General features: G+C 74.7%; 23 protein-coding genes and 1 pseudogene. 11 read left to right on the forward strand and 13 right to left on the reverse strand.

The genetic code is table 11. From position 1 onward, the window contains the following. The 3 genes and pseudogenes from ACFW9D_RS09905 to mca form a co-directional block, all read right to left on the reverse strand. A pseudogene (locus ACFW9D_RS09905) lies at nt 1-255 on the reverse strand (virginiamycin B lyase); the annotation flags it as partial. 167 nt (nt 256-422) lie between these two features. Beyond that, nucleotides 423-2,042: an ABC-F family ATP-binding cassette domain-containing protein gene (locus tag ACFW9D_RS09910; RefSeq protein ID WP_384619847.1), complete on the reverse strand. Its 1,620-nt coding sequence runs from the start codon at nt 2,040-2,042 to the stop codon at nt 423-425. 72 nt (nt 2,043-2,114) lie between these two features. After that, nucleotides 2,115-3,020 (reverse strand): mycothiol conjugate amidase Mca, encoded by a 906-nt coding sequence (mca, locus tag ACFW9D_RS09915; protein WP_384619850.1) that lies wholly within the window; start codon nt 3,018-3,020, stop codon nt 2,115-2,117. Nucleotides 3,021-3,218: 198 nt separating this feature from the next. Between mca and ACFW9D_RS09920 the strand changes: the two genes are divergently transcribed. Then, nucleotides 3,219-3,968: a thioesterase II family protein gene (locus tag ACFW9D_RS09920; RefSeq protein WP_384619852.1), complete on the forward strand. Its 750-nt coding sequence runs from the start codon at nt 3,219-3,221 to the stop codon at nt 3,966-3,968. Between the two features lie 49 nt (nt 3,969-4,017). Then, nucleotides 4,018-4,566 (forward strand): DUF1697 domain-containing protein, encoded by a 549-nt coding sequence (locus ACFW9D_RS09925; protein WP_384619854.1) that lies wholly within the window; start codon nt 4,018-4,020, stop codon nt 4,564-4,566. A 15-nt stretch (nt 4,567-4,581) separates the two neighbouring features. Here ACFW9D_RS09925 and ACFW9D_RS09930 read toward each other — a convergent pair whose 3' ends face one another. Next, on the reverse strand, nt 4,582-4,971 hold the full coding sequence (locus ACFW9D_RS09930; protein WP_188341921.1) for a DUF3224 domain-containing protein: 390 nt from the start codon (nt 4,969-4,971) through the stop codon (nt 4,582-4,584). 118 nt (nt 4,972-5,089) lie between these two features. On the opposite strand from ACFW9D_RS09930, the gene ACFW9D_RS09935 reads away from it, so the two are divergent. From ACFW9D_RS09935 to ACFW9D_RS09975, 9 genes are all read left to right on the forward strand, one after another. After that, the gene (locus ACFW9D_RS09935; RefSeq protein WP_384619858.1) at nt 5,090-6,307 is read left to right on the forward strand and encodes a cytochrome P450; all 1,218 of its coding nucleotides are present in this window, start codon (nt 5,090-5,092) and stop codon (nt 6,305-6,307) included. 138 nt (nt 6,308-6,445) lie between these two features. Further along, entirely contained in the window at nt 6,446-7,879 is a 1,434-nt protein-coding gene (locus tag ACFW9D_RS09940; protein WP_188341922.1) for an MFS transporter, read from the forward strand. Between the two features lie 97 nt (nt 7,880-7,976). After that, complete coding sequence (locus ACFW9D_RS09945) at nt 7,977-8,708, forward strand: PIG-L deacetylase family protein (RefSeq protein WP_384619860.1); 732 nt, start codon at nt 7,977-7,979, stop codon at nt 8,706-8,708. Nucleotides 8,709-8,715: 7 nt separating this feature from the next. Continuing rightward, a complete protein-coding gene (locus tag ACFW9D_RS09950) occupies nt 8,716-10,245 on the forward strand; it encodes a class I adenylate-forming enzyme family protein (protein WP_384619862.1) in 1,530 nt (509 codons plus the stop codon). After that, nucleotides 10,242-10,604: a nuclear transport factor 2 family protein gene (locus ACFW9D_RS09955; protein WP_384619865.1), complete on the forward strand. Its 363-nt coding sequence runs from the start codon at nt 10,242-10,244 to the stop codon at nt 10,602-10,604. The genes ACFW9D_RS09950 and ACFW9D_RS09955 overlap by 4 nt, the downstream gene beginning before the upstream one ends. A 48-nt stretch (nt 10,605-10,652) precedes the next feature. After that, a complete protein-coding gene (locus tag ACFW9D_RS09960) occupies nt 10,653-12,191 on the forward strand; it encodes an ABC transporter substrate-binding protein (protein WP_384619868.1) in 1,539 nt (512 codons plus the stop codon). Beyond that, a complete protein-coding gene (locus ACFW9D_RS09965) occupies nt 12,188-13,153 on the forward strand; it encodes an ABC transporter permease (protein WP_384619870.1) in 966 nt (321 codons plus the stop codon). The genes ACFW9D_RS09960 and ACFW9D_RS09965 overlap by 4 nt, the downstream gene beginning before the upstream one ends. Then, a complete protein-coding gene (locus ACFW9D_RS09970; RefSeq protein ID WP_384619873.1) occupies nt 13,150-13,980 on the forward strand; it encodes an ABC transporter permease in 831 nt (276 codons plus the stop codon). Before ACFW9D_RS09965 ends, ACFW9D_RS09970 begins: the two co-directional genes overlap by 4 nt. Continuing rightward, nucleotides 13,977-15,650 carry an ABC transporter ATP-binding protein gene (locus tag ACFW9D_RS09975; protein ID WP_384619876.1) on the forward strand — a complete coding sequence of 558 codons (1,674 nt, stop codon included), beginning with the start codon at nt 13,977-13,979 and terminating at the stop codon, nt 15,648-15,650. The genes ACFW9D_RS09970 and ACFW9D_RS09975 overlap by 4 nt, the downstream gene beginning before the upstream one ends. 27 nt (nt 15,651-15,677) lie before the next feature. On the opposite strand, the gene ACFW9D_RS09980 is transcribed toward ACFW9D_RS09975, so the two are convergent. From ACFW9D_RS09980 to ACFW9D_RS10020, 9 genes are read right to left on the reverse strand one after another with little or no spacing between them, the layout of a single operon-like run. After that, nucleotides 15,678-17,210, reverse strand: coding sequence for a D-alanine--poly(phosphoribitol) ligase (locus ACFW9D_RS09980; RefSeq protein WP_384619878.1), 1,533 nt, complete (start codon nt 17,208-17,210; stop codon nt 15,678-15,680). Next, nucleotides 17,207-17,452: an acyl carrier protein gene (locus tag ACFW9D_RS09985; protein ID WP_188341931.1), complete on the reverse strand. Its 246-nt coding sequence runs from the start codon at nt 17,450-17,452 to the stop codon at nt 17,207-17,209. The genes ACFW9D_RS09980 and ACFW9D_RS09985 overlap by 4 nt, the downstream gene beginning before the upstream one ends. A gap of 41 nt (nt 17,453-17,493) precedes the next feature. Further along, a complete protein-coding gene (locus tag ACFW9D_RS09990) occupies nt 17,494-18,177 on the reverse strand; it encodes a Crp/Fnr family transcriptional regulator (protein ID WP_384619882.1) in 684 nt (227 codons plus the stop codon). Between the two features lie 31 nt (nt 18,178-18,208). Next, nucleotides 18,209-19,018 carry a thioesterase II family protein gene (locus tag ACFW9D_RS09995; RefSeq protein WP_384619885.1) on the reverse strand — a complete coding sequence of 270 codons (810 nt, stop codon included), beginning with the start codon at nt 19,016-19,018 and terminating at the stop codon, nt 18,209-18,211. A gap of 49 nt (nt 19,019-19,067) precedes the next feature. Then, nucleotides 19,068-20,318, reverse strand: coding sequence for a hydroxymethylglutaryl-CoA synthase family protein (locus tag ACFW9D_RS10000; protein ID WP_384619888.1), 1,251 nt, complete (start codon nt 20,316-20,318; stop codon nt 19,068-19,070). Further along, on the reverse strand, nt 20,315-20,575 hold the full coding sequence (locus ACFW9D_RS10005; protein ID WP_188341934.1) for an acyl carrier protein: 261 nt from the start codon (nt 20,573-20,575) through the stop codon (nt 20,315-20,317). The genes ACFW9D_RS10000 and ACFW9D_RS10005 overlap by 4 nt, the downstream gene beginning before the upstream one ends. Next, the gene (locus ACFW9D_RS10010; protein ID WP_384619891.1) at nt 20,572-21,552 is read right to left on the reverse strand and encodes an LnmK family bifunctional acyltransferase/decarboxylase; all 981 of its coding nucleotides are present in this window, start codon (nt 21,550-21,552) and stop codon (nt 20,572-20,574) included. The genes ACFW9D_RS10005 and ACFW9D_RS10010 overlap by 4 nt, the downstream gene beginning before the upstream one ends. Then, nucleotides 21,549-43,619, reverse strand: a complete 22,071-nt coding sequence (locus tag ACFW9D_RS10015; RefSeq protein WP_384619894.1) for an SDR family NAD(P)-dependent oxidoreductase — start codon at nt 43,617-43,619, stop codon at nt 21,549-21,551. Before ACFW9D_RS10015 ends, ACFW9D_RS10010 begins: the two co-directional genes overlap by 4 nt. Beyond that, on the reverse strand, nt 43,616-48,982 hold the full coding sequence (locus ACFW9D_RS10020) for a beta-ketoacyl synthase N-terminal-like domain-containing protein (RefSeq protein ID WP_384619897.1): 5,367 nt from the start codon (nt 48,980-48,982) through the stop codon (nt 43,616-43,618). The genes ACFW9D_RS10015 and ACFW9D_RS10020 overlap by 4 nt, the downstream gene beginning before the upstream one ends. Between the last annotated feature and the right edge of the window lie 58 nt (nt 48,983-49,040).

The raw sequence follows: 49,040 nt of genomic DNA on the forward strand, positions 1-49,040 counted from the left end.
CATCTCGGTGAACCACAAGGCGCCGTCCGCGCCCGCCGCGATCCCGAACGGCCCGCTGTCCGGCGACCCGCTCGCGTAGGCAGTGGACCGGCCGTCCACGGTGATCCGCCCGACGCGCCCGTCCCGGGCCCGGGTGAACCACAGCGCGCCGTCCGGGCCCGCGGTGATGACCGACGGGCCGCACGACTCCGAATCGAGGGCGTGCCGCTCGATCCCGCCCGACTCCGTCAGGCGCGCGATGCCCCCGCAGTGCACGAGCGTGCACCACAGGGCGCCGTCCGGGCCGGTGGTGAGGGAGTAGGGGCCGGACGCACGCGAGGGTCCGCGACATGCACCTGCTCGAAGACGACACCGGACCGGGACATGGGTGGCTCCTTGCCTGAGGGGGTGGGGGGATGAGGAGGAGTGGTGGTGCGGGCGGCTCAGACCTGGACGGCCTGGACCGCCGACGTCGACACGGTCAGCTGTCTGCCCCGCCAGCGCTCGCGCAGCAGCCGGTCGTGGCTGACGACGACGAGCGCGCCGTCGAAGCCGAGCAGCGCCGCCTCCAGCTCCTCCACCAGCGCGGGGGAGAGGTGGTTGGTCGGCTCGTCCAGGAGCAGGACGTCCCAGGGCCGGGTCACCAGCCGGGCCAGCGCGAGCCGCTGCCGCTGCCCGGTGGACAGCCCCCGCACCTGCACCGAGAGCTGCTCCACGTCGAACAGGCCCAGGGAGAGCAGCAGTTCACGGTGCTCCTCGGCCGGCCCCGTACGGCCGCGCGCGAACGCGGCCAGGAGCGTCTCCCCGGGCCGGCCCGGCTCCGGCTCCTGCGGCAGATGGCCCACCCGCCCCTGACGGGTGACCGTGCCGGTGTCCGGGGCGAGGCGCCCGGCCAGGACGTCCAGAAGCGTGCTCTTGCCCGCCCCGTTCGGCCCCGTGATCAGCAGCTTCTCCCCGGCTTCGAGCGTGAGGCCGATCCGGCCCAGACGCCCCTCCACACCGACACCGGCAGCGTCGAGCGCACAGCCGCGCACCTGCCCGGACCGCATCACGGGCGCGAAGTGCAGCGGCTCGGGCGGCGGCGGCACCGGACTCTCGAGCAGCCGGCGCAGCTTCTCCTCGGCCTGCCGCACCCGGCCGGCCAGCGACTGCTGCACCCGCCCGGCCGCCCGGTCGTAGGCCATCTTGTTGCCGTCCTTCATGGCCCGCCCCGGCGCCACCCGGCGGGCGGTCGTCGCGGCCGCCTCGCGCAGCCCCGCCACGTCCGTCTCCCACTGCGCGTGCGCCTGAGCCCAGCGATCACGGGCGGCCGCCTTCTCCGTGAGATAGCCCGCGTACCCGTTGCCGTAGCGCACGACGGTGCGGCGGTCGGCGTCCACCTCGAGCAGCGTCGTCGTCACCCGCTCCAGGAACATGCGGTCGTGCGAGACCGCGACCGTCGTGCCGCGGCGGGTGCGCAGATGCTCCTCCAGCCAGAGCAGCGCGCCCTCGTCGAGATGGTTGGTGGGTTCGTCGAGCAGCAGCACCTCGGGGCCCGCCGCCAGCACGGCCGCGAGCCGCAGCCGCACCTGCTCGCCGCCCGACAGGCTCCCCACGCCGCGCCCGCGCTCCAGCAGGCCGAGGCCCAGCCCGTGCAGGGCGCGCTCCACGCGGGCGTCCGCCTCGTAGCCGCCCCGCAGTTCGAACGCCGTCGACAGCTCCCCGTACTCGGCCAGGACACTCTCGTCGCCGTCGGCCATCGCGGCCTCGAGGCGGCGCATCCGCTCCTCGACGGCGCGCAGATCGCCCAGAGCGCGGTCGATCACGTCCTGGACGGTGAGCTCCGCGGGGAGCCGCTCGGACTGCGCCAGATGACCGACACCGCCGTCCGCGTGGACGACGACCTCGCCCTGGTCGCACTTCTCCACCCCGGCCAGCAGCCGCAGCAGGGTGCTCTTTCCCGAACCGTTCTCCCCGACGATCCCGACCCGCTCGCCCACCGGGAGCGAGCACGTGACGTCGTCGAGGACGACCCGGCCGTCGAAGGCCTTGGTGACGGAACGGACGCTGATCTGCGTGGGCATGCCCCTCCACGGATACGACTACGGATGAGTTGAGACGCTTGCACGCGGTCGTTGCCGCGAGCAACCGGAGCGTCACATACCGGCCATCACGGGCGGACGGCCGGCACCGGCCGTCGTCACCCCCGCGAACAGGTCGTCCTCCGGCAGGGCGACCGGCACCAGCGACCGCGCCAGGGTGTAGTCCTCGGTCGGCCACACCTCCTGCTGCAGCGGCGTCGGCACCGCGAACCACACCCCGTCCGGATCCACCTGTGACACGTGGGCCCGCAGCGCCCGGTCCCGCACGGGGAACCACGCGCCGCACGGCACCCGCGTGGTGATGTCCGGCCGGCGCACCGGCTCGCAAGGCAGCGGCGCGTACGGCGCCGTGCTGCCGCGCCGCAGCAGCGCACGGTGCAGCGCCGCGCTGCGCTCCGGGTGCGAACCGTGGTTGTAGTACAGCTTCAGCGGCTGCCAGGGCGGCCCCGCCCCCGGATGCGCGCCACCGTCACCGGCCGCCTCGAACGCGGCCACCGCGATCCGGTGCGCCATCACGTGATCGGGATGCGGATAGCCGCCGTCCTCGTCGTACGTCGTCACGACGTGCGGCCGGAACCGGCGGATCAGCCGCACCAGACGCCCCGTCGCCGCGCCCGGATCGGCCCGGGCGAAGCAGCCGGCCGGCAGCGGCTCGCCGTGCTCCGGCAGCCCGGAGTCCCGGTAGCCGAGCCAGGTCTGGCGCACCCCGAGGATGCGCCGGGCGCGCGCCATCTCGCGGGCCCGGACCGCCGCCATGTCCACCGGTCCGGGCGGCCGCGGACAGGACGGGTTGAGGAAGGAACCCCGCTCACCGCCCGTGCACGTGACCACCAGCACGTCGACCCCCTCGGCCGCGTAGCGCGCCGTCGTCGCCGCGCCCTTGCTGGATTCGTCGTCGGGGTGCGCGTGCACCGCCATCAGCCGTGGCCGGGCGGCGACCCGCGCGAGAGCTCCGGACATCCGTACTCCTCCCTGGGCCTGCGGTCCTGGACGTCCCCCGGGCGACGCTAGGAACGACGCCTCGAGCGCCCCTCGAGAACGCCCTGAGCGCACCGCGAGAACCGCTGCAGAATCCGGGCCGGGAGCGCACGGATGCGTAGGGTCCGCGGCAGTGCGGGGACCGGCGGACGGGCCCCGTGGCGGACCCGAGGGGGAAACATGAGCGGCACGTCCGTGCGCCTGTTCTGTCTGCCGTACTGCGGTGCCTCGGCGGGCGTCTATCTGCCCTGGCGCGACCGGCTCGCGCCGCACCTGACCGTCACGCCCCTCGAACTGCCGGGCCGGGGCTCCCGGCTGGGCAAGGACCCGTGCTCCGGCATGGAGACGCTGCTGCACGACCTGGTGCCCACGGTGGCCCGCCTGTGCGACCGCCCGTTCGCCCTCTTCGGCCACGGGCTCGGTGCCCTGCTGGCCTACGAGATCGCGGCGCGCCTCGAATGGGACCACGAACTCGTCGCCGAACGCCTCTACGTGTCCGGCCAGGCGGCCCCGCACCTGCCGGTCCGCCAGGACCCGCTCACCGGCCTGCCCGACGACGCGTTCCTGGCCGCGGCCGCCCGCCACCCCGGCGTCCACCCCGCGGTCCTGGGCGACCCGGCCCTGGCCCGGCTCCAACTGCCGGTGCTCCGCGCGGATTTCGCGCTCGCCGAGTCGTACGAGGAAGGGCTCGACAACAGTGTGCACGCCCCGCTCACCGCGACGGCCGGCGTCGACGATCCGACGGTGCTCGGCGACGAGCTGAGCGCCTGGCGGGCCTACACACACCGTTCCTTCCGCGTGCGCCGCTTCGCCGGCGGCCACTTCCACTGGCGCACCCGCGAACAGCCGCTGCTCGACATGTTCGTCGAGGACCTGTCGCGCAGGAACGACGCGAACCACCGCTTCCCGGTCGCGGAACGGACCTTCTGAAGCCGCGTGAGAGCATGACGCCCCCGAACGGACCGACACGAAGGCCGGCATGACGACTGATCAGATCCACATCGCGTTCCTGCGCGCCGTCAACGTGGGCAGCCGCAAGGTCGAGATGGCCCGGCTGCGCGAGGTGCTCACCGGGCTCGGCCTCGGCTCCGTACGCACCTACATCGCGAGCGGGAACGCCTTCTTCACCAGCGCGGACAGCGACCCCGAGCGCCTCGTCGCCCTCATCGAGCGGGCCCTCGAGGACGCCTTCGGGTTCGAGATCCCCACGATCCTGCGCACGGCGGACCAACTGCGCGCGGAACTGGCGGCGGCGCCGTTCGGCGAAACCGCACCGGCCGCGGACGAGCGCTTCTCCATGCTCTACGGATCGGCGCCCCTGACCGGCATCGACCTCCCCGTCCGTTCCCCCAAGGGCGACTGGGAGGTCCTCGGCACGCACGGCGGCACGGCGTTCGTGCGCTGGCGGCTGCTGGGCGGCCGGCCCGTCAACCCCGCCCCCGTCATCGAGAAGATGTTCGGGGTACGGGCGACGGGCCGGTTCTTCCACACCTCGCAGAAGATCCTGGCCGCCGCCGAGAAGAACTGACCCCGGGATCCCGCCCTACGGGAACTCGACCGTCAGGTCGAGCGTGCCGTGGCCGAGCGAGCCCTCGCCGCTCACGCCCGCCAGCTCGCCCGTGCCGGAGCCGGGCACGATGCCCGCCCACGTCACCGGCTCACCGCTGCCGACCTGCGTCGCCCGGTGCTCGAGCACGAACGTGCCCGTACGTCCGCCCATCGTGCCGGTGACCCGCTCCTGCGCCACGTACGCGGCACCGCCGGGGCCCTGGGTCGTCGCCATGTGACCGGTGGCCGTGCCGAGCACATCGCCTTCCGTGTACGTCTTGGCGAGCTCGACGCGGGCCGTGACCGGACCGCCGTCGACCTTCTCGTCGTCCACGCCGTCCCACACGTCGACCACGAACGTGGCCTGAATCCGTAGCTGAGTCATGGGCGGGAGTATCCCGGCGCGACCTTCCCTCCGATGCTCCCGATTGAGCAGGCAGCCGGCGCGCGGGTCGCTAGCGTGACGCCGCGTCACGGCGGGAACCCCGAGGAGGCGGTCGACAGTGAGCACCGAAGTGGAAGCGACGGCGGGCGAGCACCCCCAGGCGGCACCGGCCGCCTACCCCTTCACCGGCGGGGAGGGGCTCGAGCTCTCGTACTCGTACATGAAGCTCATCGAGGACGGCGCGCCGATCCGCGTCCAGCTGCCGTTCGGCGAGCCCGCCTGGCTCGTCACCCGGTACGAGGACGCCCGCTTCGTCCTGACCGACCGGCGCTTCTCCCGCAACGAGGCCACCCGGCGCGACGAGCCGCGCATGACCCCCCGGCCCGTGCCCGAGTCCATCCTGACGATGGACGCGCCGGACCACACGCGGCTGCGCACCCTGGTGTCCAAGGCGTTCACCCCGCGCCGCATCGAGGGCAAGCGCGCCTGGATCGGCGAACTGGCCGCCGGACTCGTCGAGGACATGAAGGCCGCGGGCCCGACCGCCGAACTCGTCGGCTCCTACGCGCTCGCCATCCCGGTCACCGTGATCTGCGAACTGCTCGGCGTGCCCGCCGAGGACCGCGCGCAGCTGCGCGCCTGGTGCGACGCCGCGCTGTCCACGAACGAGCTGACCGACGAAGAGTGCGTGCAGAGCTTCATGGATCTGCAGAAGTACTTCGAGGACCTGATCGCGCAGCGCCGCGAGACGCCCCGCGACGACCTGACCAGCGCCCTCATCGAGGCCCGCGACGCCCACGACCGGCTGGACGAGCAGGAGCTCATCGGGCTGTGCATCGCGACGCTCATCGGCGGCTTCGAGACCACCGCCAGCGAGATCTCCAACTTCGTCCACGTGCTCCAGCAGCGCCGCGAGCTGTGGACGCGCCTGTGCGAGAACCCCGACTCGATCCAGGTCGCCGTCGAGGAACTGCTGCGCTTCGTGCCCTTCGCCGCCAACGGCATCTCCCCGCGCTACGCCCTGGAGGACCTCACCGTCGGCGAGACCCTGGTCCGGGCCGGCGAACCGGTCGTCGTGGACACGAGCATCGTCAACCGCGACGAGAGCGTCTTCGAGAACGGCCACGAGGTCGTCCTCGACCGCGCCGACAACCGGCACATGGTCTTCGGCCACGGCGCCCACCACTGCCTGGGCGCGCACCTGGCCCGCGTCGAGCTCCAGGAGGCGCTGAAGGCGCTCGTCGTCGGTATGCCGGGGCTGCGCCTGAACGGCGAGATCACCTGGAAGTCGGACATGATCATCCGCGCTCCGAAGACGCTGCCCGTCACCTGGTGACCGGGGACCGCCCCCACCGGGGCGGATCCGCCGCCGAACGTGTGCTGTTTTGAGCATCGCGTTCGCGGGCCCCCTCCCTACCGTGGCCCCGGCCGAGTCTGCCCGGACGGCGGCTGTGACACGAGGATCAGGAGAGTTATGACCACCAGCACCGCGGACGGCAGGCCGACCGCCGAGGACAGTTCCGCCCAGGGCCCGCGCTCCCTGGTCGTCAGACTGATCCTCGTCACCCTGCTGATGGCCGAACTGCTCATCCAGGTCGACCAGACCATCGTCAACGTGGCCCTGCCCTTCATCCAGCGCGACCTCGACTTCACCGAGTCGGGCCTGCCATGGGTCGTCAACGCCTACGGCCTCCTGTACGGCGGACTGCTGCCGCTGGGCGGCCGGATCGGCGACCTGTTCGGCCGGCGCCGCGTCCTGGTCACCGGTGTCACGATCTTCACCGTGGCCTCCGTCGTGTGCGGCTTCAGCACCGACCCGACCGTCATGGTGATCGCCCGCGCCGTGCAGGGCCTGGGCGGCGCGCTGACCGCGCCGGTCGTCCTCTCGCTGATCATCACCTCGTTCGCCGAAGGCCCCGAGCGGCAGCGGGCGTTCGCCCTGTGGGGCAGCACGCAGGCGGCGGGCGCCCTGTTCGGCCTCCTCGTCGGCGGCCTGCTGACCTCCGGCCCCGGCTGGGAGTTCAGCTTCTTCGCCGCCGTCCCGATCGGCGCGCTCGTCGTCGTCCTCGCCATGACGACGCTCAAGGAGAGCCGCGCCGAACAGCGGCCCAGCCTGGACGTGGCGGGCGCGGTCACCATCACGGCGGCCCTGCTGATGACGGTCTTCGTCTTCCTCGACACCCAGCGTCCGTGGACCTCCCCGCTGCGCGGCGGCCTGCTGGTCCTCGCCGCCGTGCTCCTCGGGGTCTTCCTGCTCGTCGAGCGGCGCCAGGCCCACCCGTTCCTGCCCCTGCACGTGTTCCGCCGCCGCAACACCAGCGGAGCCCTCGGCATCATGATGATCTTCGGTGCCACGCAGATGAGCTACTTCTTCTTCGTCACCCTCTACCTCCAGGAGATCCTCGGGTTCTCCGCCCTGCAGACCGGCCTCGCCTACCTGCCGCTGATCGCCACCCTGCTGGTGTTCGCGCAGATCTGCATGAAGACCGTGGCCCGCGTCGGACTGACCCGGATGCTGATGACCGGCCTGTTCTGCCTCGGGCTCGGCATGGGCTGGCTGGGCCTGGCCGCGTCGTCGACGAGCTTCGTCGCCACCGTCCTCGGCCCCACGATCATCTCCGGCATCGGCCTCGGCCTGACGATGATGCCGGCCGGCACCATCGCCACCAGCGGCGTCGACCCGGCCGACGCGGGCGCCGTCTCCGGCCTGTTCAACACCGCGATCCTGGTCGGCGGCTCGCTGGGCCTGGCCGTCCTCACCACCGTCACCCAGGCCGTCGGCGGCCTCGACGGCACGCACGGCTACACCGTCGCGTTCCTGTGCAGCGCGGGCCTGGCCGCGGCCGCGATCCTCATCGCCGCCCTCGTCGTCCGCGTCCCCGCACCCGCCGAAGCCGACGCCGCCTGACCCACCCCGCCCAGGAACACCACGCGCACACCGGGCCGTCGTCCACACGGACACGGCCCGGCCCGCGCGGCTGCCCCGTCCACCGGGAAGGAACCCCATGGCCGACACACTCCTCGAACTGCCCGACGACTTCAGCCGCGTCCTCGCGATCGTCGCCCACCCGGACGACATCGAGTTCGGCGCCGGGCCCGCCGTGGCCGCCTGGACCGCGCGGGGGATCGAGGTGGCCTACCTCCTCGTCACCCGCGGCGAGGCAGGCATCGACGGCCTCGACCCGGCCGAGTGCGGGCCGGTGCGCGAGGCCGAACAGCGCAAGGCCGCCGCCGAACTCGGCGTCCAGCAGGTCGACTTCCTCGACGGGTACACCGACGGCACCGTCACCTACGGGCCCGGCCTGCGCCGCGACCTGGCCCGCGCCGTCCGCCGCCACCGCCCCGAGCTCATCGTGACGTTCAACCACCACGACACCTGGGCCTCCGGCGCGTGGAACACCCCCGACCACCGCGACGTCGGCCGCGCCGCCCTCGACTCCGTCGCCGACGCCGCCAACCGCTGGATCTTCCCCGAACTCCTCGACGAGGGCCTCGAGCCGTGGCGGGCCGGCAAGGTGGCCGTCGCCGGATCGCCGCGCCCCACCCACGCCGTCGCCGTCGACGACGCCGCCCGCGAACGCGCCGTGCGCTCGCTCGCCGCCCACGACCGCTACCTGCGCTCGCTGAGCGACGACGAGCCCGCCGAGCGCGCCCGGTTCATCCTCGACCACCTGCTCGCCGCCACCGCCCCCCGCTTCGGGGGCCGAGGCGGCGTCTCCTTCCAGATAGGCGGGTGACCCCGCGATGGCGGAACGTGCCTTCTCCTACCTGACCGACCAACTGCGCTCCCACGCCCGGCTGCACCCGGACCGCACCGCCCTCGTCGTCGACGGCCGGCCCGACCTCCGCTACGGCGAGTGGGACCGCCGCTCGGAGGACCTCGCCCGCGGACTGCTCGCCGCCGGCACCGCCCGCGGCACCCGCATCGGGGTCTTCTTCGGCGACATGGACTGGGCCGGCTACGCCGTCGCCTACCTCGGCGTCCTGAAGGCCGGCGGCACCGTGCTGCACCTGCCGGTCCGCCTGCCCGCCGACGAACTCGAGCGCCGCGCCCGGCAGTGCGGCATGACCGGCGTCATCCACGGCCGGACCGCCCCGCCCGCCGCCCCGTCCGTCACCTGGACCGACACCGTCGACGCCCTCTCCGTCGCGGGCGACACCCCCGTCGACCTCGTCCACGCCCCCGACGACGCCGCCGAGATCGTCTACTCCTCCGGCACCACCGGACTCGCCCGCGGCGTGATCGTCCCGCACCAGAACCTGGCCACCGCCGGCGGACCCCGCTCCGTCATGGCGCACGACGAGCCCACCCCGATGGTCGCCTCCGTGCACCTGGGCATCACCGCCAGCGCGACCACCGTCTCCATGGTGCTCAACGCCACCCCGACCACCCTCGTCCTCGCCCCGCCCGGCGACGCCGACCGGCTGTGCGCCCTCATCGAGCAGCACGCGGCGAGCACCGTCATGATGACCCCGCACCTCGCGGTCGCCATGACCCGCGACGGCGCCCTGCACCGCCACGACCTGACCTCCGTCACCACCGTGGCCACCGCCTCCGCCTTCCTGCACCCGCCGCTGGCCCGCGCCCTGCTCACCGCGATGCCCAAGGCCCGCGTCATCGGCGCCTACTCCGCCAGCCAGGCCAAACCCGCCGTCACCATCGGCACCTTCGACCCCGAACGCCCCCTGTCCGTCGGCCGGCCCGCCCCCGGCACCCACGTCCTGATCACCGACCGGCACGGCGCGGCCCTGCCCGCCGGACAGGTCGGCCGGATCTGGCTGCGCGCCGACGGAGCGCCCCCGCGCGACCGGCTCGACGCCGGGCCCGAGGCGGACGGCGTGCCCGAGGGCGGCTGGTGCGACACCGGCGACCTCGGCCACGTCGACGACGACGGCGAGCTGTACCTCTTCGACCGCGAGACCGACGCCGTGCCCACCGCACACGGCCTCGTCTCCTCGCTGCGCGTCGAGTCCGTCCTCTACGACCACGAGGCCGTCGCCGACGTCGCCGTCGTCGCCACCGGCACCGACGGCGTGGCCGCGGCCGTCGTCCCCGTCGCCGGTCAGGCCGCCCCCGACCCGGACCGGCTGTGCGCGGCCCTGGCCGACCGCGCGGCCGGCACCCTCGCCCCGCACGAGATCCCCACCCGGGTCCTGCTCGTCGACGAACTGCCCCGCAACGACCTCGGCAAGGTCGTCAAGCGCCTCATCAGGGACCGCTTCCGGGCCCCCTCCGCCGCGCACCGCCCCGATCCGACAGGAGCCCCCGCATGAGCACCGAGACCGAGACACCGATCCACCCGCTGTTCGCGGAGATGATCCGCTGCACCGCCGAACGCGACCTCGACGGACTCGTCGACCTCTACCACCCCGACGCCGAGTGGGTCCGCTTCACCGGCCCCGTGCGCGGCCACGACAACATCCGCGAACTGCTGCGCCGCTACTGGGAGCTCGACCTCCAGCACGTCGAGATGAACGAGTTCATCCAGACCGACGACACCGTCATGATGCGCGGCACCATGACCTGCCGCGGCGAGACCGTCGTCACCTTCGGCGTCTACGTCCTGCGCGACGGCAAGATCTGGCGCCAGTGCGGCGCCGACGAGGGCGGCACCCGCGACTGGTGGGCCTGAGCCGTGAGATCCCCAGCCCACCCACCCCGGACCCAGGAGCCCTCCGTCATGTCACGCCCCGACGGCGTCGCCCGCCGCCGAGTCCTGCAGTGGAGCGCCGCCGCGGCGACCGTCACCGCCGGCTCCGCGGCCCTGACCGGCTGCGCCGGTGAGACCGGCGGGACCCGCACCGTCGCCGGATCCGGCAAGGCACTGCGCGTCGGCGCCTCCGACGCCACCGGCACCATCGGCCTCGACCCCCGCCACGCCGGGTTCGGCGCCAGCTACATCGCCCTGTACCACCTGTACGACCAGCTCATGTACCTCAAGGGCAGCCGCTACGAACTCGGCCTGGCCGAGTCCGTCGAGCCGAGCGCCGACGCCGCCGAGTGGACCGTGCGGATCCACCGGCACGCCGTGTTCCACGACGGCTCGCCGGTGCGCGCCGCGGACGTGGCCTACTCCCTGCGGACCCTGGCCACCCCGCCGTCCACGCGCGCCAACAACTTCGCCGACCTGGACCTCGACCGCCTCAAGGTCGTCGACCAGCACACCCTGAAGGTGGGGCTCAAGCGGCCCCGCGGCGACTTCAGGGAAGGCATCCTCGCCGTGTTCTCCCCGGTCTTCCCCGAGGGCACCCGCGACAAGGACTTCGCCCGCGGCGTCGGCTCCGGCCCGTACCGGCTCGAGGAGCAGGACGGCAAGAACCTCCGGCTCGCCGTCAACGACAAGTACTGGAACGGCACTTCGCACTTCCGGCGCATCGACCTGTCCCTGATCGCCGACCCCGCCGCCCGCCTCGCCGCCCTCAAGAGCGGCCAGATCGACTACGCCTTCGGCATCACGGCCACCGGCGCCAAGGCCGAGCGCGCCAACCGGGCGATCAGCGTGCGGCGCGGCCACACCGCCAACTCCAACGCCCTGTCGTTCGCCATGAACGAGCGGCTCGCCCCCTTCGACGACCCGGACGTGCGCCGCGCCGTGCGGCTGGCCGCCGACCGCGACGCGCTCGTGCAGAAGGTCCTGCTCGGCCTCGGCACCCCCGGCGAGGACCTCGTCGGCAAGGGGCTGCCCGGCTACGCGGGCCGCGCCCGCACCCGCGACGTGGCCGAGGCGAAGCGGCTGTTCGCCCGTGCCGGGGTCGACACCCTGGAACTGCGGGCGGCGGACACCGTGCCCGGCTTCACCGCCGCGGCCCGGCTGCTCGGCCAGCAGCTCAAGGAGGCCGGCGTCGACCTCGACGTGCGGACCGTGCCCGCCGACACGTACTACGCGGACCTCAAGGGCCTGTCCCGCGCCCCCTTCCAGACCTTCTACTACGCCAACCGGCCCGCCGCCGTGCACCTGTCCGCGACCACCACCAAGGGCGCGTTCTTCAACGTGACCGGGCTCGGCGAGCGGCACTTCAAGCGGCTCGCGGCCGCGCAGGCCACCGTCGACGACGGCCGGCGCGAGGCCGCGTTCGCCGCCATCCAGCGCGACCTGTCCGCCACCGGCGGCGACCTGCTGTGGGGATTCCAGGAACAGCTCGACGCCTCCGTACCCGGACTGACCGGCGTCTGGTCCAGCCAGTCCACCCCCGTGTTCACACGGGCCAGGACGGCGTGAGAACCGCCGTCCGACTCGCCGCCCTCGCCGGGCGGCGCCTCGCGGGCGCGCTGGCCACCTTGCTGGCCGGCTCGTTCGTCCTGTTCGCCGCCGCCGAGGTGCTGCCGGGCGACGCCGCCGCGGCGGCGCTCGGCGGCTCGGCGAGCCCCGCCGACGTCGCCCGCCTGCACGCCGAACTCGGCCTGGACCGGCCCCTGCCGGTCCGCTACGCCGACTGGATCGGCTCCGCGCTCACCGGCGACCTGGGCCACAGCCTCGTCGACCGGCGCCCCGTCAGCCAGATCATCGCCGGGCCGCTCGCCGACACCCTGCTGCTCGCCGGCGTGTGCGCCGCCCTCACCGTCGTCCTCGCCCTCGCCATCGGGCTCGCCGCCGGACTGCGCCCCGGCAGCCTCCTCGACCGGATCCTCTCCGGCACCTCGGTCGCCCTGGTCTCCGTCCCCCAGTTCGTCACCGCGGGCCTGCTCACGCTGGTCTTCGCCTCCTGGCTCGGCGTCCTTCCGGCCGTGTCCCTGGTCCCCTTCGGCGAACCCCTCCTCGCCCACCCCGAGGCCCTCGTCCTGCCGGTGACCGCGCTGACCCTGTTCTCCGCGGCCTGGGCCGGCCGACTGGTCCGTGCCGCCGTCGCGGACGCCGCCGCCACCCCGCACGTCGAAGCCGCCCGCCTCGCCGGACTCACCCCCGCCCGCGTCGTCCTGCGCCACCTGCTGCCCACCGCCGCGGGACCCTGCGCCCAGGTCTTCGGCTGGCTCACCGGCACCCTCGTCGGCGGCACCGCCGTCGTCGAACAGGTCTTCAACTACCCGGGCCTGTCCAACGAACTGGTCGCCGCGGTCGAACACCACGACGCCGCCGTCCTCGAAGGCATCGGCCTCCTCATGGCCGCGGCCGTGGTCACCGGCCTCCTCCTCGCCGACCTCCTGACCGCGGCGGCCGACCCCCGCACCCGGACCGCCACATGAACACACCCGCCACCACGGCCCCGGCCGGCCCCGTCGCCCCGCACCGCAGCCGGTGGAGGGGCCTGCTGTGGCTCCTGCCCGTCGCCGCGATCGTCCTGTTCGCCCTGCTCGGACCCTGGTTCGCCCCGCACGACCCGGCGCACATCGCCGCCGCCCCCTACAGCCGGGGCGCCGGCCTGGCGCTCGGATCGGACGGGGAAGGACGGGACGTGTGGTCGCGGTTCCTGGCCGGAGGGCGGCCCCTGGTCCTCGTACCGCTGCTGGCCACCGTCGTGACCACCCTGCTCGGCACCATGACCGGGGTGCTCGCCGGATACCTCGGCGGCTGGTTCGACGCCGCCGTCTCCCGGCTCGACACCCTGCTGCTCGCCCTGCCGCCCGCGCTCGTCCTGCTGGTGCTGCTGCACGGCTGGGGCTACCGCACCCTCACCCTGGTCACCGCTGTCGCCCTCACCGGCGTCCCCTTCGTCTCCCGCGTCGCCCGCGCCGCCACCCTCCAGTTCGTCCACTCCGGATACGTCGACCAGGCCGTGGCCCTCGGCGACGGGCCGGCCGCGGTGATGGTCCGCGAGATCGTGCCGGGCGTCGTGCGCCCCGTGCTCGCCGACGCGGGCACCCGGCTCGCCATCGCCATCGCCCTCACCGCCTCCGCCGGGTTCCTCGGCTTCGGCCCCGACACCCCCGACTGGGGTTCCATGATCAGCGAGAACATGGAGGGCGTGACCCTGGCGCCCTGGGGCGTGGCGGCACCGGCCCTCGGCCTCGCCGTGCTCACCGTCTCCGTCAACCTCGCCCTCGACCGGGCGATCACGAGGTTCGCCCCATGACCGCACTCTTCGACGCCCCCGACCAGCCCGCCGGCCCCGCACCGCAGCCGCCCGGCGGCGGAGCCGACCCGGTCCGCGTCACCGGACTGACCGTCACCGGCCCCCAGGGACAACGCGTCCTCGACGACGTCTCCCTGACCCTGCGGGCCGGCGAACGCCTCGGCGTCGTCGGCGAGTCCGGCTCCGGCAAGACCACCCTCGCGCTCGCCCTCCTCGGCGCCCTGCGCCCCGGCCTGCGCGCCACCTCCGGCACCCTGAGCGTCACCGGCCAGGACCCGCTCGCCCTGCGCGGCCGCGCCCTGCGCCGGCTGCGGCGCCGCGTGGCCTGCCTCCCGCAGGACCCGGCCGCGGCGCTCACCCCCACGATGCGGGTGGCAGCCCAGGTGACCGAGCTGGCCGCACACCGCACCCCGCAGGACGCCGCCCGCACCCTGCGCGGCGTGGGACTGCCCGACGACCCCGCCTTCCTGCGCCGCTACCCGCACGAACTGTCCGGCGGACAGCAGCAGCGCCTCGCCCTCGGCCGCGTCCTCGCCGCCGAACCCGACGTGCTCGTCCTCGACGAACCGACGACCGGACTCGACCTGCTAACCCAGCGCCTCGTCCTCGACGAGGTCGCCCGCCTGACCGAACGCCGCCGTCTCACCCTGCTGTTCATCACCCACGACCTGGCCGCCGCCGCCCGCCTCACCGACCGGATCGCCGTGCTGCGGGCCGGCCGGCTCGTCGAGGAAGGCCCCCTGACCGAGGTGCTCGGCCGGCCCCGCGCGCCCTACACCCGCGAACTCGTGCGCGCCGTCCCGGACATCGCCGAGGCCCACACCCGGCCGCCCCGCCCCGAGAGCGAGACGGAACCGGTCCTGCGCGTCACCGGCCTCACCGCGGGACACGGCCGCGGCGCCCACCGGGTCACCACGGCCCACGACGTGTCCCTGCACGTCGCCCCCGGCGAGTGCGTGGCCCTCCTCGGCGGGTCCGGCACCGGGAAGACCACCCTCGCCCGCTGCGTCACCGGCCACCACACCCCCGACACCGGCACCGTCGCACTCGACGGCGCCCCCGTCCCCGGCCCGCTGCGCGCCCGCACCCTCGACCAGCGCCGCCTCGTCCAGCTCGTCGCCCAGGACGCGAGCGGCTCCCTCAACCCGCGCCGCACCGTCGGCGCGACGATCGCCCGCCCGCTGCGCGTGCTGCGCGGGATGGACCGGAAGGCCGCCGCCGACGAGACCCGGCGCCTGCTGCGCCTGGTCGGACTCGACGAACAGTGCGCCGCCCGGCTGCCCGGCACCCTCTCCGGCGGCCAGCGGCAGCGGGTCGCCATCGCACGCGCCCTGGCCCCCCGGCCCCGGTTGCTGCTGTGCGACGAGGTCACCTCCAGCCTCGACGTCCGCATCCAGGCCGACATCCTCGCCCTGCTCGACGACCTGCGCACCCGCCTCGGCCTCGGCCTGCTGCTGATCAGCCACGACCTGGGCGTGATCGCCCGCATGGCCGACCGGGTCCTCGTCCTGGACGGCGGGACGGTCCGTGAACAGGGCTCTGTGGCGGAGGTGTTCACCTCCCCCCGGCACGCCTGGACCAAGGAACTCCTGGCCGCCGTCCCCTCGATGAGCGCGTACACGGCACAGCGGGCGCCCCGGGACCCCGGGACGCCCGCCGGGCGTGCGTGAGCCGGACCGGCTGGTCCGGGCCCTGTCTCAGGACGCCAGCCGGTGCTCCGCCTCCTTGCGCAGCTGGAGGCGGTCCGTCTTCCCGTTCGCGTTGAGCGGCGGGTCGGGCAGCGCCCACAGATGCGCCGGGAGCATGTACGGGGGCAGCCGGCGCGCCAGGTCGCGGGCCGCGTCCGTCAGGAGGCCGGCCCCCTCGTCGGTCACGACGAACGCCACCAGCACCGGGCTCGCCGCCCCGGGCACGGCCAGGACCACGGCCTCGCGGCCGGGCAGGCAGGCCCGTACGGCCGCCTCCACCTCGGACAGCTCCACCCGGTAGCCGTTGATCTTGACCTGGCCGTCGCCGCGGCCCAGATGGACCAGCGTGCCGTCGGGGCCGCGGCGCACCCGGTCACCGGTGCGGTACCAGCGCCGGCCCTCGTGGTCCAGGAAACGGTCCGTGTCGTTGGCCGGGTCGAGATACCCGTCGAACATCTGCGGCCCGGTGACGCACAGTTCGCCCGTGTCCCCGCCGACGCGTCCGTCCTCGAACAGCACGTACCGCAGGCCCGCGTTGGGCGCGCCGATCGGCACGTTGCCCGTACCGGACGCGGGCGACCAGCGGAAACCCGTGCAGGCGATGGTGAGTTCGGTGGGGCCGTAGAGGTTGTCGACGGACGAGGCGGGCGCGGCGGCGCTCCAGGCGGCCGCGACGTCCTCGGGCAGCGGCTCACCGCAGAACACGGTGTGGCGCACCGACGGCAGCCGGCCCGGCGTCAGCAGCCCGTGCCCCCGCAGCGCGGCCGCCAGGCTGGGCGTCGACGTCCACACCGTGATGCCGTGGGCGCGGACCGAACGCGCGGGGTCGAGCGCCTGCAGCCGGTTGAGGACCGTCAGACACGCGCCGCTCGCCCACGCGCACCACACCTCGAACATCGACAGGTCGAAGGTCAGCTCGTAGACCTGCCCGAAGACGTCGTCCGGCCCGAAGTCGTAGCGCGGCAGCACGGACGTCAGGAACGCCGAGACGTTGCCGTGCCGGATCGGCACCCCCTTGGGGCGGCCGGTGGAACCCGATGTGAACAGGATGTACGCGAGGGAGTCGGGGCCCTCGGAGGGCGCCCGGTCGCCGTCCGGGGCCGGCACCACCACAGGGGTCGCCGGCGCCGGCGCCGTCCACGTGTCGCGGCGCGGCGCGAGCACCACGAGCGGCTCGGCGGCCGCCGCGACGGAGTCGAGCTGGGCGGCGCCCGCACCGTCGACGATCAGCGCGTCGAGCCCCGCCTCGGCGGCGATGCCCCGGTTGCGGTCCACCGGGTACTCCGGGTTGAGCGGTACGGCGGTGCAGCCCGCGTACAGCGCGGCCAGGAAGCCGAGCAGGCTCTCCTCGCTCTTGGTGGCCAGCACCCCGACCCGGCGCGGCGCACGCGCCCCGCCGTGCAGGGCGGCCGCCCAGCGCCGCGCGACGCGGTCCGCCTCCGTGTAGGTCCAGGTGCGGTCGCCGATCCGCAGCGCGACGCCCGCCGGATTGCGGGCCAGGCCGTCCAGGAACCAGTGGTGCAGCAGCTTGTCGCCGCTCATCGGCCGGTGCCGGACAGCGAGCTGACGAGCGCCCAGACCGTGCCGGGCGTGGTGAAGTTGGCAGGGGTCACCGCGTTGTCGGGCAGCTGCCCGTAGACGTCCTCGATGGCCGTGATCAGGCCCACCGTCGCCATCGAGTCGAGCCCGAAGGCGGCGAGCGGCAGGTCCTCCGTGAGGGGCGCGCCGGCGTCCAGGCCGGGCAGACGGTCCCTGAGCAGAGTCTCGAACTTCTGGTCCCACATGGGGGTGTCACCTCGTGAGGGTCGTCGGGGCGGGGCCCCGGTCAGGCGCAGCGGCTCTCCAGATAGGCGGCGAGCCGGCGCCGGTCGATGATCAGGTGGGAGTCCGGGGTGACGTCGACCAGGCCCCGGTCGCGGAACCCCTTCAGGAAGTGCCCCACGCGCGAGCGGGTGGTGCCGACCATGCCGGCCAGCTCCTCGTGCGTGATGCGCTCGGCGATGTGCGGCCGCCGCCCGTTGCCCCGGCCGAGCTTGCGGGCGAGGTCCAGCAGGATCTCGCCCAGGCGCTGCTCGCTGTCGACGGTCACCAGATGAGTGATCGACTGCTGCTGCTCGGCCAGGCGCCGGGTGAGGTGACTGATGAAGTCGTCGACCATCCCGGCCGCCGTGATCGAGGACAGGAAGTGTTCGTAGGACATGCGGTGCACGACGCTGTCGCGCATCGCGATGGCGGACTCCTCGCGGATGCCGCCGAGCGAGCACAGCTCGCCGAAGATCTCCCCGGGGGTGTGGAGGCGCAGCAGGCACTCCTTGCCCGAGCGGGAGAACATCACGGTCTTGATCTGACCGCTCTCCAAGAAGTAGACGTTGCGGTCCTGCCCGCCGCTGCTGTACGCGCTCTGGTTGCGTCGCACCACGCAAGCCGTCGTGTGCGGGGACTGCGCGCGCACGAAGTCACGCAGCCGGATGTCGAATCCGGTCGGAGCGGTGACATCCAGCAGATTCATCTGGCCTCCCGGTGCAGTCGGCACGTGACAATCACATTGCGACTTTATGAAAGGGCCTTCGAAGAACACTCGAGAGCGGATCCACGCCCGACAGCGCCGTGCGCAGCGCCGTCATCAGGTCCTCCGGAGCCCCCTTGAGATAGAAGTGGTCGCCGGGGAACACCCGCAGCCGGAAGTCGCCGCTGGTCACCTCGCGCCAGCGCGCCACCGCATGGGGGTCGGCGAGCGGATCCGCAGCCCCGGTGAACGCGAAGACCGGGCAGGTCAGCGCGGGCCCGGGCAGCCGGGCCGGCCGGTACGTCTCGTTGATCTCGTGGTCGGCCCGCAGCGGCGGCAGGAAGTGCCGCACCAGCTCCCGCTGGCGCAGCAGCTCCGGCGGGGTGCCGCCGAGGCGCGACACCTCGGTGAGGAACGCGTCCTCCGGCAGGTTGTGCACCGGCGGCCGGGTGTCGGGGACGAACGGCCCGCGCCGCCCCGACACGAGCAGCGCCGAAGGCGGCCTCGAGCCCCGCTCGAGCAGGGCTCTGGCGGTCTCGTAGGCCACGATCGAGCCGAGACTGTGGCCGAACAGGACGTACGGCCGGTCCAGTTGCCCGGCGAGCTCGGCGGTGAGCTCCTCCACCAGCGGCCCCATCCGGGTGTGCGAGGCCTGCCGGGAGCGGCGCTCGCGGCCGGGCAGCACGACCGGCCGCACATCGACCCCGGGACCCAGCGCCTCGCGCCAGGGGTGGAAGAACGAGCTGCCGCCGCCCGCGTGGGCGAAGCAGAACAGTCGCAGGCCGCCGCCGTCGGACGCGGTGCGCGCGTCCTCGGTCCCGGCGGCCGTCCAGGTCACGGACACCGTCAACTCCTCGTCGCTCGGCAGGGAACGGGCGTGCCGCCGCCCCGGGTCAGCGCCACGCGTACTGCCGGTGGTAGTCGCGGACCCCGGTGAAGGTGAGGATCTCCGGGCGGTCGCCGGCCCGGGCCAGCAGCGGCTCCCACGGCTCGGGGTCCACGGTCCGGTTCTCCACCGGCACCAGGCACTCCAGGTTGTGCTCCAGGACCGCCAGGTACTCCTCGAACGTGATCCGGGCGCGGGCCTCCAGATGCTTGCCGATGCCCAGCTCGGCGACGGCCGCGGCCGACCCCTCGTCGACGATGCCGCTGAAGAACTCCGAGGAACAGCCCGACCCGTACGAGAACAGGCCCACCCGGCGCGGGCTCGTCACGACGCCCGAGTCCAGGAGGCTGGCCAGCGCCAGGTACACCGAGCCCGAGCACAGGTTGCCGACCGTGCCCGGATAGATCAGCGACGGGGCGACCCGGCGCGCGAAGTCGGCGTCGACCGTCGCGCCGGCCGCGCCCTGCTCACGCATCATCTTGCGGTGCCCCGCCCGGACCAGACCGGCGAACGGGGTGTGCATGACGAGATGGTCGAAGTCGCGGGTGAAGTCGACATCGGTGACGCGCGAGGCGTAGTCGGCGTACGAGTTCTTGAGACAGTCCAGATACGCGAACAGGGAGCGGTCGACGTCCGCGATGTCGAAGCGCGGCGACGGGCGCGCCGAGTCGAGCGTCTCGTAGCTGTAGTTGCCGAACGCGCCGAGGTCCATGGTCAGCACGCGGGGCCGGTCGCTGAGCAGGACGGCCGCCGCGCCGTGCCCGGCCGCGGGCTCGGAGTACTCCGCCTTCTCGTCCACGACGGCCACGTCCGTGGCGATCACCAGGGCCTTGGCACCGGGGGAGATCCCGGAGGCGAGATAGCCCAGCGCCGTCTGCACCGCGGCGGTCGCGCCGAAGCAGGCCTGCTTGACCTCCAGGAGCCGGCAGTGCCGGTTCAGGCCCAGGTACTTGTGGACGTAGGAGGTGAGCGACTTGCTGTAGTCGACGCCCGACTCGGTGGACGTCACCACCAGCTCGATGCGGTCCCGCTCCTCGGGCGTCAGCGCGTCCACGATCGGCCGGGCCGCGTTGACGGCGTTGGTGACCGGGTCCTCGATCGGCAGGCCGATGGAGCGCTCGGACATCATGAGGTTGTCGATGCGGTCCGGGTCCAGGCCGCGCCCGGCGAACAGGTCCGCGGCGCTGAGCCGCGCCAGCCCGCACCACACGTTCAGCGCCTCGATGCCGTACGCCCCCGGGGCGTTGGTCGTGCTCATCGCGGGGCTCCGCTCAGGAAGTCGACGAGGGAGTCGATGTCGGGCAGGTCGCTGAAGGCGGACATCGGGGCGTCCACCCCGGTGCGGTCCAGGAGCGCGGCGATGATCTCGACCCGGTCCACGGAGTCGGCGCCCAGATCCTTCAGGTGGCGGGAGCCGCCGATGAGGTCGCGGTCCACGCCGGGCAGGATCTCCGTGACGACCTCCTTCACCAGCTCGGCGGTATGCGCCCGCACGTCGATCGGTGCCTGGGTCATGCGTGCCCCTTCGGGTCGTGGGAGCCGTGCAGGTCGTGCACGGTGTGCAGGGTGCTGACGGCGATGACGCGGCCGCTGTCGCGGTCGCGGATCACGACGTCGACGATCTCCTCGCCGGGCGTCGTGGTGCTGGTCCGGGCGTGCGCGCCGAGGACCAGGACCGAGTCCAGGTCGGCGTTGCCGAGGTAGCAGACCTGCTGGTCGACGACGACGCGGCGCAGGAACGCCCGGTCGGAGCGGCCGAGCCGGCGCCACAGCGCGAGCGCCGCCTCGTCGATCATGGAGAAGTAGGAGGCGAAGTAGAGGAGGCCGACGCCGTTGACGTCGCGGACGACGTCGACCGGGTGCTCGATCTCGACGGTCGTGTCCAGCGGCGTGAATCCCGGCTCGTTCGGGGCCCGGAAGGTGTGCGCGCCGCGGGCCTCGCGGTACACGGCGCGCGGCGAGTACGCGGCGGGCAGCGCGGGCAGCCCGTCGTTGCGGAAGTCCGGCGGCGAGGACTTGACCAGGCCCTGGTTGCTGTCCGGGGCGGAGCGCGTCACCCAGCGGTTGAAGTTCTCCACGTACAGGGTGCCGCCGCGCGGCCGCTCGTAGAACTCCGCCAGGTCGAGCGGGCGGTCCGCGCCGGGGGTGCCGGCCCGGTCGACGCGGTGCAGGGTGAGGACCGACTCGGTGCCCTGGTCGTAGCAGCCCGAGGTCACCGTGAGGCGGTCGCCGAAGGTGAGGGAACGCGGGTGCAGCGTGCGGTCGCCGCGCACCCGGAAGTAGTAGAACGCCAGATAGGTGGGGTTGCCGGAGGCGTCGCGGGCGGAGAAGACGTCCGTGCCGCACTGCGCGGTGACGGTCTCCCAGGTCCAGTCGCCGAGCTGGCCGGGGAACAGGGAGCCGGGGCCGCACATGCCGGGCCGCACGGTGACGGTCCGGGTGATGCCGTGTCCCGTGTCCGTGGCGGTCGTGGCGGTCGAGGTGATGGTCATGCCGGGTGCTCCTCCAGGAAGGCGGACAGGACGGCGTTGAACTCGTCGGAGCTCGACAGGCTCGGGAAGTGCCCGGCGTCGTGCACCTCGTGGAAGCGGGCGTCCGGGATGGCGCCGTGCAGCAGGTGGGCCGTCTTCTGCGGGATGACGGTGTCGTGCCGGCCCTGCACGATCAGGGTGGGCACCGCGATGTCGCCGAGGCGGCCGAGCAGGTCCGGTGCGGCGGCGAAGACGTCCAGGTAGCGCAGGCCGGTCTGCGGGTCCATGCTCTCGCAGCGCAGCAGGAGCTGTTCGTAGCGGCCGCGTTCCCGGTCCAGGCGGGCCGAACCGCTGTGCTCCTGCACCCGGTCGAAGTCCTCGCGGGCGACCAGCGCCAGCCGGTTGACCTCCCCGTCGCGGTTGCCGAGCTTGTACGAGCTGCCGATCAGGGTCAGCGACGCCGTGGACTCGGGGTGGCGCAGGGCGAAGGTCTGGGCGGTGATGCCGCCGAACGAGGCGCCCGCCACGTGGACGGGGCCGTCGACGCCGAGGCGCCGCAGCGTGCGCAGGCACAGGTCCGCGATGCCCTCGTAGCCGAGCTCCTCGCAGGCGGTGGTCGAGCCCACGCCCGGGTGGTGGACCACGACGACGTGGTAGCGGTCGCTGAGCGCCGCGAACTGGGGACCGAACAGGCCGGCGCCGATGTTGAACGGCAGCATCAGCAGCAGCGTCGGACCGGTGCCGGCGGTGAACACCTCGACGTCGCCGCCGCCCTCGCCGGCGGCCAGGGGCAGCAACTGCCGCCGGACGCCCGGGTGGTGCTCACGCAGGACCGTCCAGTTGTCGTTGCCGGCGGTGTGGCCCTCGCTCATCGCCTCGCGGATGTCGTCGGGCACCCGGTCGGCCGGGTGGTACGAGGCGAGGGCGGCGGGGCCGTCGCCGGGCACCGCCACCAGGTCCGGGATGTGCCGCGGCGCGGAGAACAGGGCGGTCAGCCGCGCGGTGAGAGTGTCGGCCGCGGCCGCGTCCAGGCCCACCGGAAGCGCGAGCCGCACCAGGGACGAGGTGCCCGTGGTGCCGTCCAGGTGGGCGGCGGAGCGGATCCCCGTGTGCAGGTACAGCCAGGCCAGGAAGGCGGGCACCGGGTGCTCGTGGCCGTCGAGTTCGGGCAGCCGGGCGGTGTCCAGGAGGACGCAGTGCGTCGCCTCGTCGGTGACGACCGGAGCGCCCGCCCCGGCCAGCGCGCGGCGCAGCGCGGCCACGCGCCGCACCCGCTCGCCGGTCTCGCGCACCGCCCACGCGGTGTCCTCCAGCGCCTCGGCCGCCAGCGCGCGCACGGAGCGGCCGGCCTCGGGGCCGCGCAGCGCGATCCGCTCCCGCAGGTGGTGCGCGACGGTCGGGTCGTCGGTGGCGACGATGCCGCCGCAGTCCACGCCGAAGTCCTTGGAGAGGCTGATGGTGACGCTGTCGGCGAGGGAGAACATCTCGCGGGTCACGTCGAGCGGGTCGCGGTCCTGCTGCCCCGGCTCGTGCGCGGCCACGAGCGCCGCGTTCTCCAGGATCCGGGTGGCGTCGAGGACGAGCTGCACCCCGTGCCGGTCGGCGACCTCCCGGACCCCCGTCAGGTTGTGCAGGCTGAGCGCGGCGCCGCCCCGGGCGTTGTTGCTGACCTCCAGGCACAGGAAGGCGACCTTGCCGGCGTGCTCGCGCAGCAGGGTGTCGAGCCGGCCGAGGTCTAGGTCGCCGCGGAAGACCGGTCCCGATCCGGCGGCGCGGGGCGCCTCGACGGGGGTGAGGCCGTGGTCGAGGTGGCTGAAGTACCAGGTCGGGAAGAGGGAGTTGTGCAGGACGACGCCCTGCTGCGGCCAGGCCCGGCACAGGGCCGCCTCCGCCGCGCGCCCGGACGTGGTCGCCACGACGCAGGAGAACGGCAGCAGGTCGAGGCCCTCGAGGGTCTGGCCCACGGCCCGGCCGGCCGCACGGGCGTGCAGCTCGGCGGTGCGGGCGTGCACGAAGGGGCGGTCGAGCTCGGCCCAGGAGTCGGTGACGAGGTCGAACTCGATGTCGGAGGACGCCAGGTGCAGCGGGTTCCAGCCGTGGCGCGACAGCTGCTCCTCGCGCGGCCGGGTGGCGGCGGGAGCGGTCACGGACGCGGCGGGGACGGCTGCGGGTACGGGCGCCGGCGCCGGGGCGGCCTGCGGCGCGGGGACCGCGGAGACCGGAGCGACGGGAGCGGTGGGAGTGGTGGGAGCGGCGCCGCCCACGTCCGGGTCGGCGATCATCAGGATCAGCCGCGAGACGTCCGTGCGCTCCGTGTCCGCCGGCTGGCACAGGTACAGCGGCAGGTTCCTGGTGCGGAACTTGTTCTTGAAGCGGAGGTTGCCGTCACCGGTGAAGATGCCGCGCGAGCGCAGGTCGGTGAGGGCGGCCTCGGCCTCGGGCGCCGCGTTCGGCGACTCGCAGACCTTGGCGCCGAAGCTGCCGCCGAAGCTGAAGACGGTGCAGCCTTCCCGGGCCGTCTGCCGGATGATCTGCACGACGGTGTGGTCGAGGGCGCCCATCGGGGCGTCCTCCGGGTAGAACTCCAGGTCCAGCAGATAGCCGTCCTCGGACGGGATCTTGGTGACGATGACCGCGGCGACCATCCGGTCGTCCAGGTACGTCAGGAACATCCGGTGCCGCTCGGCGAGGATGCCCCGGCCGATCTCCTCGCGGACCGTGGACACGTACGGGTTGACCATGTCCTTGGCGGCGGCCCACCGGTCGATCAGGAAGGTGATCTCCTGGTCGGTGCGCGGGTCGGAGCCGACGGTGTACTCCTCGGTCCGGCAGGTGCCCGCCTTCTCGAACTTGCGGACCGCGTAGCGCAGCCGCTGCATCGGGCCGCCCTCCAGGCTGAAGTCCGAGATGTCCTCCAGGCGTTGCAGGGCGCCGAACGGCGTGGCCGTGAACCGGACTCCGTCGACCTCCTCCAGGCGGATCAGCGAGACGATGTTCGCGCCCAGGCCGTGGGCCTGCCCGTAGCGGACGAACTCCGTGGCCAGCGCGGGCATGTCCGCCGACGGGCCGACGTAGCTCCAGGTGAGCATCGCGTCGTCGCGGATCGAGAAGTTGAAGTACGAGGTGCGGTCCGCGCCCAGGAAGATCAGCGGGGCGATGTCGCGGCCGGGGAGGCCGCCCTCGCGCCCGTACGCGGCCTCCAGGCCGGCGACCGTCTCGGCGATCGCGGGCTGCTCGCGCAGCGCGCTCTTCTCGACGACCAGGGCGCCGCCCGTGTACGGCTCCCGGGCCGTGGTGGTGCTCCTGGCCGGGGTGGCCGGGGTGGCCGGGCCGGCGTCCGGATGCGTCTCGGCCAGGTGCGCGGCGAGCGCGCCGAGGGTCGGGTGGTCGAACAGCAGCGTCTTGCGCAGGGCGCCGAAGACCCGCTCCAGCGCGGCGACGACGCGCAGCATGTCGAAGGACCCGAAGCCGTTGTCGACGAAGGACAGCGCGCCGTCCAGGTCCCGGCCGAGCTCCTGCCGCACGACGTCGCGGACCAGGTCCGCCATGCGCTCGGGAGCGGACGGGGTGTCAGTAACGGTGGTCTCCGGTGCGGGTGCCGGTGCCGGTGCCGGTGCGGCAGCGGTGGGAGCGGCGGGAGCCGACGCGGGGCCGCACAGGGGCGCGACGAACGCGGTGAGCTTGTCGACGGTGTCGTAGTTGTAGAGCTCGGCGGCCTTGAGGTCCAGGCCGAACCGGTCGTTGACGGTGCGGATGAGGTCCATGCGGTAGATGGAGTCGAGCCCCAGCTCACCGAACGGGGTGTCGTTCTCGACCTCCTCCGGGGGCGTGCCCAGGATCGTCGACAACTCGCCGCGCAGCAGGGCCACGAGGGTCGCGGCGACATCCGGAGCGGCCGCGACGGTCTCCCGCGTCTCCGGGCCCGGCTGCACCGGAATGCGCACCGGGGCCGGGGCGGGCGCGGCCGGCGGAGCGGCGGCGGGGGCCGGAGCGGGAGTGACCGGAGCGGGTGTGACGGGTGCGGGCGCGGGCGGCGCGGTGTCCGCCGGACGGCCCGGAGCCGCGAGCCGGATCCGGGGGCCCCGGCGCGTCGGGGGTGTGTCGCTGCGGGCTGTCATGGCGGTCTCCTTGCCGGCGCCGGGACGGGACAGGGGGGTACGGGTTCGGGGGCGGGAACGGGCGGCGTCCGCGCTCCGCACGGGCTCGGGCACGCGCACGTGCTCCCGTACGGACTCGGGCTCCCGCTCGGGCGCGGGGGCCGGCGTGGCCTCCGGCTCGGGCTCCGGGGCGCGGAACCAGTGCCGGGTGCGGGCGAACGGGGCGGTGGGCAGCGGGATCCGGCCCGGTGACGACGGCCACCACGCGTGCCACGGCACGGCCGCGCCCTCGCACCAGAGCTTGGCCAGCAGCGCGGGATCCTCGTCGCCGCGCACCGCGGGGACGTCGCGCCGGGCCGTGTCGGCGGCGGCGTGGGCGGGCAGCTCGCCCGCCGCGTACGTCTCCAGGGCCTGGATCAGCTCCGCCCGGTCACGCACCCGCACGGCGAAGCGGTACCGGTGCTCGGTGCGCCCCGTCTGCAAGGTGTACGCGACCCGGGCCAGGTCGGCCTCGGGCGTACGGGCCAACTGCCCGGCCAGACGCCCGGCGTAGGCGCGCAGATCGTCCGGGTCGCCCGCCGACAGCGGCACCGTGTGCGGCGCGAAGTCCTGCACGGGAGAGACGGGACGCGGCGGACGGTCCTCCAGCACGATGTGGGCGTTGGAGCCGCCGAACCCGAACGAGCTGATCCCGGCGCGCAGCACCCGGCGCCCGTCCGAGGTCAGGGCGGGCTCCCACGTCCGGTGCCGGTCGACGACGCTGAACGGAGTGCCGTCCAGGCGCAGATACGGGTTCAGGTTCCGCAGGTGCAGGCTGGCGGGCAGCTCCCGGTGGCGCATGCTCTGCACCACCTTGACGATGCCCGCGATACCGGCGGCCGTCTCCAGATGGCCGATGTTCGTCTTCACCGCGCCCACGGCGATCCGGCCGCTGTCCGGCACGGCCTCGCCGCGCTCCTCGTGCAGCGTCGCGAACGCCTTCTTCAGCCCCTCGATCTCGACGGGGTCGCCGAGCCGGGTGCCGGTGCCGTGCGCCTCGATGTACGTGATGGTGTCCGGCTCCACGCCCGCCGCGCGCACGGCGGCGGCGACGACACGGGCCTGGGACTCCGGGTTCGGGGCGGTCAGCGAGTTGCTGCGGCCGCCGTGGTTGACGGCGGTGCCCTTGACGACGGCGTAGATGTGGTCGCCGTCCGCCTCGGCCCGCTCCAGCGGCTTCAGCAGGACCGCGCCGACGCCCTCACCGCGTACGTACCCGTCGGCCTCGGCGTCGAAGGTCTTGCAGCGGCCGTCGGCACTGAGCATCCCCGACTGGCTGAAGGACTCCAGGAGCCCCGGCGTCAGGATCACGTTGACGCCACCGGCGACGGCCAGTTCGCACTCGCCGTCCTGGATGGCGCGCAGCGCGCGGTGGATGGCGACCAGGGAGCTGGAGCACGCCGTGTCGACGGCCTCGCTCGGGCCGTGCAGATCGAGCAGGTACGAGACCCGGTTGGCCAGCACCGAGTGCGCGATGCCGGTCGCCGTGTGGGCCTGGACCGCGACACCGCTCTCCTTGAGCAGGTCGTCGTAGTCGTGCGTGGCGACGCCGACGAAGAGCCCGCACGCGCTGCCCGCGAGGTCGGCCGGCCGGTAGCCCGCGTCCTCGAAGACGTGCCAGGCGCTCTGCAGGAAGAGCCGCTGCTGCGGGTCCATCAGGGCGGCCTCGTTGGGCGAGATGCCGAAGAGGCGCGCGTCGAAGGTGTCGACGGAGTCGAGGAAGCCGCCGCGCAGGTCGCGGGTGGCGGCCTTGGCGCGGATCGCGGTGCGGTCCTCGGGGACCGGCCGCACCAGGTCGGTGCCGGCCGCGAGGTGCGCCCAGAACGCGTCGGCGTCCTCAGAGCCGGGGAACACCCCCGAGATGCCGATGACGGCGATCTCCGACCGGGCGGGTGCCGCCGGTGCCGGTGCCGGTGCCGGGGCCGGGGCGTCGGAGGTCCCGGCGGCCGGCTGGCGGTCGGCTTCGACGACCCTCACGGGCTCGGGCTCGGGTTCCAGGACCGGCTCCGGAGCGGACCGCTCCTGGTCCTCCGGGCCGGCGGCGGGCGCGTAGTGGGCCGAGAGTTCCGGCGCGTGATGCTCGGTCAGGTACGCGGCGAACGAGGTCAGGTCGGGGCACTCGAAGAGAACCGTCGGCAGCAGATCGAGCCCGAACCGCTCGTTGACCTTGTTGACCAGCTCGGTCAGCGTGATCGAGTCGAAGCCGAGCTCGAGGAGTTCGGCCGTGACGTCGACCTCGGTCGGGTCCACGAGCAGGAAGCCCGAGGCGAGGACCCGCGTCTCGTCCTCCACGAGCGACCGCAGCCGCTCCTCGTCCAGCGCCGGGCCCGCCGGGGCCGTGACGGCCGTGACGGCCGTGACTGCGGGCTTCGCGGAGGCCGCCGGGGCCGCCGTCTCCCGACCGGCGAGCGACTCCACCACACACAGGGCGGGCAGCTCGCAGGCCAGGCCGCGCACGAACGCCTCCAGGCCGGCCCGGGTGCTCAGCGGCACCATGTTCCAGGTGCGGGCGAACAGTTCGCGGGTCGCGTCGTCCACCGTCATCCCGCCGTCCGCCCACAGCGGCCAGCCGATCGACAGCGTGCGTCCGGAGCGCAGGCCCCGCGCGCGCTGTTCCTCGCGGTCCGCGGCGAAGGCGTTCAGGAAGGCGTTGGCGTACGCGTAGTCCGCCTGCCCGAGATTGCCCGCCTCACCGGACATCGACGAGAACAGGACGAAGAAGTCCAGCGGCTGGTCCGCCGTCGCCGCGTCCAGGTGCACGGTGCCCGTCACCTTCGGCGCGAGCACCTCCGTGAGCTCCCGAGCCGTCTTCTTGACCGCGCGGGCGTCCCGCGTCACGCCGGCCGAGTGGAGCACGCCGCGCAGCGGGCCGAACTCGGCGCCGACCGAGGCCACCAGGTCCCGCACCGACGCGGCGTCCGTCAGGTCGGCGGCCCGGAACAGCACCCGGACCCCCGCCCCGTTCAGCTCCTCGATCCGCGCCGCCGCATCCGGGCCCGGCCGCGAGCGTCCCGCGAGCACGATCGTCGTGCCGTCCACCGCGCGCTCGGCCAGGAACCGCGCGAAGTGCAGCCCGAGCGCGCCCGCGCCGCCGGTGATCAGATAGGCGCCGTCCGCGCGCGGCGTGAAGTCGCACGGCCGGGCGGCCGGCGGCTCGAAGGACTCCAGGTTCTTCTCGCTGCGGGTGCCGTCCTCGGCCAGGGCGACCTCGACGGCGCCGGGGCGCGCCGCGCGCAGCTCGTCGACGACCGCCCGGGCGCCGACGCCCTCGGCCGGGAGTTCCAGCCGGACGCCGGAGAACCTGCTGTGCTCCAGACCCAGCGTGCGCAGCGTCGCGCCCACGGCCACGTGGTGGGCGGACGCGCCCCGCGGGCCACGGCGGTGGGCGAACACGACGCGCAGCGCCGGGCGTTCGGGACGGCCGAGCACGGCCACCGCCGACCACAGGACGAACGGAAGGACCTCCTGGGCCGCACCGGTCTCCTCGTCCGCCAGATGCACGACGGCCTGCGGCAGCAGTCCCCGCTGGGCGAGGTCCTCCGTCAGCCGGGTGTGCTCGGCCGGGTCGGTGCCGCGCAGCGAGTACGCGAGGTACGGACCCGACGTGTCGAGCGCGAAGGCGGAGCCGTCGGCCGCGCACACCACGGTGTGGCCCGACTCCGCCAGCTCGGCGGCCAGTTCCAGCAGACGCGGAGTCCTGGTCCCGCACAGCAGTACGGCGCCGGGGGCGTCCTCGGTGGCCGGGGGCAGCGGGGCAGGGGCCCAGACCGGGGCCAGATAGCGGGTCCGGGTCTCCGGGGCGGAGGCACCGGCGCCCGCACGCGGAGCGATCTCCAGACCGTCCACCGCCTGCAGCACCCGCCCCGAGCCGTCGGACAGCCGGATGTCGAACCGGCGCCGCCCGTTCGCCGCCCCGGCCGGGGTGACCTCACGGATGTGGGCCCAGCTGTCGGCGGGCAGTTCGGCGTGCGCCCGGACCTCCTGGATGCCCACGGGCAGGTACGACTCGTCCTGCGCGCACAGCGTCGACACCGACTGGAGCGCGCCGTCGAGCAGCGCCGGGTGCAGGACGTGCGGCGAGCCGATCTGGCGCTGCACCCGGCCCAGGCTGAGCCGGACCAGGGTCTCTCCCGCGCCGGTCCACAGACCGGCGACGGTGCGCAGCGGACGCCCGTACTCCAGACCGGCCCGCGCGAACGCGTCGTAGAACTCGCACGGGTCGGGGCGCTCGGCGCAGCGCTCCCGCAGCGCGGTCAGGTCGAGGCCGGCGTCCTGGGTGCACGGGCCCGGGGTCAGGACGCCCCGCGCGGCGACGACGGCGCCGGACGGCCCCTCGGCCATGACCCGGAAGGCCTGTCCGCCGTCCGTCCCGGTGAAGCCGAGACGCACCCGCTCGGTGCCCGCGTCCAGGTCGACGGGCCGGTTCCAGCGCACGTCCGTGACCCGGAACGGCAGGCCGAGCCCCGAGTCGTCCGCGTCCGCCACCGGACAGGCCTCACGGGCCAGTTCGAGCAGCGCCACTCCGGGCACCCAGCGGCTGCCGGAGATCCGGTGGTGTGCCGCGACGGCCAGGGCGGGGTGGCTGGCGGCCCGCTCGACGGTGACGTCGTCCGCACCGCCCGCACCGTCCGCCTCCGGCAGCGCCACCGCCGCGGGCTGCACCGCGACCGGCGTCGCCTCGGCGGGCCGCGCCGCGTCGTGGGGTGCGGCCGAGGGGGCCTGCGCGGCCTCCGCCGCGCCCGGGAGCTCGGTCACAGGCCGGCCCGTGACCGGCGCCTCCTGCGCCCCGTCGCCGGGCTTCGCCACGCCCTGCCCCTCGGCCGCAGCCTTCTCCACGGGCTTCTCCGCGCCCGGGAGCTCCGGCGCGGCCGCGGATCCCGCGGCCTCCTGCGTCTGGTCCGCACGCCGCGCCACGTCCTGGAGCTCCGGTGCCAGGTGGTCCGGGTCCGAGGTGATCCAGTGGCGGCTGCGGTGGAACGGGTATGTCGGGAACGCCGCCTTGCGCGGGCGCCGGTCCCCGTTCGCCGTGCGCCAGTCGACGCGGCCGCCGGCGACCCAGTGCGCGGCCGCCGTGTCCCACTGCCGTGCGGTCAGCGCGGCGGCGAGCTCCTCGGCGGCCGGGCCCTCGGCCGGGCCGCCCTTGCGCGCGGTGCCGAGCACGACGCCCGCGCCCGTCCCGTCCTCCCCGGCGGCGGCGAACTGCCGCAGCCGGGCCGAGAGCTGGGCGTGCGTCGTGGCGGTCACCGCGAGCCGCTCGGGCAGCTCACGGCGCCCGGTCCGGCTCGTGTGGGCCAGGTCCGCGAGCGGGACCCGGGCCCCGTCGGGGGTGTCCAGGAAGTCGGCGACCCGCTCCGCGTAGGTGGCGAGGGTGCCGCGGTCCAGAGCGGAGAGCACGAACAGCTCCGGCTCCTGCGCGGCGGCCGCGCCCTCCTGCGGACCGGGGCCGGAGTACTCCTCCAGCACCATGTGCACGTTCGCTCCTCCCGCTCCGAACGAGCTGATACCGGCCCGCCGCGGCCAGCTGCGCTCCACGCCGTCCACCTCGGCGACCGGACGGTCCCAGGGCTCGGCGACGCGCTGCGGCCGGAACGGCGAACCCTCGAAGGCGATCTTCGGGTTGAGGGTGTCGAGATGAATGGTGGGCGCCAGCGTCTTGTGCTTGAGCTGCAGCAGCACCTTCGTCACGGCGGCGATGCCGGCCGCGCCCTCCAGGTGACCGATGTTCGACTTGACCGAGCCGACGGAGCAGAAGCCCTCGTCGGTGGCGCCCGCGGCGCGGAACGCCTTGGTGAGACCGCCCAGTTCGATCGGGTCGCCGAGAGCCGTCCCGGTGCCGTGGGCCTCCACGTACGACACGGTCCGGGGATGCACCCCGGCCCGGTCCAGGGCCTGCTCCACGAGGCGGGCCTGGGCGTTCGGGTTGGGCACCGTGTAGCCGCTGACCTTGCCGCCCGCGTTGCTGAAGGCGCCCTTGACGACGCCCCAGATCGTGTCGCCGTCGGCCTCGGCCTGCGCGAGCGGCTTGAGCAGGACCGCGCCCGCGCCCTCGCCCGGCACGAACCCGTCGGCGCCCGCGTCGAAGACCCGGCAGGCGTCGCCGGCCGAGAGCATGTTGCGGGCGCACAGGGCCGCGAAGTGGGCCGGGTGCAGGATCAGGTTCGTGCCGCCGGCGATGGCCATCCGGCACTCGCCGCGCCGGATGCTCTCGCAGGCCAGCTGGATCGCGCTGAGCGCGGACGAGCAGGCGGAGTCGACGGCGAGGCTCGGCCCCTGGAGATCGAAGGTGTAGGAGACCCGGTTGGCCATCGACCAGTACGCGGAGTGGCCGGTGGCGTAGCGGCCCGAGGGCCAGTCGGTGGCCGCCGCGAGCAGCCCGTACTCGCCGTACATCAGCCCGGCGAACACACCGGTCTGCGGCTCGTGGGTGTACGGGCCGAGGTGGCCGGTGGTCTCCAGGAGCTCCCAGCAGGTCTCCAGGAACAGCCGTTCCTGCGGGTCGATGTCGGCGGCGTCGCGCGGCAGGACGCCGAAGAGCGGGGCGTCGAACATCTCGATGTCATCGAGGAAACCGCCCCAGCGGCTGTAGCTGCGGTGCTTGGCGTTCTTGTCCGGGTCGAAGTTGCGGCGCCAGTCCCAGCGCTCGGACGGGATCTCGCGGATGCAGCTGCGGCCCTCGGACAGGTTGCGCCAGAAGGCTTCCAGGTCAGGGGAGTTGGGGTAGCGGCCGACGACGCCGATGACGGCGATGTCGAGCGCGTCCGCAGCCGCGTCCGAGGGTTCCTGCGGGGCCGGAACCGGAGCCGGGGCCGGAGTCGTAGCCCGGGCCGGCGTTTCGGCGGGAGCGGAGGGCCGGGCCTCGGCCGTCACCGGCACCGTCACGGCAGCGGTCGCCGAGGGCTCGGAGGGCGCGGCGGCCTCGCGTACCGGCGCGCTGGCCACGGGCTCCGGCGGCCCGGCCGGCTCGCCCAGTACCCGGGTGAGCGCCTCCGCGTGCTCGGCGGCCAGGTACTCCGCGAGCCGCTCGATGCTCGTGTGCTCGAACAGCAGCGTCTGCGGCAGGTCGCCCAGATCCTGCTCCAGCCGGTCGACGATGTTCAGGCTGACCAGCGAGTCGACGCCGAACGTCTCCAGCGTCGCTGCCGGGTCCAGGTCCTCGGCGCGGTACTTGAGCACCTCGGCGAACACCCCGGTGACGTAGGAGCGTACGGAGCCGGGCGACACCCCCTCGGCCGCCGCACCCGGCACGGCACCGACGGCGTCCTCGGCCGGCCGCTCCGCCACGACCAGCGACTGCTCGAGGTCGTCCGCGGCGACGCCGGGCAGGCCCCGGGTGCGCACGGTGCGCAGCCCGGCCGCCGCCGCGGCCTCGCGCCACTGCGCGGGCGCCAGCAGCGGCGAGTGCGGCAGCCGGCGCTCCGCGTCCTCGTACATCCACCAGCCGGTCGTCAGGCCGAAGGTGAGGGTGAGGAACTCCGAGAAGCGGGTGATCTCGTTGACGAGCACCAGGCCGCCCGGCCGCAGCAGGGTGCGGATGTGGGCCAGCGTGCGCTCCATGTCCGGGGTGGCGTGCAGGACGTGCGTGCCGAGCACGACGTCGTACGAGCCGGTCTCGACGCCCTGGGCCGCCGGGTCCTGGGAGATGTCGAGGACCTGGAAGGCCAGCATCGCGCCGTGCTCGGGCCCGAACTCCCGCTCGCCGTGGCGCAGGAAGGCGGGGGAGATGTCGGTGTAGCAGTAGTGGGCCTCGGCGTCCGCCGCGGCCAGCGCGGGGAGCACGGTCCGGGAGCTGGCCCCGGTGCCCGCGCCGATCTCCAGGATCCGGGCCGGGCGGCCCTGCTCCGCGCGGATCCGGCGGGCCGCGTCCGCGACCTCCTCGCCGAGCAGCCGGTTGTAGTGGTCGGCGATGGGCTGGCCCTTGTAGATGGGCTCGACCAGAGCCACCGACCCCTTCGGGAAGAGCACGTCCATCGGATTGCGGCGGCCGGCGAGGACCTCGCCGAGCGCCCCGAGGGTCCGCTCCAGGAGCGTGACGTGACCGCTCATCTCCGGGTAGCGGGAGGCGACTTCGGCGCCGTCCACGGGCTCGTCCGGCAGCGTGGCGGGACCGTTGAACACGAGCCCGTCCGCGTCGCCGGTCACCGCGCCGCAGGAACGCAGCACGCTCAACGCGGCGTCGAACAGCCGGCGGTGCCGGCGCACCACGCCCAGCCGGCCGGCCAGCGCGTCGGCCGTGATCCGCTCACCGGCCGCCGGCACGCCGTCCAGGTGCGGGAACGTCCGGCACAGCAGGTCCCGGCTGAACGCCTCGACCCGGGCGAACGCCTCCTGAGCCCGGGTGAACACCGCGACGTCAGCGTCGTCCGCGGCCGCAGCCGCGGTCGGGGCGGCCGCCACGGGTTCTCCGGCGGATGCCGGGGCCGCGCCCGACCGCCCGGGGGTGAGGACGGCGGTCAGCCGCTCCTGGTGCTCGGCGAGGAAGTACGCGCCGACCTGGTCGATCGTCATGTGCTCGAACAGCAGGGTCTGCGGCAGGTCGCCGAGGTCCTGCTCGAAGCGGTCGACGATGTTGAGGCTGACCAGCGAGTCGACGCCGAAGGTCTCGAACGTCGCCGAGGGGTCGAGCGCCGCGCTGTCGTACTTGAGGACCTCCGCGAACACCCCGGCGACGTAGGCCCGTACGGCCTCGGCCGACGGAGCCCCGCCGGGGGCGGCGGCCGGTGTGCGGTCCGCCGCGGCCTGCGGGCGCTGCGCCGGGGCCGCGGGCGCCGGGGCGGCGTCGGGCGTTCCCGCGACCCGGATGCCCATGGCGGGCAGCGCCGCGCGGTCCGCCTTCATCGCGAGCGTCTGGGGCAGCCGTCCGGAGACGACCCGGCGCAGCACCGCCATGCCCTCCGCGGGCTCGACGGAGCCGACGCCCAGGCGGCCGAACGCGGCCCTCATACGGTCGTTGGCGACCGCGCCGACACTGCCCCAGAAGCCCCAGTTCACGACGGACACCGGGTAGTCGTGCCGCCGGTCCAGCCACTGCACGTAGGCGTCCTCGAAGGTGCTGGCCGCCGCGTAGTTGGCCTGCCCGCCCGCCTCCACGAACGACACCGCGGAGGAGAAGACCAGCATGAAGTCCAGCGGCTCGGCGCCGAAGACCCGCGCGAACGCGGTCATCCCGGCGACCTTGGGCGCCAGACCGGCGAGGAAGTCCGCCTCGTCCATCTGGGCGATGGTGCGGTCCCGCAGGTCCAGGGCCGCGTGCACGGCGCCGTCGACCGTGCCGAACCGGGCGTGCACCGTCTCCAGGCCGCGCCGCAGCGCCGCCTCGTCGGCGACGTCCGCCGACACGTACAGCACCTCGCCGCCCAGAGCGGCGATCTCGGCGGCCTTCGCCCGGTGTTCGGGCCCCTCGGGGCTGCGGCCGATCCACACCAGGCGGGCCCGGGCGATCCGGGCGAGCAGGCGGCTCAGCGCGAAGCCGATCCCGCCGGCGCCGCCGACCAGGACGTACACCCCGCCCTCGCGGAAGGGAGCCGTGCCCTGGGGTGCCTCGGTCCGCAGCGGTTCGAAGACCCGCTCCAGGCGGGTGCCGTCGCGCAGCAGCACGAGCGGCTCGGTGCCGGGCTCGGCCACGACCCGCTCGGCCGTGCGCTCCACCGCGTCGCCGGTCCCGCCCGTGGCACCCACGTCCACGCAGGAGACGCTCCAGCGCGGACACTCCGACTCGATCGCGCGGGCCAGACCGAGCACACCGGCGGCGTGCGGGCGCACCGGCTCCTGCGCGTCGGCCGGTACCGCGCCGGCCAGGACGATGCGCAGTGCGATCCGGTCCCGGCCGCGGCCCGCGTCCAGCAGCCGCTTGACCAGGCGGAACAGGTCCAGTGCGGTGCGGTCCCGTTCGGCGGGCTCCGTGGTCTCGTCCCCGGTGCGGGCGACGAAGTAGACGGTGTCCAGGGGCTGTCCGAGCACCGGGTGGTCCGCGGCGCCGTAACCGGCCAGCTCCACGGGCGTCGCGCCCGTGCGGGCCGCCAGCGCTCCGGCCAGCTCGGCGGAGTCGGCGGTGTGGACAACGGCCGTCCGCCCGGCCGGAGCCGCCTCGGCGGCGGCCGCCGAGGCGGGACGCCACACCGGGCGGTACATCATCGAGTCGACCGCGCTGTGCTGCGCCCGCAGGGTGAGGCCCTCGTAGCGCACGCAGACCCGCCCGGACCGGTCGGCGAGCCGCACCGTGTACCGCTGCGCACCCGCCCGTTCGACGTGGGCGTACGCGGGAACGGCCGTCGGGTCGAGCACGTCGACGGTCTCGACGGCGAACGGGACCAGCGTCGCGTCGTTGCCGGCCTCCAGCGCGGCGATCGTCTGCTGGGCGCCGTCGAGCAGCGCCGGGTGCAGGGCGAAACCGGCCGCGTCCGAGGGGACGCGCAGCGCGCCCAGGACCTCGTCGTCGCCGAACGTGATCCGCTCCAGGACCCGGAAGGCGGGACCGTAGGAGATGCCGCCGGCGCGGAAGTCCTCGTAGAAGCGGTCCACGGGGACCTCGCGGGGACAGCGCGCGGCGATCTTGTCGAGGTCGAGCGTCTCCGGCGCGGGGGCGGCGCCGCCCACCGAGGCCGAACCCCGGGAGCACACCGCCGCGTCGGCGCCCGCGGTGAGCGCGAAGCGGTATCCGTCGCCGTCCTCGGTGAGGGTCAGGGCCAGGCTTCCGGCGGCGTCGGAGTCGATCAGCCGCAGCCACTGCACCCCGTGCAGCCGCACCGGACCCGCCGGAGCGAGCTGCCGGGCGGCCGTCACGGCCAGGTCGAGTCCCGCCGCGCCGGGCAGCACCGGCCGGTCCCCGATCCGGTGGTCGTCGAGCACCCAGTGCGCGGCGGGCACGGACACGGGGAAGCGGGCCCCGCCCGCGTCGCCGGGAGCGCCCGAGGGCGCGCCGAGCAGCGGGTGCGGACCGGCCTCGGCCCGGTGTTCCGCCTTCGGGGCGGCGGCCGGCTCCGGCGAGGTGATCCAGTGCCGGTCACCGGCGAACGGGTAGGTGGGCAGCGGCACCCGCCGCGGCCGGGCCCCGTGGGGCAGCGTCCGCCAGTCGAGGTCCGCGCCCGCGACATAGGCGGCGGCCAGCCCCTCCAGGGCGGCGACCCGCTCCGTGGCGCTCGCGGAACCGGCGCGCTCGGTCAGCGCGGCCAGAGCCTGCCCGTCCGGCGCCTGGACGGCGTCGCCCGGGCCGGCACGGAAGCAGCCCGGGGCGCTCTCGCGGGACGCCGACTGCCGCAGCTTGCGGCGCAGTTCGGGCAGGTCACGGGCGATCACGGCCGCGCGGACCGGCAGATGGGCGCGCCCGGCGCCGAGCGTGAACGCCACGTCGGCGGGGGCGACCCCGTCCAGGTCCGCGTCCGCGAGCCGCAGCAGCAGCCGGTCCAGGGCCGCCTCGTCACGCGCCGACACCACGAACAGCCGCTCGCGGTCCTCCGGGGCGGGGCGGTCCTCGGGCGCGGGCGGCTGCGCGATCACGGCGTGCGCGTTGGTGCCGCTGAACCCGAAGCTGCTGACCGTGGCGACCCGCACCCCGCCGGAGCCCGGCTGCCACGGCTGCCGGTCGCGCACCACGAAGAACGGGCTGGACTCCAGCGCCGTCTTCGGGTTCGGCCGCTCGAAGGAGGGGGCGGGCGGCAGTTCGCCGTGCCGCAGCGCGAGCAGCGTCTTGAGCAGCCCGGCGATGCCGGCCGCCATCGTCGTGTGCCCGATGTTGGCCTTCACGGTGCCGATGCCGCAGTAGCCCTCGCGGTCCGTGGTGCGGCGGAACACCTCGGTCAGCGCCCGCACCTCGATCGGGTCGCCGAGCGCGGTGCCGGTGCCGTGCGCCTCCACGTAGCCGATGTCCTCGGCGACGACGCCGGCCCGCTCGTGCACGTCCGCGACGAGCGCGGCCTGCGACACGGCGCTCGGCGCGGTGATGCCGTTCGTACGGCCGTCGCCGTTGACGCCGGTCGCCCGGATCACGCCGTGGATGTGGTCCCCGTCGGCCAGCGCCTGGTCGAGGCGCTTGAGCACGACCGCGCCCACGCCCTCACCGAGCACCGTGCCGTCGGCCGACGCGTCGAAGGGCAGACAGCGGCCGCGCGGCGACAGCATGCCGACCTTGCTGGCCCGCACGTGCAGCTGCGGCGTCACCATGAGCGCCACGCCCCCGGCCAGGGCCATCGCGCACTCGCCGCGCTGGATGCTCTCGGCGGCCAGGTGCACCGCCACCAGCGAGGACGAACAGGCCGTGTCCACCGCCATGGTGGGCCCGTCCAGGTTCAGGAAGTAGCCGATGCGGGCAGGCAGCAGCGAGCTGGTGGTGCCGAGGAACGCGTGCCCGGTGTCCGCCCGGCCCGCCTCGGTGAGCAGCGTCGAGTAGTCACCCGGAGCGCAGCCCACGAACACGCCGCAGGAGGTGCGCTCGTCGGCGCCCACCGCGTACCCGGCGTGCTCCAGCGCGGCCCAGGACTGCTCCAGGAACAGCCGCTGCTGCGGGTCCATGACCTCCGCCTCGAGCGGCGAGTGGTTGAAGAACGCCGCGTCGAACCGGTCCACCTCGGGCAGCATCGCCGCCCACTTGCTGTACGTGCGGCCCGGCGCGAGACGGTCGGCGTCGAAGACCCGGCCGACGTCCCAGCGGTCCGCGGGCACCTCTGTGAAGCTGTCCCGCCCGGCCGCGATGTTCTCCCAGAAGGCGTCCAGGTCCTCGGCGCCGGGGAAGCGGCCCGACATGCCGATGACGGCGATGTCGTCCGTGGAGACCGGAGCGGCGGGTGCCGCGGGTGCTGCGGGTGTTGCAGGTGCTTCGGGTGCTTCGGGTGTTACGGACGTGAGGGGTGCGGGGCTGCTGCGCCACAGTGTCCTGAGATGGGCGGCGAGCCGGGGCACGGTCGGGTGGTCGAACAGGGCGACCGGGTCGAGCTCGAGGCCGAACCGCGCGCCGAGCTGCTCCACGATCTCCACGGCGCCGACCGAGTCCACGCCCATCTCGCTGAACGACAGCCGCTGGTCGACCTCGTCCCGCGCCAGGTAGAGACGCGCGCCGACGGCGTCCACGACGGCCGACACCGCCTCGTCCGCGTCGAGTTCGGGCCGTGCGACCGGGGCGACCGGCGCGACCGGGGCGACCGGCGTGGCTGCCGGAGCGGCAGGGGCCGCGGCATCAGTGCTCGCCGCGCCCCGGTCCTCGCGGTCCTGCCGGCCCTCCTGGGCGTGCTTCCAGTCGCCGATCCAGTACGAGCGCTCGTCGAGCGGGTGCGCGGGCAGCGGCACCCGGCGCGGCCGGGGACCGTCGGCGCGGCACTCGTCCCACGCCACCGTGCCGCCGTCCGCCCAGGCGCGGGCCAGCTCGGAGAGCCGGCCGGCGCGGAACAGCTCGGCGGCGTCGGGCACGGGCGCGGGCTCCGCGTCCGGCGCGACCCGCCCCGTGAACACGCCCGCGCCCGTCTCGGCGCCGTCCAGGAACCGGCGCAGCTCCCGGCGCAGGGCGTCCGCGTCGTCGCAGACCACGGCGAGCCGGGCCGCCAGCGGGGCGCGCCCCACCCGCAGGGTGTGCGCGATGTCGGCGAGCGGCACCGCGTGCGCACCGCCCGCCGCGGCCGCCGACTCGGCGAGCTCGGCGACGGACGTCTGGGCGGTCGGCGGCCCGGCGGGCAGCAGCTCCTCGGTCCGGCGGCCCAGTTCGGTCAGGGCCAGCCGGTCCAGACCCAGATCGGCCAGGCTCTCGTGCACGTCGACGGCGTCGGCCGGCACGTCGAGCAGCGCGGCCACCTCACGCGTGAGGCGGTCCCGCACCCCGTCGTCCGCACCGTCGGCCGGGCCCGACAGCCCGTCCAGGTGGCGCAGTTGACGGCGCACGACCTCGCGCAGCGTCTCCTCGTCCCTGGCGGAGAAGACGAGCAGCTGCGGCCCGGTCGCGGGGGTGGCGGCGGCCGCCGGAGCGCTCTCCAGCAGCACGTGGGCGTTGGACCCGCCCGCGCCGAACGCGCTCACCCCGGCCCGCAGCACCTCGGCGCCCGGCGGCGGGGTCCACGGCTGCCGGGCGCGCTGCACGGCGAAGGGCGAGGAGGAGAAGTCGATGTGCGGGTTGGGCTGTTCGCTGTGCAGCGAGGGCACCAGCTCGCGGTGCCGCATCTGGAGCAGGACCTTGGTGACGGCGGCGATGCCGGCCGCGCTCTCCAGATGCCCGATGTTCGACTTCACCGAGCCCACCGCGCAACTGCCCGCGGGCAGGCCGGAACCGGCGAACGCCCGGCGCAGCCCCTCGACCTCGATCGGGTCGCCGAGCGCGGTGCCGGTCCCGTGCGCCTCGATGTAGCCGACGCTGCCGGGGTCCACCTCGGACCGCTCCAGGGCGTCGGCGATCAGCTCCGCCTGCGCGGTCGGGCTCGGCACCGTGAAACCGCTGGTGCGGCCCGAGTGGTTGAGGAACGAGCCCTTGATCACGCCGTGGACGTGGTCGCCGTCGGCGAGCGCCGCCGACAGCGGCTTGAGCAGGACCGCGCCGACGCCCTCGCCGGGCACGTAGCCGTCGCCGTCCGCCCCGAAGGCGCGGCAGCGCCCGTCGCTCGACAGGAAGCGTCCCTCGGCGAGCTGGAGGTACTTCTGCGGGTGCGCCGCCACGTTCACACCGCCCGCGATCGCCATCGCGCACTCGCCGCGCCGGATGCTCTCGGCGGCCAGGTGCAGCGAGGTCAGCGACGACGAACAGGCCGTGTCCACGGCCATGCTGGGCCCGGACAGGTCAAGGCAGTAGGAGAGCCGGTTGGCGACCGAGCAGTGCAGGGCGGTCGGGGCGACCGCGTCGGCGCCGCCGTCGGTGCACAGCTGGTAGTGGCTCCACATGACACCGGCGAACACGCCGACCCGGGTGCGGGCCAGCTCCTCGGGCCGGTACCCGGCGTTCTCCACGGCCTGCCGGCCCACCGTCAGGAACAGCCGCTCCTGCGGGTCCATCAGCTCGGCCTCGCGCCGCGAGATCCCGAACGACGCGGCGTCGAAACGGTCGACGCCGTCGAGGAAACCGCCCCAGCGGCCGTACGTGCGCCCGGGCGCCCCGCGCTCCGGATCGAAGTAGGCGGCGTGGTCCCAGCGCTCCGCCGGCACCTCGGTGACGCAGTCCCGGCCCTCGGCCAGATTGCGCCAGAACTCCTCCAGGTCCGCGGCCTGCGGATAGCGGCCGGCGATCCCGATGACGGCGATGTCCTCACCGTGCCCGTCGGCCACGGGCGCGCCCGACGGAGCGGTCGCGGAGCGCGGGGCGGGCAGCAGACCGGCGATGCGCTCCTGGTCGCCGTAGGTGACGACCGCGCGCGGCGCCCGCCCGGCCAGCAGCCCGAACAGCGCGTCCACGCCCAGGTCCGTGGGCAGGGCGTGCAGCCCGGTGTCCCGGGCGGAGCGGCGCCGTACCTCCTCGGAGACCCGCATGCCGCCGTCGGCCCACAGCGGCCAGCCGATCGCGACGGTGGTGCCGGAGCGGTCGCTCCGGGCGGCCCGGTGCTCGGCGAAGTGCTCCATGAACGCGTTGCCGTACGCGTAGTCGGCCTGCCCCGGGTTGGCGACGGACGCCGACACCGAGGAGAACAGCGCGAAGAACTCCAGGTCGTCGCCGGCGGTCGCCTCGTCCAGGTGCACGGTCCCCGTCACCTTGGCGGCCAGCACGGCCGCGGAGCGCTCGGGGGCCTTGCGGAAGAACAGACCGTCGTCGACGCTGCCCGCGCAGTGCAGGACGCCGTCGAGACGGCCGTACGTCTCGCGCGCGCAGGTCACGGCGGCCAGCACGTCGTCGGCGTGCGCGACGTCGCCGCGCACGTACGTGACCTCGGCGCCGCGACGGCGCCACCCGGCGATCCGCTCGGTCAGCTCGTCGCCCGGCTCGCTGCGGCCCGTCAGGACGAACCGCGCCGGGCCCCGCTCCACCATCCGGTCCACGACCAGCGCGGCCAGACCGCCGCCGCCACCTGTGACCAGGTAGACGCCGTTCGCGCGCCCGGCGCCGGCGGTCGCGGGCAGCGTCAGCAGTTCGTGGCGCACCACCGCGCGGGTGCCGCCGGTGCGGCGCACCTCGTGCTCGGCCGACGGGTCGGCGCACTCGGCGGCCACCAGGCCGGCCAGCTCCGCGGGGCTCCCCGCGTCGTGGCCGACGGCACGGCAGCGCAGCATGGGCGCCTCGGCGGAGAAGGTGCGGGCCAGGGCGCCCAGCGCCGCCTCCTGCGGCCGGGGCCCGGCCGCGTCGTGCGCGTGCAGGAACAGGACGGAGACCGGCCGCGTGGGGCGGGTGCCGGTGACGGCCACGGCCAGCGCCCAGCTCTCCCGGTACGCGTCCGGGACCGTGCCGGGCCCGTCGGCGCGGCCCGTGCGGGCGCAGCGCACGTACGCGGCGGGGGAGACGCCGTCGGTCGCCAGCGCCGTCGTCAGGGCGGTCAGCTGGTCGGGGACGGCGGGGTCGAGACGGTAGTGGTCGGCGGCGATCCGCTGGAAGGCGGAGGCGCGTTCGGCCCGCACCACGCGGGCCGGTGCGACGGCGTCGCGCAGCGCGGCGGCGGTCGCCGCGTCGGCTCCGACGAGCACGATCGCGCCCGGACCGTCCGCGTCCGGCGCGGACGGGGCCTCGACCGGCAGCGGCGTCCACACCGGCCGGCGCACCGCCAACGCGGGGGCCACCTCGGCGGCCTCCGCGGCCTCCGTGACACCGGCGGCCTCGACGGCGCCGGTCTTCTCCTGTGCCGAGACGGTCTCGCGCACGGGCGCGCTGCGCACCTGCGCCCCGAACTCGGCGTACAGGTGGGCGGCGAGCGAGTCGATGTCGGAGAACTCGAACAGCAGCGTCGGGTACAGCGGCGCGCAGACGTACTCCTCCAGGCGGCGGCTGATGTCCAGCATGTGCCCGGAGTCGAGGCCCAGGTCGTAGAAGCCGGTGTCGGTGCGTATCTCCCCGGCGGGCCGGCCGAGGAGTTCGCCGGCGAGCGCGCGCAGGTGGGCGCGCACGGCGTCCGCGCCGCCCGCCCCGGCGCCGCCCTCGGCCCCGGGGCCCGGAACGGCGGCGGCGGGGGCCGGGTCGGGCCCGGTCGTGGCCGGGGCCTCGATCAGGCGGGTGATCAGCTCGGGGTTGCGGATGCGCTTGCAGGTCAGCTTGGTGAACGAGGCGAGGAAGCGGCCCTCGCCGTCGTACAGCAGACAGTCGTTGTGCATGATGTCGCCCGACTGCGCGTACGTCTCGGCCCGCGGCATGTACGCGTACGCGACGCCGGTGAGGGGGCGCGGCGCCCGGAACGACTCGATGAACACGGGGATGAACGGGTCCTGGTCCGGCGGCGGGACCTGGGCGAACGCGGCGATCGTGGAACAGTCCATCTTCGCCGGGTGCAGATGGAAGTGGCCGTCGAGGGCCGCGGCCTCCTCGTCCAGGCCCAGCTCGGCCAGGAGTTCGCCGTCGCCGTGGTAGAGCCGGCCGAAGCAGCGCATCGCCGAGCCGTGCCGGATCTCCTCGGCGCGGCACCGCGCGTACATGTCGTCGAGATCGCTCACCCGGCGGGCCGTCGTGCGCAGCCGGTCCAGGTCGATCGGTCCGGGCTCGGGCCGGTCGAGCAGCACGAGTTCGCCGCGGAAGTTCTCCCGGTACTCCGAGACCGCCGCGCCGTTCTCGCGACGGCGGCTCTCGGCCGTGATCCAGCGGCTGCCGTCCGTGGACGTGGACACCGTGACGCGGATGTCGCGGTCACTGCCCTCGGTGGTGGCGATCGCCTCGTGGAACAGGACGTTGCGCAGCTCGGCCCGCGCCGTGTCGAAGCCCCGGTCGCGCAGGATGCGGAAGACGATGTCGAGGAAGGTCACCCCGGGCATGACGGACACGCCGTGCACCCGGTGGTTCTGCATGATGAAGTCGCTGTGCTCCAGCACGAGATGGCACACCAGCTCCTGGCCCGGCTGGGGCGTGGAGGACTCGTTCACCACTTCCGTCCTTCCTGCGACGCCGCGGAGTCGGCGCCGGTCGGGGTGAGGGGGGCACGACCGGGAGCGGTCGCGGGCTCCTCGAAGGTCAGGCCGAGGATGGAGGCGCCCGGGGTGGGGCGCGGGGAGGCCGGCGGGGGTGCCGTCGGCGGGGCAGGCGGCGGCGCGGCCGCGGACGTCACCGGCCGTGCTGTCCCCGGGACCTTCTCCGGGGCCTCCAGCCACAGCCGGCGGCGGCGGTAGACCGGCGCGGGCAGGGCCGGGCGCGGCCGGTGCGCGGCGGCCAGGGCCGGGTCGAGCTGGCTGACGACGGCGTGGGCGTTGGTGCCGCCGAGCCCGAAGGCGCTCACCCCGCCGACCCGCACCCGGCCCGGCTCCGGCGTCCACGCGTGGGCGGCACGGCTCAGGGCGAACGGGGAGGACGCGAAGTCGAAGCGGGGATTGGGGCGTTCGCAGAACAGCGTCGGAGCGATCCGCCCGTCCCGCACGGCGAGCACCGTCTTGAGGAGCCCCGCCATGCCCGCCGCGCTCAGCAGGTGCCCGACGTTCGTCTTCACGCTGCCGATCGCGCAGAAGCCGGTGCGCGCGGTGTCCTCGCGGAACACCTCGGTCAGGGCCCGCAGCTCGATCGGGTCGCCGATCATCGTGCCCGTGCCGTGGGCCTCGATCAGACCCACCTCGTCTGGGCGCCGGCCGGCCGCCGCGAGGGCCCGGCGCACGACCTTGGCCTGCGCCGCCGGGTTCGGCGTGGTCAGGCCCATGGTGCGGCCGTCGTTGTTCACCGCGACCGCGTCGATCACGGCGTGCACCCGGTCGCCGTCGGCGAGCGCCCGCTCCAGCGGCTTGAGCAGGACGACGCCACAGCCCTCGCCCGGCACGAAGCCGTCGGCGCTCTCGTCGAAGGTGGCGCAACGCCCGTGCCGGGACAGCGCCTTGGCCGCGCTGAAGTCGAGGTAGGGCTCCTCGTCCAGGAGGATGTCGACGCCGCCGGCCAGCGCCAGCTCCGACTCCCCGTCCAACAGGCTCCGGCAGGCCAGTTGCAGGGCCACCAGGGACGACGAACAGGCGCTGTCCACCACGAGGTTGGGGCCGTGCAGGTCGAAGTGGTGGGCGACGCGCGCGGCGATGAAGTTCTGGTCGGAGCCCATGCCCACGGCGCCGCGCCGCTCGCCGACCCGGCGGCCGTACTGCGAGAGGCGGGCCCCGGCGAAGACGCCCACGTCCCGGCCCGCGAGCTCCCGTGGCTCGTACCCGGCGTCCGCCAGACAGTCGGCGGAGCCCTCCAGGAACAGGCGTACCGCCGGGTCGAGGCAGCGCGCCTCGTCCTCGCCCATGCCGAAGGCCTCGGCGTCGAAGTCCTCGATGCCGTCCAGGAAGCCGCCCCACTTGCTGATGCTGCTGCCCGGCTCCGGCTCGGCCCGGTAGAGCGCGCCGGTGTCCCAGCGCGACGCCGGGACCTCGGTCACCGAGCACACCCCGTCCAGCAGGTTGCGCTGGAACGCTTCGGCGTCCGGCGCCCCGGGGAACCGGCAGGCGAGGCCGACGATCGCGACCTTCCCGGCCGTCTCCGCGACGGGCGCGCCCGGCACCGCCGGCGCGGGGGCCGGAGCCGTGACCGGCTGTTCGGGTACGGCGGGCGGGCCGGCCGGCACGCCGAGGGACAGCAGATGACGGCCCAGGCGATCGAGCGTGGGGTGGTCGAGCAGGATCGCCGGGTCCAGGCTCAGGCCCGTCCGCTCCTCCAGCCGCAGCAGGATCTCCCCGAGCAGGACGGACTCCACGCCCAGGTCGCCCAGGAGCGCCGTCGGGTCGAGGGCTTCCTCGGGGATCGCGAGGAGTTCGCTGAACACCGCGGCCAGCCAGGGCGGTCCGGCGACGGGTTGCGCCATGAGGGACTCCTCGGGGACGGGCGGCGGGGGCTGGACGGCCCCGGCCGGTGACGGTTCGGGTTCGGATACGGGACCGGACAAGGCGGCCGGATCCGTGCCGGCGTCCGCGTCGGCGCCGTCACGGGAGCCGAGCAGCAGCGCCGGATCGGCGGGTACGCCGGCGAGCGGCGGGCACACCGCTACGCGGGCCGGCAGCCCGGCGGGCAGGGCCAGCACCCGTTCCAGGGCGCGCAGTCCCTCCTCGTCGCCGAGCGGCCCCACGCCCACGGGCGCGCAGCCGTCGGGCCGGTCCGTGCCCATCCCGGACTCGCTCCAGGTGGGCCAGGCGACCGAGCGGAACCCCGGGCGGCCGGAGCGCGCCCGGTGGTCGGCGTAGCAGTCGAGGAAGGCGTTGGCGGCGGCGTAGTCGAGGACGCCGGCGGCGAGGCCCGGCGCGAGGGCCGAGAGCGAGGAGAACAGCACGAAGAAGTCCGGGCGGTCGTCCGCGCACAGCTCGTCCAGGACCTCAAGGCCCGTCGTCTTCGGCTCCAGCACGGGCGCGAAGTCGGCGAGGTCCTTGCCGATGAACGACGGCCGGCCCACGGGGGCGCGGCCCGCGCAGTGCACGATGCCGCCGACGGGACCCAGCCGCTCGCGCACCTGGCGCAGGAAGGCGTCGGTGCGCTCCCGCTCGCTCAACGGGCCGGAGTGCACCAGCACCTGGGCGCCCAGGGACTCCAGTTCGCCGACCAGCGCCGCCGTCTCGGCCTCGGGCGTGCCCCGGTCGAGGAGCGGCCACCGGTCGCGGGGCGGCAGCGGGCGGGCGCCGGTGAGGGCGATCCGCCGGGCGCCGCGCCGGACGAGGAGCCGGGCCACGCGGGCGCCGATGCCGCGGGTGCCGCCGGTGACGAGGTAGGTGCGGTACGGGTCGGGGCGCAGCGGCCGGTCCCCGTCGTCGGGCAGGACCACCAGGTCGGCGCGGTGCCGCACTCCGGCCCGCACGGAGACCTCGCGCGGGCCGTGCGCGGCGGCGTACTCGGCCACGATGTGCCCGGCCGCCGCCTGCGGCCCGCAGGCCTCCAGGTCCAGGTCGAGCACGGTGCCGGTCACCCGCCGGTACTCGGCGTCGAGCATCCGCACGAAGCCCGCCATCCGGGCGCCGGCGAGCGACGGGGTGCCGCCCGACGGGGCGTGCAGCCCCTCGGTCACGTGCAGCACGCGGCAGCCGCGGCCGCGCAGGGCCCGTACGGTGCGGCGCAGCAGCACGAGCCGCGCGGTCCACACGTTCGCGGGTTCGGCGCCGGTGCGGCCGAGGTCGGTGAGGTCGACGATCCCGTCCACGGCGCCGGGGCCGTCCGCCCGCAGGCCCTCGGCGAACGCGGCGGCCGTGGCCTCGTCGCCGATGGCGGGCACGCCGTCACCGGCGTCGGCGCCGGCCCGGACGAGCGTGACCCGGTCCGGGCCGAGGCGGGCGAGCAGCGCGCGGGCCACGGGCTCACCGGGTGCGGCGAACACGCAGACGACGCGCCCCTCGATGTCCTGCACCGGTGCGAGCGCCGGGGCGGTCCGCCAGGTGCGGCCGAACAGGGCCGTCCCCGAAGGGCTCGGCGCGGGTGCGGCACTCTGCGCCGTGGGCTCGGCGACAGGGGCGGGCACGGGCACGGGTGCGGGTTCGGGGAGCCAGTGCCGGTCGCCGGCGAACGGGTAGGAGGGCAGCGCCACCGGGCGGCGCCGCACGGAGTGCAGTCCGGCCCAGTCGACCGCGCCGCCCGCGGTCCAGTGCCGTGCCAGGCGCAGCAGTTCCGCCTCCCGGTCCGCCGCCGGGTCGAGACCGGACAGCGGGCCCTCGGGAAGGTCGCCGCCGGGAGTGCGGGCGTGCACGCAGCCCGTCGTGTCGCCGGAGACGAACCGGTCCAGGGCGCGGCGCAGCTCCGGCACGTCGTGCGCGACCAGCGCCAGCCGCTCGCGCAGCGGTTCGCGCCCGCACTGAAGGGTGTACGCGATGTCGGCCAGGCCGGTCGGGCCGTTGGTGGCGTCGCCGGACCGGTCGCCGAGGCGTTCGCTCAGCCGGGCCGCCATCGCCCGCAGCCGGTCCTCGTCGAAGGCCGACAGCACGATCAGCTGGGCCGTGCCCGCGTCCGTGTCGGCGTGGGTGTCCGTGACGGCGGGGGAGGGGACGTACTCCTCCACGACGACATGGGCGTTGGCCCCGCCCGCTCCGAAGGCGCTCAGGCCCGCGCGGCGCGGCAGTCCGGTCCCGTCCGGTCCGGTGAGCGCCTCCCACGGCCGGCTCTCACGGACCAGTACGAAGGGCGAACCGGCCCAGTCCACGGCCGGGTTGAGTTCCTCGGCGTGCAGCGACGGCACGAGGGTGCGGTGCCGCAGCTGGAGGATCACCTTGGTCAGTCCGGCGATCCCGGCGGCCGCTTCCGCGTGCCCGATGTTGGACTTCACCGAGCCGATGGCCCGGCGCTGCCGAGCGGCCTCCGTCGCCGCTTCCGCGAACGCCCGGTTCAGGCCGTTGATCTCCACCGGGTCGCCCAGCCGGGTGCCGGTGCCGTGCGCCTCCAGGTAGCCGATGGTGGCGGGGTCGGCGCCCGCGCGGCGCAGCGCCGCGCGGACCAGATCGCCCTGGGCGACCGGGTTGGGCACCATGTAGCCGTTGGTCTTGCCGCCGTGGTTGACGGCCGTGCCCCGGATGACGGCGTGGATGCGGTCGCCGTCGGCCTCGGCCGCCGACAGCGGCTTGAGCAGCACGGCACCGACCGCCTCGGCGGGGACGAAGCCGTCGCCGCCGGCGCCGAAGCTGCGGCAGCGGTGGTCGCTGGAGGCCATCTTCAGCCGGTCCTGCTGGCGGAACTTGTGCGGATGCAGCGACAGGTTGACCCCGCCCGCGAGCGCGGCCGCGCACTCGCCGCGGCGCAGGCTCTCCACCGCCAGGTGCAGGGCCGTCAGCGACGACGAGCACATGGTGTCCACGGCCAGGCTCGGGCCGTGCAGATCCAGGAAGTACGAGACCCGGTTGGCGATGCCGGCGACCGCGGACCCGGTGTCGGCGCTCTCCCCGGTCAGTGACCGCTCGACGCCGAAGAACGGGTACTCGTTGTACATCGTGCCGACGAACACGCCCACCCGGGAGCCGAGTTGCTCGCGGATCCGGGCCCGGGTGCAGCCGGCGTCCTCCAGCGTCTCCCAGACGACCTCGAGGAACTGGCGCTCCTGGGGGTCCATGAGCTGGGCGTCGCGCGGGGTGATGCCGAAGAACAGGCTGTCGAAGCGGTCCACGCCGTCGAGGAAGCCGCCCCACATCCGGTCGACGGGCCAGCCCTCGCGGGCCCGTTCGGCGGGCAGAGGTCCGATGCTGTCGACCCCGCCCGCCAGGTTGTTCCAGAACGTGTCCAGGTCCCGGGCGCCCGGGTAGCGGCCCGCGATCCCGACGACCGCGATCGGCTCCGCCCCGGCCTCTGGGCCGGAGCGCCGCTCGGTTCGCGTCACTGATTGCGGAGCTGACTGCTGTATCGGTTGCGGGATTGTTTGTGGAGTTGTTTGCGGG

The organism is Streptomyces sp. NPDC059524, from assembly GCF_042749255.1.
Taxonomy (GTDB): Bacteria; Actinomycetota; Actinomycetes; order Streptomycetales; family Streptomycetaceae; genus Streptomyces; species Streptomyces xanthii.

Coding starts and splice junctions, on each gene's coding strand:
- ACFW9D_RS09910 (WP_384619847.1), bottom strand. CDS start 2,042: ATGCCCACGCAGATCAGCGTCCGTTCCGTCACCAAGGCCTTCGACGGC.
- mca (WP_384619850.1), bottom strand. CDS start 3,020: ATGTCCGGAGCTCTCGCGCGGGTCGCCGCCCGGCCACGGCTGATGGCG.
- ACFW9D_RS09920 (WP_384619852.1), top strand. CDS start 3,219: ATGAGCGGCACGTCCGTGCGCCTGTTCTGTCTGCCGTACTGCGGTGCC.
- ACFW9D_RS09925 (WP_384619854.1), top strand. CDS start 4,018: ATGACGACTGATCAGATCCACATCGCGTTCCTGCGCGCCGTCAACGTG.
- ACFW9D_RS09930 (WP_188341921.1), bottom strand. CDS start 4,971: ATGACTCAGCTACGGATTCAGGCCACGTTCGTGGTCGACGTGTGGGAC.
- ACFW9D_RS09940 (WP_188341922.1), top strand. CDS start 6,446: ATGACCACCAGCACCGCGGACGGCAGGCCGACCGCCGAGGACAGTTCC.
- ACFW9D_RS09945 (WP_384619860.1), top strand. CDS start 7,977: ATGGCCGACACACTCCTCGAACTGCCCGACGACTTCAGCCGCGTCCTC.
- ACFW9D_RS09950 (WP_384619862.1), top strand. CDS start 8,716: ATGGCGGAACGTGCCTTCTCCTACCTGACCGACCAACTGCGCTCCCAC.
- ACFW9D_RS09955 (WP_384619865.1), top strand. CDS start 10,242: ATGAGCACCGAGACCGAGACACCGATCCACCCGCTGTTCGCGGAGATG.
- ACFW9D_RS09960 (WP_384619868.1), top strand. CDS start 10,653: ATGTCACGCCCCGACGGCGTCGCCCGCCGCCGAGTCCTGCAGTGGAGC.
- ACFW9D_RS09970 (WP_384619873.1), top strand. CDS start 13,150: ATGAACACACCCGCCACCACGGCCCCGGCCGGCCCCGTCGCCCCGCAC.
- ACFW9D_RS09975 (WP_384619876.1), top strand. CDS start 13,977: ATGACCGCACTCTTCGACGCCCCCGACCAGCCCGCCGGCCCCGCACCG.
- ACFW9D_RS09980 (WP_384619878.1), bottom strand. CDS start 17,210: ATGAGCGGCGACAAGCTGCTGCACCACTGGTTCCTGGACGGCCTGGCC.
- ACFW9D_RS09985 (WP_188341931.1), bottom strand. CDS start 17,452: ATGTGGGACCAGAAGTTCGAGACTCTGCTCAGGGACCGTCTGCCCGGC.
- ACFW9D_RS09990 (WP_384619882.1), bottom strand. CDS start 18,177: ATGAATCTGCTGGATGTCACCGCTCCGACCGGATTCGACATCCGGCTG.
- ACFW9D_RS10000 (WP_384619888.1), bottom strand. CDS start 20,318: ATGAGCACGACCAACGCCCCGGGGGCGTACGGCATCGAGGCGCTGAAC.
- ACFW9D_RS10005 (WP_188341934.1), bottom strand. CDS start 20,575: ATGACCCAGGCACCGATCGACGTGCGGGCGCATACCGCCGAGCTGGTG.
- ACFW9D_RS10010 (WP_384619891.1), bottom strand. CDS start 21,552: ATGACCATCACCTCGACCGCCACGACCGCCACGGACACGGGACACGGC.